Below are 54918 nucleotides of genomic sequence, written 5' to 3' on the forward strand. Positions count from 1 at the left end.
GGCAGGTTCCATCTGGAGCTGATGTTCAAAGGATCAGAACCGCCGGTAGCCGCCGATATTCTGGCGCATTTCCGCAATTTCGGCACAACGGATTTGAAAGTGCGGGATATTGATATTGCGGAAGTGCCGGAGAAAAACTGGTTGGTGCATGTCTATGAAGATTTGCCGCCCTTTCATACCGGACGTTTTTTTATTTACGGCCATCATTATACGGGCGAGATTCCCCAAGGCGTGTTTCCGGTGCAGATTCATGCGGCAGAGGCGTTCGGTTCCGGAGAACATGATACAACGCAAGGGTGTATTTTATCTGTAGAGGCGCTGGCCGAACAGGGTATTGCCTTTCGCAATATTCTTGATATGGGCTGCGGATCGGGCATTCTGGCGCTGGGTGCGGCTTGTCTTTGGCCGCAGGCGATTGTGACGGCAGTGGATATCGAAGAAGATGCGGTGCGTGTCACGGAAAACCACGCCCATATTAACGGTTTTCAATACCGTCTGCATTGCGCTGCGGGGGCGAGCTATGCCACGCCGCTGGCGCAAAAAAATGCGCCCTATGATCTCGTGCTGGCGAATATCCTGTCCAATGTGCTGATTGATCTTGCCGGTGAACTGGCGGCGGTGCTTGCGCCGGGCGGTTATGCCGTATTGGCGGGGCTGTTGACGCGGCAGATGCAGGATGTCTTGGCGGCGCATGAAAAACACGGGCTGGAGCTGGTTGCGGAGCGGGAGCAGGGCGGCTGGAGCATTCTGACCTTAAAGAAGCCCGCTTAGCGTTTTGCCTGCGGGCTGCCTGCATCGAACAACGCGCCTTCTGTCTGGGCATGTTCAAAAATTGTCTGCGTTAAATCCGCGCCGCGGAAATCGGTTCCGCGCAGATCACAATCGGTTAAATCGGCATGGGACAGATCGGCATTGCGCAGAATGGCACCGCGCAGCTGTGCTCCGCTCAAATCAGTATAACGCAGCCATGCCCCTTCCAGATTGCAGGGGGTGTGGCGTTCATTACCGTCTTTTTGCGTAAAAGACAGAAAGCTTAAATTGGCGTTACGCATATCGGCGCGGTTCAAAAGCGCGCCTTTCAGGCTGCTGGCACGCAGATCGATACTGCGCATGTCGCATTTGCGGAAATCCGACCCGTCCAGAATCGCACTCTGCATTTCCGTGCCGGTAAAATTTACACCGGCAAACATGGTTTTCATGGCTTTGATGGCGGTCAGCCTTGCCCCGGCAAGGGTTCTGATATTGCGCATATCGTAATCGGACAGGTTCAGCTGTTTGCCCTGCCGTCCGGCGGAGCTGACCCATTCCGTATGTTTTTTGACCATTTCATCCAGCGTCAGCGCAACCTCTTCATAGGCGCGGCCTGACTGGTCGTCGGTCAAAGCGCCGGCAAGATCGGCATCTTTGATATCCGCCTGCTCCAGATCAACGCCCAGCATAATCGAATCTTTCAGATTGGCGGAACGCAGATCGGTTTTGCTCATATTCGAGCCCGTCATGTCCGATCCTTCCAGATTGGCGCTTTGCAGCTGCGCACCGGATAAATCCGCGCCCGACAGATTGGCGTTACCGAAATCGGCTTTTGTGGCATGGGTGTTTTGAAGACTTGCGCCGGACAGATCGCTGCCCACCAGCACAACATTGCCTTTCTGTTGTTCCTTATAGATGTCGCGGCCTTCTTCATCGGCGCTGACCCGCAATACAGACGCGCCTTCGCGCAGATCGGCACCGTCCAGCACGGCTTCGCGCAGATCGGCACCGGTAATATCCGCACCGCGCAGATCGGCGCGGGTGAAATTGGTATGATACAGCTTGGCTTTTGTCATGTCGCAGCCGAACAGGGTCGCACTTTCAAACTGTGCGCCGGACAGGTCACAGCCGCGCATGATACAGCCGGTAAAATCGGATTGTGACAGTTTCGCCTTTTCAAAAGACAGACCGGACAGGTCGCGGTCGCGGATGACGGCACGGGCGCCGCCGGGACGGCCATTCATGAACATATCATGCTTTTTGATAAGTTCATTCAGCTCCTTCTGCTCCATTTTCTTGAATGCGGTCACGCGCGAATGCTTTCCTGAAAGGCGGTTATTATGAGGCTATTTGCTAGGCTGACGGGCCGTGTTTTTTCGGGCCGCTTTTGTCATTATCATTCAGAAGCGGGGTCAGGCCGCCTTTGGCATCCAGCGCATACAGCTCGTCACAGCCGCCGATGGATTGATCATTGATGAAAATTTGCGGAACGGTGCGGGCGCCGGGATTACGTTTCTGCATTTCTTCCAGCAGTTCCGGTTTTTCCGACAAATTATATTCCGTGACGTCAACGCCTTTTTGTTTCAGCAGATTCTTCGCCTTGACGCAATAAGGACAGACGGTCTTTGTGTACATTTCGACTTTTGCCATGGAAAACACTCCTCTGATAAAATATCCGCTACAGGCGGCAGCACAATATACGGAAAGCAATACAACCGAGAGTCATTATAGCTGTGCAAAAAACAGAACGAAAGTCTAAAATTTCACGCGGCGTAGCAGCGACTAAAACTATGGACGCGCAGGGAAAACGGCGTTACAATACCCCGACATTCGGCGGAAAACCGACAATATGTAAGGAAAGCGGTAAAGAGTACCTATGGCGATTGATGCAGTAAGTCTTGAAAAAATGATTCTCGATGGTGTCCCCGATGCCGATGTGCGGATTGAAGATCTGCGCGGCGACGGCGATCATTATGCGGCCTATGTTGTGTCCCCCTCTTTCGCGGGGCTGTCGCGCGTGCAGCAGCACCAGATGGTTTATCAGGCGCTGCAGGGGAAAATGGGGAACGAGCTGCATGCCCTGTCGCTGCATACCTCTGTTCCGGATGAAGGGTAAAAGAGTTTTTGATTATAAGGAGTTATAAGTTATGAGTAATGTTGTTTTCGAACGTATCCAAAATGATATCAATAATAATGATATTGTGCTGTACATGAAAGGCACGGCGGCATTTCCGCAATGCGGTTTCTCTTCTGCGGTTGTGCAGGTGCTGGAACATCTCGGCCTGCCGTTCAAGGATATCAATGTGCTGGAAGAACCGGAACTGCGCGAGGGTATCAAAGCCTTCACCGATTGGCCGACGATCCCCCAGCTTTACGTAAAGGGTGAGTTTATCGGCGGCTGCGATATCGTGCGTGAAATGTTCTCCAGCGGGGAATTGCAGGAATTGCTGCAGCAAAAAGGCCTGATGGCCGCTTAAACAATCAATAAACAGATACGGGAATAGTGAACCGATGAGTGGAAATACGCGTTTTTGTGACGGGCTTTATGATCTGGTGGACAGCTATGACGGCTTTATCCTTGACCAATGGGGCGTCCTTCATGACGGTATCAAGCCTTATGACGGTGTCCTGAACGCGCTGCGTCAGCTGAAAGCGCATAACAAACAGGTTATTATCCTGTCCAATTCGGGTAAACGTTCCGAATATAATGTTGAACGCTTGTCGGAATACGGAATCAAGAAAACCATGTACCGCGCCGTCGTTTCGGCGGGCGAGGTCACATGGCAGAATCTGAAAGACCGCCACGAGGGCGGCAGCTTCCGTGATCTGGAAGGCAAACACCGCTGCTATCTGATTACGCGCGGCAATGATAATGTGCTGCTTGACGGGCTGGATGATATCGAGCTGGTCGAGGATGTCGAAGATGCGGAATTCATTCTGATTACCGGCACGGATGCGCCGCAAAAAACAATGGATGATTACGAACCGCTGCTGCGCCGCGCTGCCGTCAAACGTATCCCCGTTGTTTGCGCCAATCCTGACGAAGTGACGGTCTTTGGCCGTGAGAGAGCGATGGGGCCGGGCGCACTGGCGAAGAAATATCAGGAATTCGGCGGCGTTTCGCATATGATCGGTAAACCTTATGCGCCGATCTTCCGCCACTGCATCAACCAGTTTGACGGGGTTATCCCGTCACGTACCGTGGTGATCGGTGATTCTCTGCATCATGATGTTGCCGGCGCGAATGCGCTGGATATTGATGCCGTCTTTATCATGGGCGGGTTGCACGGGCCGGAATTCCGTGAAGATCTGACGGAAGATGCCCGCCAGCGTCATGTCGAACATCTGATTCACCAATATGGCGCACGTCCGCTCTGGGTGATGGATCACATGATCTGGCAAAGCCCTGAAGCCGCACGTCTGGAAAAAATCCGCGAAATGGCGAATGATTAAATTCGCACGGCATATCGTGGAAATGATGACGAGGTAAATCCTCCCCCTTGCCGTACTGACTTGAAGGTCTTTGACATTTTATCTGGATAATGAGCTGTAGGATGGACAATATAGAGCGTTTGGATGATTGTAAAAAACGCTCTTTGTGGCGTGATTTACCTCATATTATTATCAGCATGTCCGTGGTGCTGGCATTATTTTTTGCTCTTTATGCGCCTTCCGCACATACCATTCCCCGGATCGAATCCATATCGATTACGGCACCTGTACCGCTGAAGCCCCCCGCGATTGAAGCGGGAGACGTTGTGAAACTGGTCACGCGGGTACAAGGCGTACTGCAAATTCCAAGGCCGGGGGGCGACTCTCCTCATAAAAAATCACCTGCTCTTCTCCCCGATAAAGAGAAAATCGCTGCTTATTCCCGCTCTCAAAGCGCACATATTATTGAGAATTCGGGATATATCGCCTGTTGCCTGGCACATCATATATACCCGCGTGCGCCACCTGTTTTCCTTATATAAAAAATAATTGAACGTATATGCAACCAACTGTTTTGTTTAGATAAATAACAAAACAGCTGTTGCATGACATGCATTTATATAAGGAAAGAAAAATGGATAATATACTTATAGCCACGGATTTATCACCCGATAATGAGAATGTATTATGCAGGGCCATACAGCTTGCGCAGGCTTCAAAGGCAAAGCTGCATATTCTACATGTGTTTTACGCGTTGCGTATTCCGACCGTTAATCCACGGGAAATGACGGCAGAGCTTAATCGTCGTAAAGCATATTTATATGAACTGATCGAAAAATATGAACGCAAAGCGCCGCTTTCATTCGCCTTCCATGTTGTAGATGAAGGCCGCGTCTATGACAGGATTGGTGAATATACTCTGGATATGGGCGCGGATTTAGTCATCATCGGAAAATCAGATAATGGTAAAGAAACCTCTTTTGCTGTTTCGACGACGACGGAACGTATCTGCGCCGAGAGCCGTGTGCCGGTTCTTGTCGTCTCCTCCGACCGGGACAGGCCGTATCACCGCATTCTTATTTGTGCGGATCGGCCGGATATACAAAAAACAGGGCTTGGTCTCGTTCTGCGCTTTGCGTCTGATGCACAAATCACACTCTTGCATATGGAGAAAATGGCGAGCGGTATATTGGCGCGGTTAAAAAGTGCATACCGTGAATGGCAATATAACCGTATTTTCGAGACGATGAACGCAATCATCGCGAGCAAAAAATCTGCGAAAGGCAGAATAATCCGTAAAGATGTTGCTGATATGACACCGGAAATGCTGGCGCAGGAAAGTCGGGATAGTTACGCAGATTTGCTGGTGTTTAAGAAACGTCCGTCACAAACGCTGGCACATAAACCGGATAGTCTGACACGCATGTTGCTTAGAAATACATCGGCAGATTTGCTGATGGTCGGAAGGAGAAAGAAATGATGTCTACACATGAAAATAAGAAAATACTAATCGACGCTGTGATGGGGGCGCTTATTGTCTCCAGTTTTATAACGATCGAAAGCGATGCTTTTCTGTTTGCGATCACCTATGTTCTTTTTGAGGGCTTTGTCAGGAATATTGCATTTATTCTACTTGGCTTGGTGAGTGTCGCTTTTTTTCTGTGGTTTGCACATCACGCTTATTGGGTGCAACAGGAACAGCAATATTATGATGATAATACATTAGCCTGATGGCGACATTTTCACACCGATGGCAACCCGCTCGCTCAAAATTTCCTTGCGGAACTGGAACAGCGCGGCGGGACGGCCGCCGGTTTTTTTCGACATTTCGCCGGTTTCTTCGACCAGGCGGTTGTTTTCCAACAGGCGGCGGAAATTCTGTTTGTGCAGTTGATAGCCGCCAATGGCTTCCATGGTTTTTTGCAATTGCAGCAGTGTAAAGCTTTCCGGCATCAATTCAAAAATGACGGGGCGGTATTTGATTTTGCCGCGCAAACGTCCGATGGCGGTCGCCAGAATGCGGCGGTGATCGTAACGCATGCTACGCCCCGGCACCAGCTCGTGTTCTTCCACAGCGGGGAGTTTTTCGCCTTTGTCGCGGAACACTTCCGGCAAAAGCCGTGCGGAATAGAGCAGCTCGTAACGCTCCAGCACCGGCTCGTAATCCCAGCCGCCGCCGTCATCGCGCATGGCAAAACAGGCGGCACAGCGGCGCTTGCGGTCGGTGCGTTCCGTTTGCGTTTCGGCGGTCTCGATCCAGCGTTTCAAGGACGGCAGGATATGCTGATCGATCATTTCGGGGCGTCCTTGCCGCCAGTCTTCCCAGGGCAGGAATTCATACCAGCTTTGCCACGGCACCAGTCGTTCCGCCTGGTCTTCTTCGCACCATGTCAGCGCCAGATAACCGACGGAGACAACACGCTTGGCCTCTTTTCCCTTCATTGCAACACGTCCGCGGTTGCCGAAAGTATATAATTGTTCGACATAGCCGGGGGTAAAGGGTGTTTGCTCCATAATCCATGCACGCAAACCCAGCTCCAGCGTTGTATGATTAACGGGGTCAAACGGCCCCGCCGGCAGCTGCGCAACGCCTTTTTCATCTTTGATAACAAGAACTTCCGGCGTGTCAAATCCGTTGACGGAAACGATGACCGCGCTCAGTTCCAGTTCAATATTTTCTGTTTGGATATTCGTCGCCATGCTTATTTATATCGTAATTTCTGCTGTTTTTCTTTAGTTATTTGTTCATTTTTCTTAATTTTTTCCTGTTTTCAAAAAAAACATTAACCTTTCTTAAAGAATTTCTTAATATATTGTTAGGGAGGGTTAAATTTACGCTAAAAGCCCTAAAGATTAAGAATCATAAAAAGAAACGCAGTTTAAAACTGTTAGAGTGAAGGAGATAATAATGCGCGTTTTGTTGGTAGAAGATGATCCGTCCGTTGCGAAAAGCATCGAGCTGATGCTCAAATCCGACGGTTACACGGTCGATACGACGGATCTCGGGGAAGACGGCCTCGAAATCGGTAAACTCTATGATTACGATATCATTATTCTTGACCTGATGCTGCCGGATATGGACGGTTACGAGGTTCTGAAGCGTTTGCGTGCCGCCAAGGTCGAAACGCCGATTCTGATTCTCTCCGGCCTGTCGGAACTTGACAGCAAAATCAAGGGCTTGGGTTACGGTGCTGATGATTACCTGACCAAACCTTTTGACAAGCGTGAGCTGTTGGCGCGGATTCAAGCCATCGTCCGCCGCAGCAAAGGCCATGCACAGAATATCATTCAGACAGGCGATCTGGCGGTCAATCTTGACAGCCGCACGGTCGAAGTCGGCGGGAAATCGGTACATCTGACCAGTAAAGAATATTCCATTCTGGAACTGCTGTCGCTGCGTAAAGGCGCGACACTGACCAAGGAAATGTTCTTAAACCACCTTTATGGCGGTATGGATGAGCCGGAACTGAAAATTATCGATGTTTTTGTCTGCAAACTGCGCCGTAAAATCGCAGAGGTTGCCGAAGGTAAAAACTACATCGAAACCGTCTGGGGACGCGGCTATGTGTTGCGTGATCCGGATCAGGAAGGCGCAACTGCCGCCGGTTAAATATTAAGGTTTCAAATTTTGAATCTCGGAAAGGCGGCGAACGGCATGTTCGTCGCCTTTTTTCGCGGCTTTCTCATACCAGAATTTTGCCAGCGCGGGATTGGCAGCCAAATTGCCTTCACCGGAAAAATAGGCATCGCCGATCCGCCGGAACCAGAGGCGGGATTTTGTTTTCTCCGCCGCTTTCACAGCCCATTGCACGGATTTCCGCGCATCTTTTTCCAGCCCGTTCAAACCGTGCTGATAGGCACGGCTTAGCGCAATCGCGGCATGAAGATTATCATGCATGGCGGCTTTTTCCATCCAGTTATGCCATTGCGCCTCGTCGCGGGATTGGCCATTGCCGCTTTCCAGACACATCATCGCCAGATCATATTGCGCGGCGCTGTGTCCGGCCTCTGCCGCAAGGCGCAGCCAGTGCCGTGCTTTCTCCGGTTCCGGCGGGGTTTTGGTCAAACGGTAAAACACACCCAGACGGAAACGCGCATCGCCCGCATCCTGCTCCGCGGCTTTTAAAAACCAGTATTCGGCACGGCTCAGATCGGTCGCAACGCCGGTAAAATGGTCTTCGGCATACATAAAGCCCAACCGCAGCTGCGCCATACCGTGCCCGGCCTCGGCCGCTTCAAGATAGAATTTTTCCGCCGCAGGATAATCGGGCGGCTGCGCGGTAAAAAACTTCTCGCCGTCTTGAAACAGTGTTTCCGGGTCAAAGATAATCCGTGCCTCGGCACGGAAGGACAGAATCAGAATGAACAGGACGGGCAGGACATAGAGTTTTTTCATGAGGGCATTTTCCGTTTCTTATGCGCCATTTTTGTAATCAGCGGATCGGTCAGCCAGACGGGCAGACAGGCCAGCAGCCATGCGGAAATGGCCATCGGCAGAGGAAATAGCAGCCGTTTTTTGTTTTTTGCGATTCCGTCTGCAATAATTTTTGCGGCTTTTTCCGCGCTCATCAAAAACGGCATCGGAAAGGGGTTCACATCGGTCAGCGGCGTTTTGATAAAGCCGGGGCAGATAACATTGACGCCGATGCCATAGGTTTTCAATGTCGGACGCAGCGCATCCCCCAATGCCCGTACGGCATTTTTCGCGGCGCTATAGGAAACGGCGGTCGGCATTCCCCGAAATCCGGCAAGCGAACTGATAACGGCAATCTGCCCGCGCCCGCGTTTTTTCATTGCCGGAATAAGCGGGTAGATGGTGTTGATGACGCCGCCAAGATTGACGGCGATGATTTTTTCGACGCTTTCGCGGCTTTCCTCGCCTTTTTGGCTTAATCCGGCATTGGCAATGACCAGTTCAATCGGAATGCCTGCATCCCACGCGCTGATCAGCCTGTCCATCGCGTCTTTATCGGTAATGTCGGCTGTGGCGGCAAAGACGGCGGCACCTTTCTCCTCGCAGGCGGCTTTGACGGCATCAAGGCGGGGCTGGTCCCGACCGGTCAGAAACAGCGTCACGTCTTTTTCCGCATAATGCCGCGCCAGCGCCGCACCGATGCCGCTGGATGCGCCCGTAATCAGAATGGAATGGAATTTTGTTGCCATGAAGCCCTTGCCCTTATCCTGCTCAGATTGTATAAAAAACAATCACCTGTCTCGTCAATATAAGAGCAAGAAAGTATCTGGGCAAGAATGTTACCGCAAAATATAAACCGTCGCGGCGTAATGCTGGTTCTCTCATCCCCCTCCGGTGCCGGAAAAACAACGATTTCGCGCCGCCTGATGGAGGAAGACAGCGGAATCAGCGTCTCCATTTCCGCCACAACCCGTCCCAAGCGGGAAGGCGAGATTGACGGTGTCCATTATCACTTTGTCAGCCGTGAAAAATTTGAAGAGATGATCAAAAACGAGGAGTTCCTCGAACATGCGACGGTTTTCGGCAATCTGTACGGCACGCCGCGCAAACCGGTGGAAGAGGCACTGGATCGCGGTCAGGATATTCTGTTTGATATTGACTGGCAGGGCACACAGCAATTAAAGGCTGTGGTACAAGGCGAACTGGTTTCCATTTTCATCCTGCCGCCCTCGCTTGAAGAGCTGAAAGAGCGTTTGGAGGTGCGCGGGCAGGACAGTGATGAGGAAATTGCCTTCCGCATGAGCCGCGCCATGGACGAAATATCCCATTACGGTGAATATCATTACGCGCTGATCAATTACGATATTGATGACAGCCTGCACCGTGTACAAAGCATTCTGGAAGCAGAGCGCATGAAACGCCGCCGCCTGTTGGGGCTGTCGGATTTTGTGCGCAAATTCACTGAAATACCTGCACAGGCGGAGCGCCATGTCGGCGATTGATAGGCTGCCGCCGCTGCGTACGGTGATTGCATCGCACGGACTCAGGGCAAAGAAATCTCTGGGACAAAACTTCCTTCTTGATCTGAATTTGACGGGTAAAATCGCGGCATCGGCCGGTGATTTGACAGAACTCAATGTCATCGAAATCGGTCCCGGCCCCGGCGGATTAACACGTGCGCTGCTTTCGGCAGGGGCGCGGCATGTTTATGCTTTTGAAAAAGACGTGCATTGCATCGGTGCCTTATCCAGTCTGATTGCGGCCTCCGATGGCGGGCTCAGCGTTGTCGAGGCCGATGCACTGGCCATCAATGTCGCGCTGGCGGTTCCCGCGCCGCGCGCGATTGTCGCCAATCTGCCTTATAATATCGCGACACCGCTGCTGCTGTCATGGCTGCGGCAGGTCACGGCCTTTCGCCATATGACGCTGATGTTCCAGAAGGAAGTCGCCGAACGGATCGTGGCGGTGCCCAATACCAAAGCCTATGGACGGCTGTCGGTGATGGCGCAATGGCTGTGTCAGGTTAAAATCAATTTCCATCTGCCGCCGCAGGCTTTCACGCCGCCGCCAAAAGTGCAGTCCAGCGTTGTGCATTTCACCCCGAAAGGGATCGAGGAAAATGCGCCGTCTTTCGATGTGATGGAACAGCTGGTCGCCGCCGCCTTCGGACAACGCCGCAAAATGCTGCGCCAAAGCCTGAAAACCGCACTCGGCGGCAAAACGGAATCACTGCTGGAAACGGCCGGAATTAAACCGACCCTGCGCGCCGAAGATCTGACCGTCGCAGACTATGTCCGCCTCGCGCAGATGATGTCATCGGAAATTTAAAAACGAAAAATCTTTAGTGAACCGTCACAACATGCAACGCTGATTCATCAACGAAGTCTTCGATGATGATGCGGCTTTCATCTTCCAGCAGCACTTCGCCATTGGCGGCGGTCAGCTGATAGATGAAGTTGTTTTTCTGGAACACTTTGCGCAAGTAAGCAACATCGCCGAGGCCGATATTCTCAAAGCCGGGATGTGCCAGGCTGGGGCGGCTGAAATCTTCGTGCCAGATGCTTTTATCCATCATTTTTTTCTACACTCTCTACATCTATGGTGTTGTCGGCTTTTTTGCTCTTTTTATCTTTTTTGCTTTTGTCTTCAATTTCAATCATGCGCACGGCGGTTTCGGTGATAATGCGCTCCAGATCAATATGCAGCAAACCGTTATCCAGATGCGCGCCTTTGACTTCGATATCATCCGACAGCATGAAGGCCCGCTGAAACTGGCGCGTTGCAATGCCGCGATGCAGATAAACGCGCTGCTCTTCTTCCTCCGGTTTGCGCTTTCCGCGGATCACCAGCTGGTTCTGTTCCATCTGCACGGTCAGATCATCCATCGTAAAACCCGCCACGGCAATCGAGATGCGCAAGCGGTTATCGCCGACCTGCTCGATATTATACGGGGGGTAACTGTCGGACGCATTACGGGCAACGCGGTCGACCATCCGTTCAAAATCGTCGAATCCCAGCAGAAACGGGCTGTCAAAAATGGAAACACGGCGTGTCATGGTCTTATCAACATCTCCCTCATACCTTAAGCGGAAACGATAACAAACGCCCTCTGCCCAAAGGGGCCATCAGGCGACTCGCAAAATTACTTATATCTGTCATCGTAGCGCGTCTAGGTTAACCAAAAGTAAGCGGATTGCAAATAATTTTTCCTTGACCATTTCCATGGAAGCGGCTAGTTTTTATGGCAACTTTAAATGACAAGGTTTTTTATTGTGACGGCAAAGAAATATCATATCGCTGACATTCTCGGTGTAACGACAGGTGTTTTCCTTCACGAGGGACATTTCAGTGTGTTGCGCGATCTGGATGAGGATGTTGGGAAGGCTGAGCTGTACCGCCAGATGCCGTGGCTGAAAAATATTCATTTTCCCAGTGATGCATTGCAGGATAAATCGCGTGAAGAAAAACGCGCCTCTATCGATAGCTGGCTTCAGGCCGTCATCGACAAATACGGCGAAACCCATATGGTGTATCCGCGCGGTCAGGCACCGGCACAGCCGACCATGCCCAACCCGAGCAAGGCGACCGCGAATCCGCAAAAAACGCTACGCGACTTTGTCCGCCGCCGGAAGAATTCGCCTTAGGCTTTATAGACCTTTTTCTTGTCAATGATATGCACGTAATCCGGTGCCTGATAATCAGGCCCGCTGCGGCGCATCAGAATATCGCCGCGCTCCGCATACATATCCAGCGAGCTGTGGATGTTGACGCGGACAACTTTGTCCTTGCCCAGCAGATCGCCGAGCCCCTGTACGCGGTCGCCGTGACCGGCACCGAACAGAATCGCGGATTTCTCGCCATTTGCCATTTTCGTGATGGTTTTTGACAGTTTTTTGTCATCCGCCATACGTTTTGCCATTACGGCTTGGGAATCACTGCTTTGCAGTTTCTTCAATTCCGCAACGGAAATCGCGTTTTTCGGCTTTTTGCCTGAACCGTCTTTGCGTGCGGTGGAATTAAAGATATAGGAGGTCATCAGACGCTGGGTCACAACAGGCTTATCCGTGCCGCAATCCTTGGCATAGCGCAGAGCCTTATACATCAGCGTATAGGAGGAACGCAGCGCCTCCAGATCCTTCTCCGTAAAGCCGGAACGGTCATCAGGGCAATGGGTTTTGACACCGTTATCCGCCCAGTAACGGATGGCCTTTGCCATCATTTTCTGCGATTTCAGCATATCGGCGGCAATCGGATTATCGATTTTCGGCGCGTTCTCATCAATTTTGTAGATTTCCTTGGAACGCTGCTGCATCTTTTTGACGAATTCCTCGTCATCAATCGTGCCGGCGGCGCATTCATCGAAAAATATCCTGATATTCCGGCTGATATTCGACAAAAACATGTTTTACGCCGGCCTTGACCAGACGTTCGGCATTCTCTTCACTGAAAAAGAAATGATGAATGGCGGTATCGGTATGGTTGGTATCGCCGAAAAACAGATATTGCTTGTCATCTGCCAGCGCAGTTTTGTAGAAATCCGCGGCATCGGCCTGCGGCTGCGCCTTCAGGCGGAAAATTTCCGACAGCGAGGCATCAATCTTACCCGGATCATCCGTGGCGGCGGCTTTGCTCAGGTAAGAAACTTTCTCCATATGAGCTTTCAGCTTTTCCAAATCCATCTTTTTCTCTCCTTTTTTGAAACTTTCCCATAGTCTATTGTCAGGGATAAAGAGTCAAGCATAATCGGCATCATCACTCTTGCGCGGATTTCATACATTTCTATGCAAGCGATGCATAAAATATGTTAGAATAGAAATATGGGTGAAAAACAAGCATATGACAGATAAGAGGCTGTTATTTCTTTCAAAAGTAAAATATTTCGTCTTCCTCTGACGCTTGCGGCTTTTGCGCTGTTTTTCCTGATCGGCGGAACGCCTGCTTTCGCACAATCTGTGACCGTTCTCAGCGACATGGATATGGGAAGCGTTGACAAGAGTGCGGGAGCCATCGGGAACCTGACGCTCAGCACGACCGGCAGCATTACCTGTGCCGCGGGTTTTGTTTGTCCGGTGACGGGCACAATGGGGCGTTTGCAGGTGACGGGGGCAACGGGCGACCGCCTGCGCATCCGCTGTGAAAGAGACAAAATTCTGCGCAATAATACGGGGTCGGACGGATCACAGGATCAGGATGCGGATGAAATCTATATCCGTCTTGGCTCGGGCACGGAGCAGACTTGCGGCGGCGGCTTTACGATTGATGATAATGTTTCCGCAAATCCGGCCAATAACGTGATTTATGTCGGGATGCGTTTTGTTGCGGATGATGCCATGCTGAACGGTCAATATTCCATGGGGGCGCATCCAAACGGGGAATTGTCGCTGGATATACGCATCGGTAACGGCGGCAGTACCTTTAACGCCACACGAACCATAGATGGCCTGATCGGTTTTGAAGGCATTATCGGCATTACGGCCAGCACGAATATGGATTACGGCGAAATCAGTCTGGGCGCAACACCCGTTGCGGGCGACCGCGCCGAACTGGGGACGGATGGCAGCATCAATTACGCCGGTAATTTTTCAGGCCCTGTGACGGGAACATCGGGAAGTGCCACCATCAGCGGGATTGCCTCCGGCGATATTGTCGAGGTCTATTGCAGTTCCTCCGCAACATTGGCAGGACCGGCAGGCAGCACGATTGATATGACAGGAATTGAAATGGCGGTATTGGCCAATCAGGGCGGTTACGGCAGCGGTTGGAGCTGTAACGGTGCCGGAACACCGGCGGTCGTCGGCGCATATGTGCCGACAACGCAGGATACGATTTTCCTGGGCGGCGTTCTGGACGGTGGCACGGCCTCCGGCACGATCAGCGGCGACTACAGCACCGGCAATCCCGGCGGCAGCTTTGTCGATGTGACTTTTGTAAAGCAGTAAGCCGCAGCCTTTACGCTTTCAGCAGCATGCCTTGTTCCATCAGACGCGACATACGGCGGGCGAATTCCGCAGGATTCGGCAGCGGATCGCCTTCGATAATGCGCGCCTGATCCAACAGCAGCCACGCGGTATCGCTTAGAATATCATTGGCCTTATCATTGGCGACCAGCTTTTTCAGCTCTTTAATCACCGGATGGCCGGGATTGATTTCAAGAACGCGTTTGGCCAGCTCTTCATAGCCCTGATTTTTCTTCAGCATCCGCTCCATATGCATATCGACATCGCTGTCCTGTGCAACAAGGCAGACAGGGCTTTCCGTCAAGCGGTCCGACAGGCGGACATCTTTGACATCGCCGTCCAGAATTTCTTTCAGCTTGGCAATGACAGGTTCCATCTCGGTTTTCAGCTTTTCTTTATCAGCCGCGGCGGATTTCTTTTTGCCCTTCTTGCCTTTTTCGGCGGGGGTTTCGATTTCGGCCAGTTCATCGGCGCTGCCGCGCGTGATGGATTTAAAGGTTTTTTGCTCGTAATCATAGGCAACGGGCAACCAGAATTCATCAATCGTGTCTGCCATGAACAGCACTTCGATGCCTTTGGCGTTATAACCTTCCAGCTGCGGAGAGTTGCGCAGCGTTTCCACATCCGGGCCGGAGATGTAGTAAATATGTTTCTGGCCTTCCGGCATGCGGGAGATATAATCGTCCAAACTGGTCAACCCGTCCGCTTTACTGGAATAAAAGCGGACAACCTTGTTCAGATCAGCGCGGTATTGATGCGCATCATACAGGCCTTCCTTGATCACGGGGCCGAACATCGCCCAGAAATCTTCAAAACCTTTCGGATCATCCTCGGCTTTTTTGCGCAGCTCGTCCAAGACGCGGCGGGTCAGCCCGCTGCTGATCTTGGCGACAACCGGATTGTTTTGCAGCATTTCACGGCTGATATTCAGCGGCAGATCTTCACTGTCGACAACGCCGCGCAGGAAACGCAGGAAGGGCGGAACCAGCCCTTCGATGCTGTCGGTAATATAAACCCGTTTCACGTAAAGGCGCACACTGTGCTGTCTTTTCGGGTCATATAAATCAAACGGCTTCATGTCGGGAATGTATAACAGGCAGGTATATTCCAACGCGCCTTCCGCACGCCAATGCATGGTGCTCCACGGTTTGTCAAAACCGCCCGCACCGCTGACGCCGCGGTAGAACTCCGCATATTGTTCTTCGGTAATGTCGTTTTTCGGACGTATCCAAAGGGCGGAGGCGGTGTTGATCGGTTCCGCATCATCTTCCTCGCCGAAATAGATCGGGAAATCGATATGGTCGGAATATTTTTTGACGATCTGGCGCAGACGTTCTTCCAGCAGATAGAAACCTTCATCTTCTTTCAGATGCAGGGTAATCTCCGTACCGGCATTGTCTTTCAGCGTTTCGTCAATCGTATAGGCGCCGCGCCCGTCCGAGACCCACAGCCAGGCTTTGTCATCACCTGCTTTGCGGCTGGACACTTCGACCTTGTCGGCAACCATAAAGGCGGAATAAAAACCGACGCCGAATTTACCGATCAGGTTCAGCGCATCTTCCTTTTTGTCTTTTTTTGCTTTGCCGATTTCTTCAACCAGTTTGGCGGTGCCGGAATGGGCGATGGTGCCGAGATTGTCAATCATCTCTTCCTTGTTCATGCCGATACCGTTATCAATCAGCTTTAATGTCCGTGCATCACTGTCGCTGATAAGGCGCAGCTCAAATTTCTCGGGGACGTCCTTGGCGATTTTTTTATCCGTCAATGCGGCATAGCGCAGACGGTCGCAGGCATCCGATGCGTTGGAGATAAGCTCGCGCAGAAAAATATCCTTGTCGCTGTAAAGCGCATTGGCGACAATATCCAAAAGACGGCTGACTTCTGCCTGAAACTGGTGCTGTTCTGCCATAATTTTTATCCTTCTTCGCTATTTTGTCAGTTTGAACATGTGATTCCGCACAGAATATAGCACAAACACGTCAGAAATCCAGAGTTTCGGCGCTTATTCTTCGGTTTTTGCGGAAGGGTGCAGGGCTTTGTCGATATATGCGGCACGTGTCAGCCCTGTGCCGTCGGATTTCCGCAGCAGCTCTTCAGGCGGCAGATAAATGACGGAGGGCACGCATTTCTTCCATGTGATATCCGTCATCACATATTGATCGCCGTCTTTTTTCAGCAACAGCAAGACCTCCATGCCTTTCTCGTAATTATAAAGCGGCATCTCGTAACTGGCCCAGCCATGGATGCGCAGCTTTTCAGGAGCATCGCCCTTATAGCTTTTCACAACCGTAATATCCGTCCAGCCGCCGGGAATATCATCCGTGCTGTAATCTGTGATGATGCCGTGGACAATCAGATCCGATGCGGCTTTGGTTTCCGCGAATTGTTCCGGCGTTTGCGACATGCAGGCAGGGGTCGCCCGTGCGGCGGTGGGGAGTAATAAAAATAAGGCAATAAGCAGTCCGGCGATCATGTTCATTCGCCTGCCTCTAATGCAGGGAAATAGGGTAGTAGCCCTTTCAGCAAATTTTGCAAACGCTGTTTCTCTGTATCGGACAGCGCGGGCCGGCTCCAGAATCCGGTCACGGATTGCAGCTCGGCAAGCGTGATATCGCCGGAGCCGTCTGCATCAAACAGCTGCATCAGACCCGCCGTGATGGTGTCGATATCTCTGCGGGAAGTGTTATGTGCACCGTTTAAACTGCCGAATACTGCGGTATCCTGTAATATTTTGCGTATCTCTGCCTCCCGCAGGCTGGTGCTGTTGCCGGGCATATATAATGTGAACAGCTTTTCACTGCAGACATCATCAATATTGTTGCGGCACAAAGGATAAACACTATCCAGCTTGGCCGACAGCTCCATCAAATCCGCCAGACCGACAGGAAGGGCGGTATCAAAGCAATGCATATATTCCTGATAGGCGGCGGCATCAAGCTCGTCCCAGTTGGCGGCAAGCCGTGCGCCTTTTTCCAGCTGCACCATTTGCAGCACGCCGTCTTCCAGCACGCGGGCGGGCATGTAACTGCCGCGCGGGCTGTTAAAACCGATCACATCATAGCCGTCTTTGTTTTGCAGCGTTGCGGCGGATGACATGGTAATCACGCCGTCACTGCCGGTATCAAAACGGAAATATTCGGAATAAAAATGCCATTCTTCGGGCGCAAAACAGTCAGGCGCGGCCCAGACGCCGCGCATCATTTCCGGCACGGGTTTCAGCGCCACAGGGTCACGCGTGGCAAAGGCGGGCAGGGCGGCAAGGCAAGAAATCAGTGTGCCAAGCACGAAAACCCAAAAATTCAATTGTATCTTGCGCATAATTTCACTATCTTCCAGTAGAATTCTAAATAGTGTAAACCGTTATAAGAATAATGAAAAGACCATGACAACGGACCAGTCACATATTCGCAATTTTGCGATTATCGCGCATATCGATCACGGCAAATCCACACTTGCCGACCGCCTGATTCAAACCTGCGGCGGGCTGACCGACCGCGAAATGAAAGAGCAGGTGCTGGATTCGATGGATCTTGAGCGCGAACGCGGTATCACCATCAAGGCGCAAACCGTGCGCCTGACGCATACAGCCGCAGACGGTCAGGAATATCAGTTAAATCTGATGGACACGCCCGGCCATGTCGATTTTGCCTATGAGGTCAGCCGTTCGCTTGCCGCCTGTGAAGGTTCGCTGCTGATTGTCGATGCCACGCAGGGGGTTGAGGCGCAGACGCTGGCAAATGTCTATCAGGCCATCGACAATAACCATGAGATTATTCCGGTCATTAACAAGATTGATCTGCCCGCCTCGGATGTCGAGCGCGTCAAACGCCAGATCGAAGATGTGATCGGCATTGATGCCTCCGATGCGATTGAAGTCTCGGCCAAAACAGGTGTCGGCGTTCCCGAACTTTTGGATGCCATTGTTACCCGTCTGCCTGCGCCGCAAGGCAACCGCGAGGAAAAACTGCAAGCGCTGCTGGTTGACAGCTGGTATGACCCTTATCTCGGCGTGGTCATCCTTGTCCGTATTATGGAGGGGATCATGCGGGAGAAAGAAAAACTCTATTTCATGAACACCCGCGCGGTTTATGATGCGGAAAATGTCGGTATCTTTACCCCCAAACATGTCAAAACAGGCGTACTCGCGGCAGGGGAAATGGGCTATCTGACCTGCGGCATCAAGGATATTTCCGAAACCAGCATCGGTGACACGATCACCCATGAAAAGAAACGCTGTGCGACCAAGCTTGCGGGTTTCAAACCTTCCGTGCCGATGGTCTTCTGCAGCCTGTTCCCGTCCGATAGCGGCGAATATGATAAGCTGCGCGACAGTCTCGGCAAACTGGCCTTAAATGATTCCAGCCTGCATTTCGAACCGGAAAATTCCACCGCGCTCGGCCTCGGCTTCCGCTGCGGTTTTCTCGGACTTTTGCATATGGAGATTATTCAGGAGCGGCTCGACCGCGAATTTGATCTTGATCTGATCCCGACCGCCCCCTCGGTGGTCTATCACATCTATACCAATAAGGGCGAAAAGATCGAACTGTATAACCCCGCCGATATGCCCGATCTGGTCTATGTCGAACATATCGAGGAACCGTGGATCAAGGCGACGATCTTCGTGCCCGATGAATATCTCGGCGGTATTCTGGCGCTGTGTCAGGAACGGCGCGGCGAACAGGTGGAGCTGACCTATGTCGGCGGCCGCGCGATGGTGATCTATCTGCTGCCGCTGAATGAAGTGGTGTTTGATTTCTATGACCGCCTGAAATCCGTCAGCCGCGGCTATGCCAGCTTTGATTACGAAATCGACAGCTACCGCGAAGGCGATCTGGTAAAGATGAGCATCCTCGTCAATGCCGAACCCGTTGATGCGCTGGCAATGATCGTCCACCGCTCTCAGGCCGAACGGCGCGGACGCCAGCTTTGCGAAAGACTGAAAGACCTGATCCCGCGCCAGATGTTCAAAATCGCCATTCAGGCCGCCATCGGCGGCAAGATCATCGCCCGCGAGACCCTGTCCGCCATGCGTAAGGATGTGACGGCAAAATGTTACGGCGGCGATATCAGCCGTAAACGCAAATTGCTGGACAAGCAGAAAAAGGGTAAGAAAAAGATGCGCCAATACGGCAATGTCGAAATCCCCCAAAGCGCCTTCATCGCCGCCCTCAAAATGGGCGATGAATAATTATTCATTGAATATCTGTTATTATTAAGGCTTCCGCCGATTGACATTGCGGCGGTAGCGCGGCACATGGGAGAAGGGTGTGACGGTATGAAGGGAGCGGCTGAACAGCGCCTCGTTCAATTTTCCGCCGTGCTCTTTGAATTTCTTGGCGGCGGTGACAATGACGTCTTTTTCGGCGGCGGGGTCTGAAAAGGCCATATCGGTCGTTGTCAGTTTGCCGCTTTCGAAATCCTTGGTCAGTTTGCTCAGCGTCATCGCGCTGAAATTGAAAATATAGGTCACGCCCGTATCGGCTGCGGGCAGGGTACGGTGGACGATACTGTTCTTATTGCCGGGGGCGGGGTGCCAGCTATTCGCGGCATGATCCAGATAATTGGCCAGCGCCTTATGCCCGTCTTTTTCCGCCCAGCCGCCGGCTGTCTGGTTTTTGTCATTTTTGATGGAAGCATCCGCCCCGAAGCGCAGCAGCAATTTGCAAAGATTCGTCTCGCCGTGCCGCGCCGCCCAGTGCAGTGCCGTACCGCCCCAGTTTTTTGTCAAATTCGGGTCGGCACCTTTTGCCAGCAAGGCTTCGGCGGCATTGGCTTTCTTGCCTTCGGCGGCGTAAATCAGTGCCGTGGCTCCGTAACGGTTCATCCAGTCAACATCTGCCCCGCCCTGAATCAGCAGCTCAATCATCATGGTGTTGTTTTTGATCGCGGCAATCATCAGCGGCGAACATTGTTGGAATTCACCATCCGTCGTATTCAGAAAAACATCGGGTGATGCGCCTGCACGCAGACAATCACGCGCGGCCTCGACGTCATTTTTTATGACGGCATCGACAAGTCTTCCTGATGCTTCCTGAACGGACATGGTTCCGTACTTCCTTTGTTCGTATCAGCGTGAAAAACGCTGTTTTGAAGCTTTTGACGGTGCTGATTTCCGTTGATCCGCCACTTCCTTGCAGAACGGATCAAGATGCGGGGCGGGCGGGGTAATGTTGACCCCGAACGCCGCCAGATCCTGCGCATTGTCTACCGGAATATAGGCCAGAAATTCATCGCCGTATTGCGGCGCTTCGTCATGTTTGGGACCGCCGTAACCATAGGGCAGGGCAAGGTCTTTACCATCCGCGGTTTTGTAGTAAAAGCTGTTGCCGCCCTGAACGCCGCTTCCCAGCCCGATCTGTTCGTAATTGCCGGGCGTACCGATCAACAGCGTGTGGCGTTCCTTTTTGTCCAGCCCGTCAATCAGCAGCAGCAGACGACCGTCGCCGAATTTGGCGGCGCGGGTGATATGCGGCGGGTTGGCGCGTCCTTGCAGTTCCAGACGCCCGTTTTCAAGATCGTCATTCAGCTTGGCGACCGTGGCCGCATCCGCCAGTTTTCCGGCGCTGCGGTTGAAGGGGGTGATCAGCCGTGCCGCGATCAGTTCGCCGTCCTCGACTTCATAAGTCAGATCATATTTCTTGAAGTCCTCGGCGCGCGTTTCGATTTTGTGATGGAATTTTCCCAGCAGTTCCTTTTTCTCGCCCCAGCCCAGATAGGCCTTGTCGCTGCCTTCCGGCATGAAATAGGGCGCACCGCCGGCAATCAGAAAATCGCCCTCTGGAAATTTTAACACATAATCTATAACCTTGTTTGTAGGCATTCGATGTCTCCGCTGGTTTAAAGAATGGATATGTATAACATATTGGAAAAACATAATGCAAGATAATATCTCGGGTCATGGTCGCGTAACGGAAGGAAAATGGTGTAAAAATATGTCTCAGTCAAAAATTTACTTTCTTCTGCCGGGGGCTGTGGTTTTCAGCCTTTGTCTTATGGTCGCGCTGCCGCGTGCCCATGCGCAAAAACAGGCATTGTCAAAAAGCCTGATTGAATGTTCCATCGTTTTTGAACTGAACCGGATGATGGCGATACAGAAAAGACGCCCCGCCGATGATCTGGAAAAATATGATGCCGCGATTGACGGTTTTAAAAACGCCGCCCGCGACTATGCCGAAAAAGAAAAGCAGCCGCAGGGTGTGGATAATTATATCAATGATACCTATGCGTCAATGATGCCGAAATGGCAGAGCAAATTTAACGCCATCACCAACCCGAAATCCGTGCCGGATGTCGTTGCGGAAACAAAGGATTTGATGGACTGGATTTCCTATTGCGCCGCCTTCGGCAAAAAACTCGGCATCCTGCCTGTGAAATAACCGGCTTTTTACGAGGCCTGCTTGCGCCAAGACGGCTCGCCCTTATTCAGGAAGGCAGAAAGCCCTTCTTTGCCGTCATCTGAGGCACGGGCTTCGGCGATTTTTTGCGCCGTATGGCTGATAACCTCGTCATCAATTGGGCGTTTGGCAATATCGCGGATCAGCTCTTTGCCCATGCGTTGCGCGCCGGGGGCGCCATCCATCAATGAAGACAGGATACCGCTTAAGACTTCCTCCAGCTCTTCCGCTTCGGGGGATTCATGGACAAGACCGATTTTTCTGGCCTGTTTGCCGGAAAAACGCTCCGCCGTCATGAAAAAGCGCCGCGCCTGCCGCTCGCCGATGGCGGCAATCACATAAGGGGCGATAATGCTGGGGATCAAGCCGATGCGGACTTCTGACAGGCAGAAAGTGGTGTTTTTCTCGGCAATGGCGATATCGCAACAAGCCGTCAGTCCCACGCCGCCGCCAAAGGCGTTGCCATGCACAACGGCGATGGTCGGTTTGGGAAGCGTGTTGATGGTTTTCAAGAGTTTGCCCAGCGTCATCGCATCGGCGACATTTTCATCAAAACCGTATTCGGCGGTTTTGCGCATCCAGTTCAAATCACCGCCTGCGGAAAAGCTTTTACCGTTGCCGCGCAGCACAACGGCACGGATGGCATCATTCTTGCCCATCTCTTCAAAAGCCGCGGTCAGCGCCGCGATCATTTCCTCGTTAAAGGCATTGTGCAGGTCGGGGCGGTTCATGGTGATGGTGCCGACGGCACCGTCGATGTCGGTCAGAACAATCTTTTCGCTCATGCGGCAATCTCCAGAATAATGGGGGTGTGGTCCGAGGCTTTTTCCTTGCCGCGCGGGTCTGAATCAATGCGGCAATGTTTCATTTTATCGGCGGTCTGCGGCGATAGCAGGAAATGGTCAATGCGGATGCCGTGGTTTTTCTGCCAGGCACCGCCTTTGTAATCCCAGAAGGTGTAAGCGCCGGGCGTGTCTCTGTGTTCGGCGCGGAAAGCATCGGTCAGCCCCAGATGGACAAGGGCGCGGAATTTCTTGCGGCTGTCCAGACGGAACAGCGCATCATCCTGCCATGCGGTGGGGTCGTAACAATCTTCATTGGCGGGGATGATGTTGAAATCACCGCCGAGGATAAAGGGCGTTTCCGCATCCAGCATTGCTTTGGCACGTTTGCGCAGGCGATCCATCCATTTCAGTTTATACGGATATTTCTCGCTGTCGACGGGGTTGCCGTTCGGCAGATACAGGCAGCAATAACGGATGCCGTCGATTTCCACCTCAAGATAACGTGATTGCGCGTCGCTTTTGTCGCCGGGCAGCCCCTTCAGCACATCCGTCGGTTCTTTTTTGGAAAGAATGGCGACACCGTTCCAGCTTTTCTGACCGTGGACGGTACAATGATAGCCGCGTTTTTCAAATTCCTCCGCAGGGAATTGGTCGTCTTCGGCTTTTAATTCCTGCATCATCAGAATGTCGGGCTTGGCATGATCCAGCCATTCCAGCACATTCGGCAGTCTTGCACGGATCGAATTGACGTTCCAACTGGCGATTTTTTTTGTCATCTGTTTTTCCCGCATGTTCAAATTCATGTTACAATAGCAACGCTGCATTAAAAATCAAGGAGAGAGAGTGTGAAGCTTTTGCTGACAGGCGGTTCAGGTGATCTGGGCGTATTGCTGACACGGCAGCTGACGCAGCAGGGCGACGACGTCATCAATCTGGATGTCGCGCCGCCGCATGAGGCGGTACGCGGCGAGGCAACGCATATCGCCGCCTCCATCCTTGACCGTGACGCTTTGAAAGCGGCCATGAAAGATGTGGATTGCGTTGTGCATATCGCGGCATGGCACGGCATCCATGAAAATCAGGGCGTAAAAAACGCTTATGATTTTCATGATCTGAATGTTACCGGTACTTTCAATGTCTTTGAAGCCGCCGCCGCAGCCGGGGTAAAAAAAGCCGTGCTGATCTCCAGTACCAGCACCGATGACCGCTATGGGTTATACGGTCATACCAAAGTTCTGAACGAGGAAATGGCGCGCGCTTATGCGCACCGCCATGACATGGATATCCTGACGCTGCGCCCGCGTGCCTTTATCCCGCCGTGGAACCGCGCGGTCTATCAGGATTTCACCGAATGGGCGAACTGGTTCTGGAAGGGCGCGGTACATGCCGCAGATGTCTGTCAGGCAACGCTGAAAGCCGTCAATTTCCTGAAAGCGGGTCAAAAACCGGCAGAGCCCGCGCAGATTTTGACCATCGACGGCGCGTATGATTACACGGCGGACGAGCTGCAAAACTGGACGGAAAACAGCTTTGCCAAGCGTTACGGCGCAGAGGCGGAAAAACTGGCGCAAAGCTTTGGCCTTGATACGGCGCGGAAACCGAAAATTCTCGGCAGTGCGGATGCGGAAAAGCTGATCGGCTACCGCCCCGCCTATAGTCTGAAAAATCTTCTGGAAGAACTGGAAAAATACGGCAGAAAAGGCCCGCAATTTCCGTTGGCGGCATAACAAGCCGCGTTCACAGACGATAGGCGGGCAAGAATCTCCGCCACATTATCCCATATCAACGGAAAAGGAATTGCCGCAGCCGCATGAGGCGACGGCATTGGGATTGCTGATTTTAAATCCTGCGGCACCAAGGTCGGAGACGTAATCCACGGCCGACTGGTCCAGAAAATTCAAAGACAATGTGTCGGTGACGATTTTTGCACCGTTTTTTTCAAAAACAACATCATCGGCGGCGCTGGTTTTTGTATCAAAATCAAACTCATACTGGAAACCTGAGCAGCCGCCGCCTGTGACGGTGACGCGCAGCATGGCGCCGGTGGGCTGTCCGGTTTTTTTAATCAGATGCGCGATTTGCTTCGCTGCGCTGTCGGTAATGAAAATTTCCTGTTTTTGTGTTTCTGCGTCCATTGTTTAACCCTTCATCTTATCCTCTTCAAAAACGAGCATTAACCTTGCATTTCATGCGGTTTTTGCTCATTATAGGCCGTGTCATTATCATTATTTATTATAGCACGGAAGAAAAGAGACAGTCTATGGCCATAACAGTCAAACAGATGATGGATGCGGAAGAAGACGGGCTTAAGAAATTTTTGCTGGAAGACGGACGCGCCTCCTATGCCAGCCGCCCGTCGCAAAGCCGTGGACGCATTTTCAAAGAAGATCCCAGTAAAACCCGCACGGATTTCCAGCGTGACCGTGACCGCGTGATCCACTCCCGCGCGTTCCGCCGCCTGAAACACAAAACGCAGGTTTTCGTCTATCACGAGGGCGATCATTTCCGCACACGCCTGTCGCACAGTATTGAGGTTGCACAGGTGGCGAGGTCATTGGCGCGTATTCTTTATGCGGATGAAGATTTGGCGGAAGTCTGTGCATTGGCGCATGATCTCGGCCATACGCCTTTCGCCCATGTCGGTGAAGATGCGCTGAAGGAATGCATGATCCCCTATGGCGGTTTTGACCATAATGATCAGACTTTGCGCGTTGTGACCTATCTGGAACAGCGCTATCCGCTGTTCGACGGTTTGAATCTGACATGGGAAAGCCTTGAAGGGCTGGTCAAGCATAACGGCCCCGTGATTAAAAAAGACGGCAAACAGAAAGAGCTGCAATTCACACTGAACCGTCTGAAGGATGAGGCCGATCTTATGCTGGATACTTACGCCTCGCTTGAGGCGCAGATTGCCGGAATTTCAGATGATGTCGCCTATAACAGCCATGATATTGATGACGGTCTGGCGGCAGGTTTCTTTACGCTGGATGATTTGAAAGATGTCCCGTTCTTGTACGAGATTGTCGAAAAAACCCGTGCCCAGTTCCCCGATGCGGAGGAAAGCCGTTTGCGCGGGCAGGTCGTCCGTGAATTGATGGGCTATATGATTGCCGATGTCCGCGCCGAAACGGTGCGCCGTTTGCTGGAGCTTAATCCGCAAAACCCGGATGATATTCGCCATGCCGATCGGCAGATGGTCGCTTTCTCCGCAGAAATGGAAGAAAATGACCAGATGCTGCGGCGCTTCCTGTGGGACCGTTTCTATCTGCACAAACATGTCGCCCGTATCCGCTTTAAGGTTTACAAGGTGGTGCAGGGGCTGTTCGCGGCCTTTATGGAGTTTGACCGTGCTTTGCCGCGGGATTGGCGTCAAAGCATCGAGAATGTTCCCAAAGGCATGACGCCGGATAACTGGCGCGCACGGGTTGTGGCGGATTATATCGCCAATATGACCGACCGCTATGCCATCAAAACGCATCGGGAGCTTTTTGACCCTTATGCCGATATCGGTTAAGACGGCACAAATGATAACTTCAAGGAAGCAGCAGGCAAGAACATGACGACATCCGAAACGGCGGTGCAAATGGCAACGGAACATACAGACGGCACGGCGCAGCGCGATCTTTTTCTCGATTTTCAGAATTATCTGAAGGCGGAACTTGCAAAGCTGGAGCGTCCTGCAGATAAGGATGATCCGGATTTCTCCCGCGTGATTGTCGAACCGCCGCGCGATGCCGCGCATGGGGAAATGGCGAGTAATGCCGCGATGGTACTGTCAAAATCATTCGGCGAAAATCCGCGTGCGCTGGCGGAAAAAGTGACGGCTATTCTGGAGGCGCATCCCGATGTGGCTGAAACAAGCATTGCCGGACCGGGTTTTGTCAATTTCCGTCTGCATCCGCAGATGTGGCATAACTGCCTGAAAGCCATTCTGCATGACGGCACCGCTTATGGCGACAGTGATATGGGGCGCGGACAGCGCATTAATGTCGAATATGTCTCCGCCAATCCGACCGGTCCGCTGACGGCAGGCCATGCGCGCGGCGCGGTGGTTGGTGACGCACTGGCGGCGCTGCTGGAAAAAGCAGGCTATGACGTTACCCGCGAATATTACATCAATGATGCCGGTGCACAGGTTGAAAAACTGGCGCGCTCGGTTTACCTGCGTTACCGCGAGGCGCTGGGCGAAGATATCGGCGACATTCCCGAGGGGCATTACCCCGGCGAGTATCTGAAAGATGTCGGCGCGGCATTGAAAAACCGCGACGGCACCAAGTGGATGGAGGCGGAAGAAAAAGGCTGGCTGCCCGTCTGTAAAGAGATGGCGCTGGAAATGATGATGGCGGAAATCCGCCATGATTTAAACGACATCAATATCAAACATGATGTCTTTACCTCTGAACAGGAGGTCATTGACCGCGGCGCGGTGGATGAGGCTTTCGGTATTTTGCAGGAACGCGGATTGATTTACACAGGCGTATTGGATCCGCCGAAAGGCCAGATGCCCGATGATTGGGAAGAACGCCCGCAAACGCTGTTCCGTGCGACGGATTTCGGTGATGATGTTGACCGCGCTTTGAAAAAATCCGATGGCAGCTGGACTTATTTCGCCAATGATATTGCCTATCACTGGGATAAATATAAACGCACACAGGGCGAGCTGATTAATATTTTCGGTGCCGATCACGGCGGCTACGTCAAACGTCTGGGCGCGGCGGTGACGGCACTGACCGACGGTAAGGCAAAAGTTGAGTGCAAGCTGTGCCAGATGGTGCATATGTATGATAACGGCGAGCCTGTGCGGATGTCCAAACGCGCCGGAACATTTGTCACACTGCGCGATATTATCGACAAGGTCGGCGGTGATGTGCTGCGCTTTATCATGCTGACGCGTAAAAACGACCAGACACTGGAATTCGATTTCGCCAAAGTCGTGGAACAGTCAAAAGAAAATCCGGTTTTTTATGTGCAATATGCGCATGCGCGTTGCTGCTCGGTACTGCGCAACGCGGCGGAGATGTTTCCTGATGCCGATCTGTCGGATGAGGCGCTGTCAGAGGCGGATTTATCTCTGCTGAATACGGAAGAGGATTTGGCGTTGATCCGCGTATTGGCGGGCTGGCCGCGCTTTATACGTTCGGCGGCGGAGGCGGCGGAGCCGCACCGTATCGCCTTTTATTTACAGGAACTGGCCGCAGCCTATCATGCCTTTTGGACAAAAGGCAGGGGCGATGCGTCCTTACGCTTTTTGATCGAGGATGAGCTGGAACTGAGCCTTGCGCGTCTGGCGCTGGTACGCGCCGTTGCGCTGGTCACGGCGTCGGGCTTGCAGGTCATGGGCGTCAAACCGGTAGAGGAGATGCACGGATGACACAGAATGACGGACAAAACACGCATGGGATTTTTCAGGCAACGCCGAAACCTTTGCATCAGAAACACGGCATCAGCTCTTATATTTTCGGCGGAAACGGCTTGCCCGGCTTTGTCGTACCGTTGTTGCTGCTGGTCGTATTGGGCGGTGTCGTCTGGTACGCCTATCCGAAAACGGCGGAAGACGGCATCGTGCCTGTTATTCAGGCTGACCCGTCCGCTTACAAGGTGAAGCCGGAGAACCCGGGCGGTATGAATGTGCCGCATCAGGACAGCACGGTTTATGAACCTTTTGAAAACACACCGGCGGGGCGTGCCGAACGTCTGGTCGGCAGCGGTGAAAATCCCGCCATACCGTCGCGCAAACCGAATTTCGAACCGATGCTGAATCTGGATTGGGAATCCGGTGAAACCGGGCAGCAGGTTGAAACGCTGATTGCGCGCGAGGAAACCGTGCCGCTGTCACAATTGAAACACAAATTGCAAAATCCCGACCGCCTGCAGGATATGTCCGGCAAGACAACCGCAGTGGAAACGCCTGCCGCACAGCAGAGTGACGTCGCGGATGAAGAAAAAATGTCGGCCTTGGTCGAAAGGCTGACGGCCGCCCCCGTCGAGGATGTGGAAGAAGTGACATCCGCGCCGGTTAAACCGCCGGCACCGCCCGCCGAAGTCGTACAGCTGGAGGATGTGCCCGCTGTTGTACCGACGCGCGGAACGGAGATTGAAATCGAAACCCTGAAAAAAGATCTGGAACCTGTCAAACAGGCACTGGAGGCTGCGGCCAAAAAAGAGGTAAAAACAGCCCCTGTGGCAACGGGCGCATGGATGCTGCAACTCGGGGCGTTCAGTACCGGCAGCTCTGCTGAAAAAGCATGGGACAGTTTCGGTAAAAAATACGGCAGTGTTCTGGACGGGCTTTCCCCCGATTATCAGCAGGCCGAGGTGAAGGGTAAGACACTCTACCGGTTGCGGGCGGGCGGCTTTGAAAGCCGCGCCGATGCGCTGGCACGCTGTGAGGATTTGAAAAAACAGGGAGGCAGCTGCCTTGTCGTTAAGTAAAGAAGACGCAAATTTGAAAGCGCTGGCACCGATTGTCATCGGCTGTGCGGACACGGCGCTGACAGCGGATGAAAAATCCCTGTTTGCCGACCGGCCGCCGGCAGGGCTGATTTTGTTCCGCCGCAACTGCGTCAGTAAAAATCAGGTTTCTGATCTTGTCGCGTCTTTCCGTGAATTGGTCAAATGGGCGGATGCGCCTGTGCTGATTGATCAGGAAGGCGGCAGTGTTGCCAGATTAAAAGCGCCGGAATGGACGGAATTCCCACCTGCCGGCGATTTTGCCGCACAGGCGGAGGACGATCTGGAACAGGCCTGTGACGCGGTGTATCAGAATGCCTTTGCAATGGCGCGGGAACTGGCAGAGATCGGTGTCACCGTCAATTGCGCACCGGTGATGGATGTACCGTCGCCGGAATGCCATGACTTTCTGTCAGGCAGCCGCACCTATGGTACGGATGCGCATCAGGTGACCGAACTGGCGGAACATGTCTGCCGCGGATTGCTGGCAGCAGGCGTGACCCCTGTGATGAAACATATTCCCGGACACGGGCGCGGCACGTCGGACAGCCATAAGGAATTGCCGAAAGTCACAGCAGAACTGGCCGCCCTGAAAGAAATTGATTTCGCCCCTTTCCGTACCTTGTCAAAATCCGATCTGGGCAATGCCGTTTGGGCGATGGGGGCGCATATTGTTTACACCGCGCTGGATGCTGATCATGCCGCAACAATTTCCGGAAAAGTGATGCGTGAGGCTGTTCGCGGCTCAATCGGTTTTACCGGTGTGGTCATTGCCGATGATATCGGCATGGAGGCACTGTCGGGAACGCTGGCCGAACGCGCCGTACAAACACTGCAAGCCGGATGCGATTTGACGCTGCATTGCAGCGGCGATTTTGATGAAATGCGCGGGATTTTTGCGGCACTGCCGGAAATTTCCTCCCTGTCGCTGGAACGCATGTTACGCGCGGAAGAATTGCGCCATGAATTTATGGCGGATGCGGGAACGCAAACGGAACGCGGAATGGTTGGTTGATGACGGATCAGGATAAACATCAGCCCCCCGAAGACGCTGTGCCGGATTTTGAAGAAGATCCGGAGCGCACGCCGCCCGCAGAGGAAGGCGAACAGCTATTGCTGCAGCTGGACGGTTTTGACGGGCCGATTGATATGCTGCTTAGCATGGCGCAGGATCAAAAACTTGATCTGACGCAAATCTCCATCCTTGAACTGGCCAATCAATATCTGGATTTTATCGACAATGCGCGCAATCTGCGTCTCGAACTGGCGGCCGATTATCTGGTGATGGCGGCATGGCTGGCCTATCTGAAATCGCGGCTGCTGATCCCGGAAGAAGACACGACGGAGGAGCCGAGCGGTGAACAAATGGCCGAGGCGCTGGCCTTTCAGCTACGCCGTTTAGAGGCCATGCGTAACGCCTCGGAAAAACTGATGGCGCGTCCGCAGCTTGGCTATGATTTTTTCCCCCGCGGTCATGCCGACGGGGTCGAAATCATCACCAAACATATCTGGGATGCGGGGTTTTATGATCTGCTCTCGGCCTATGCCGATATTCGCCAGCGTTCGGATAGCAGCATCTATGAAATCCGCGCCTTTAAGCTTTTGTCGATTGATGATGCACTGGCACGCATGACGAAAATGCTGGGCAGTATTCCCGAGGAATGGCTCAGCCTGCGTGCGCTGCTGCCTGCCGGATTGCGGGAGGAAGATGCGCTTGTCAAACGCTCCGCCGTGGCATCGACTTTTGGCGCATCGCTGGAAATGGCAAAACGCGGCATGATCGAAATTCGGCAGGAAGAAACCTATGCGCCGATTTATCTTAGAAGAAAGGTGACGGAAGAATGACCGGACAGGAAAACCAGAAAACACCGGACAGCAATACGGACGGCTATGCGGAGGAGCTGCGGATTTTGGAAGCCGTGCTGTTTGCCGCGAAAGAACCCGTGCCGCTGAAAGAACTGGCCGAACATTTGCCGGAAGAACGCCGCGAGGATACGGATGATATCGTCAAGATGCTGCAATTCCGTTATGAGGGCCGCGGCGTCGGGCTGGTGTACCGCGATGGTGCATGGGCGTTCCGCACGGCTCCCGATCTTGCGGGCAAGCTGCGTATTGAGCGCGAAGTGCCGAAAAAACTCTCCCGCGCAGCAATGGAAACATTGTCGATTATCGCCTATCACCAGCCGGTGACACGGGCGGAAATTGAAAATATCCGCGGCGTGTCCACAGGCAAAGGCACGCTGGATATTCTGATGGAAATCGGCTGGATCAAACCGGGCCGCCGCCGCCAGATTCCGGGGCGACCGCTGACATGGATTACCGCACCGCAATTTCTGGATCATTTCGGCCTGACAGGGCTGGATGAATTGCCGGGGCTGGAGGAAATGAAGGAAGCCGGATTGCTCGACAGCCGCGCGGCGATTGATACGCTGGGGCAATCGGACATGTTCCAGGGCGCGGATGACGAGGCGGATATCAACCCCGATGAAGGGGAAGATATAGATATTGAACACGAGGTCGATATTATCGAGCTTGATGCAACAGAAGAGGAGAAAGTCTAATGAGTATCGGAATTTGGCAGATTATACTAGTCTTGGTGCTGGTGCTGGTCTTGTTCGGTGCGGGGAAACTTCCGCGCGTGATGGGCGATCTCGGCAAAGGCATGCATAATTTTAAAGACGGGTTAAAAGGCGGCGAAGACGATAAAGACAAAGAAAATAAAGATGCCGATATTGCAGAAGCCGCAGGCGAAGACGGCGATAAAAAAGACGATAAAGATAAGGCGTAAATATATCCCATGTTCGGTATCGGGGCAGTCGAATTTTTGCTGATTGCGGTTGTGGCCTTGCTGGTAATCGGGCCGCAGCAGATGCCGCGTGCGCTGTATCTGCTGGGGCGCGGCTTGGGGAAACTGCGCCGCTTCAGTAACGACATTCAGACGGGGCTGGATAAATTCACGGAAGAAGCGGCGCTGGAAGATATCGCGCGTGAGGCCAATCAGGCGGGTGACGCCTTGACGGAATTCCGTATCGAACAGCAAAAGGCGCTGGAAATACGCGATGCGCCGCAAAAGAAAAAAGCGCCCGCAAAGAAATCACAGGCAAAGAAAGCATCGGCAAAAAAGAAAGCGGTAAAAAAAACCGCTGCAAAGAAATCTTCCGCGAAAAAAACGTCACCTAAAAAGAAAAAGGCGGCGACATGAGCAGCAGCGGCGCAGAGATGAATCTGGTCGACCATCTGACCGAACTGCGGCGGCGGCTGCTCTGGTGTACGGCTGCCGTCTTGATTGCGGCGGGGTTTTGTTACGCCGTGGCGGATGATCTTTACGCATTTCTGGTACGACCGTTGGCTGAAACGCTGGATGGCGAGGGACGACGGCTGATTTATACGGGGCTGGCCGAGGCTTTTATTACCTATCTGAAACTCTCGCTGTTTGCGGGGCTGTTTGTGTCTTTTCCGGTCATTGCCGTACAGCTCTGGAAATTCGTTGCGCCGGGATTATACCGCGAAGAGAAAAAAGCCTTTTTGCCCTTTATTGTGGCAACGCCTGTACTGTTCCTGATGGGCGCGGCATTTGCCTATTATGTGGTTTTTCCGCTGGCATGGGCGTTTTTCACAGGGTTTGAACAACCGGGCGGCGGCGATGGCCTTGCCATTGTGCTGGAAGCGCGGGTCAGCGAATATCTGTCGCTGGTGATGAAGATGGTTTTCGCCTTCGGACTGTGTTTCCAACTGCCTGTTCTGCTGACATTAATGGGGCGCGCAGGCATGGTCACGGCGGAAGGGCTGAAACAGAAACGGCGTTACGCGGTTGTGCTGACTTTTGTCGTCGCGGCGGTTTTGACGCCGCCGGATGTCATCAGTCAGGTGGCACTGGCCTTCCCGGTATTGCTGCTGTATGAATTGTCGATTTATCTGGTCGGTTTCTACAACCGCAAAAAATCAATCATGTAATCCGGCATCCTGTGCCTGATATGTGCCGATAATCTGATATTCCGGTCCGTCTTCGTGCAGAAAACTTTCATAGACATGGAATTCCGTCAGCGGAATATCGCGGATTTTGAACAGCGCATTATGTTCCAGAAAGGATGTCACATCCTTCATCTCCCGTTTTTTCGGGCGCGCCAGCGTAATATGCGGCTTGTAATTGCGGGCGAATTTTTGGGCCGTAATACCGGGTTCAAAATAGGCGTTGACGCTGCGGGCAAATTCCATGAAATCTTCATCCGGCGCAATCCCGGCCCAAAGATGGGTGCAGTATTTTCCTTTTTTGAAATAGCCGATACCGTTGATGCTGTAATGCATCGCGGCAAAGCTGATACTGCCAAGATGGTAATCCAGCTCGGGCAGCGAAGCTTCATCGACATTGCCCAGAAAACGCAACGTGATGTGAAAGCTTTCCGGCGGTACCCAGCGGATATCGGGTAAGCCGTATTCCAGACGCAGCAGGGCGCTTTTGATATCTTCGGGCGGCTCTACGCCGATAAAAAGCCTGCGGGACATGGGCTGTGTTTCCTTCTACGGGCAGGGGTTGGGAACATCACTGTGAACGGCCTCGATTGCCGCAATCACATCATCCGTCAGCGTCAAATCTGCGGAGGCGATATTCGTCTTCAGCTGTTCCATCGTGGTGGCACCGATAATATTCGCTGTCAGGAAACGGCGGCTGTTTACAAAGGCCAGCGCCATCTGTGCGGGATCAAGTCCGGCCTCTTTGGCAATCTCGACATAGCGGGCGATGGTGCTTTCGGCATGCGGTTTCTGATAGCGCGATCCGCGCGGGTCAATATCGCGGCGCGAACCTTTCGGCACCTGTCCGTTCAGATATTTTCCGGTCAGTGCGCCGCCTGCCAGCGGTGAATAGGCCAAAAGCCCGCATTTTTCCTGTAAGGCAATCTCCGACAGCCCGACTTCAAAACTGCGGTTCAAAAGATTATAGGGGTTCTGTACGGAAACGACACGGCTTAAACTGTGTTTTTCCGCAAGCTGCAGAAAGCCCATGACACCCCAGGGCGTTTCATTGGAAAGGCCGATATGGCGAATAACGCCTTTATCAATATATTCCTCCAGAATCTGCAGCGTGCCCAGCATGCGGTATTCTTCATCTTCACGGATTTCCGCAGCGTCGGGAAAGTCCAGCTTGCCGAAACTATTGACCTCGCGTTCGGGCCAGTGCAGTTGGTACAGGTCAATATAATCGGTTTGCAGACGTTTCAGGCTGCCTTCGATTGCGGCGGTAATATGCTCGCGGTTGTAGCGGCGCTCACCGTTTCTGATCCATGAAAGATGCGCACCCGGACCGGCGATTTTAGTCGCCAGAATAATTTTGTCGCGGCATTTGCGGCTGGCAAACCAGTTGCCGATCACCTCTTCGGTTTTGCCGCAGGTTTCAGCCGTGGGCGGAATGGCATACAGCTCTGCCGTGTCGAAAAAATTGACGCCGTTTTCGACGGCGTAATCCATCTGCTCAAAGCCTTCATCCTGCGTGTTTTGTTGTCCCCAGGTCATTGTCCCCAGACAGATCAGGCTGACCTCAAGGCCGGTTTTTCCAAGTTGTCTTTTTTCCATCACGCCCTCCGTGTATCCTTGTTTTGCGGCATAGAAAGTGCCAATATGTTTTTGCGTGTCTAGCATAAACGACAAAACAAGGGTGTGACAATATGGTAGAAATGGTTATTTTCGACTGCGACGGTGTGATCGTTGACAGTGAAATCGTCGTGAACCGCAGCAATGCGGCGGTGAAAACGGAACTCGGCTATCCGATCACGATGGAGGAACATATCCGCGTCTTTTGCGGACAGGGGCCGGACAGTCCCGTCACGAAAGAGGCATGGGCAAAACTGCCGCCGGAATATCCGCAAATTTCCTATGAGCGCAGTCTGGTTTATCTGGAGCAGGAGCTTGAGGCCATCCGCAATATCAAGCAGGTTCTGGAAGGTTTGGAGGTTCCGTTCTGTATGGCCTCCAACAGCGCGATGAAAAAAATCGACTTCATGCTGAATAAGACGGAGATCATGCCGCTGTTTGAAGGACGCATTTTCAGCAGTGAAATGGTCGCACGCGGCAAGCCGGAGCCGGATGTTTATCTGCATGCCGCGGAAACGATGGGGGTTGATCCCGCACGTTGCCTCGTGGTGGAAGACAGCATCCCCGGCGTGACGGCAGGGGTTGCGGCCGGAATGACTGTTTTGGGTTTTACCGGCGGCAGCCACCATGACCATATGGATGTAAAAGATCTGCTGCTGGAGCTTGGCGCGCGCGAATTATTCGATGATATGACCAAACTGCCGCAGTTAATCGCGCATTACCGCCAGAAACAGGCGTAATCTGGCCTAAAATGGCTTTTCTTTTCGGGCTGAAGTGCTAGAATACCGCATTACATTTTCAGGACAGGATTCATTTGCAAGGAGAGACCAAAAGCCATGAAGTTTTCTATTGACCGTTCCGACCTGCTGCGCGCTTTGAGCCATGTTCACACCATTGTTGAACGCCGGAATACCATTCCCATTCTGGCGAATGTGCTGCTCCGCGCCGAAGACGGTATTCTGTTTCTGAACACCACCGATATGGATCTGGAAATTGCCGAAAGCGTTCCCGCAAGCGTGGAACGCGCGGGCGCAACGACGGTTCCGGCCAATACGCTCTATGATATCGTGCGCAAACTGCCCGATGGCAGCAGCGTCAGCATGGATATCCCCGAAGGCGATAACAAAATGCTGGTCAAGGCCGGACGTTCCGACTTCCGCCTTGGTTGTCTGCCGGTTGATGATTTCCCGCAAATGTCCCGCGATGGCGATTTGCCGCATCAGTTTGAAATTCCGGCCTCGCAGCTGCGGACATTGATTGATCGCACACGCTTTGCGATTTCAACGGAAGAAACGCGTTATTACCTGAACGGTATTTTCATGCATGCAACGGAAAGCAAAGGCCAAAAGGTTCTGCGCGCTGTTGCGACCGATGCGCACCGTCTGGCACGTTTTGAAATTCCGCTGCCCGATGGCGCGGAAAACATGACATCCGGCGTAATTATTCCGCGCAAAGCCGTCGGTGAAATCCGCAAATTGATCGAGGAAGCGGGCGACACCATCAAAATCAGCCTGTCGGATACGAAAATGCAATGCAGCTTCGACCATATCACGCTGACGACGAAGCTGATCGACGGCACGTTCCCCGATTACGAACGCGTCATTCCGAAAAACAATGACAAGGTGCTGGAAATCAATCCGGCGATTTTCGCAGGTGCGGTTGACCGTGTGTCAACGATCGCGACGGAAAAATCCCGCGCTGTGAAAATGGCGCTGAACGGCAAAATGATGACCTTGTCGGCAACCAGCCCCGAAAGCGGTAGCGCAACCGAGGAACTGGAAATCGTCTTTGACGCAGACCCCGTTGAAATCGGCTTTAACGCTGCCTATCTGATGGATGTTGCCAAACAGATCGAAGGTGACGGCTGCCGTATGACGCTGGCCGATTCCGCATCCCCGACCATCATTCAGGATGTCGGCGATGATAATGCGCTTTACGTGCTGATGCCGATGCGCGTCTGATGGCGGACAAGATAAAGTACAAAAAGCCGGATCAAATGATCCGGTTTTTTTGTGGGCGCAATATTTCAGGATTGGCTTTTCTGTTCCTGCGGGGCGGCATGTTGCGCTGCTTTTTTTGCGCGGGCTTCTTCTTCCAGTTCGCGTTTGCGGCTCAGCAATGTCAGAATTTCCGCCGCGGTTTCCTCGACGCTGCGGCGGGTGACATCAATCACGGGCCAGCCCATACGGGTGTAAAGCTGCCGCGCCTGTGCGACTTCCTCTTTCACTTTTTCCAGTTCCAGATAATCGGTGCGGTTGTTCTCGCCCATATGCTGCAAACGGTTGCTGCGGAGCTCGACCAGCCGCGCGGGGCTTTCGGTCAGTCCGACGAAAAGCGGTTTTTTTAATTCAAAGACTTCCTGCGGCGGCGTGATGCCGGGAACCAGCGGTATATTTGCCGTTTTTATCCCGCGATTGGCCAGATAAAGGCTGGTCGGTGTTTTCGAGGTGCGCGAGACACCCAGCAAGACGACATCCGCCTCGGCAAGGCTGCGCCCGGTGCGCTGGCCGTCATCATGATGCAGGGCGTAATCCATCGCATCAATACGGCTGAAATAATCTTCATTTAAGATATGCTGCAAACCGGGCATGGAACGGCTTTTCAGGCCAAGATATTCGCTCAGGCTGTTCATAATCGGTTGTAAGACAGGGATGGCGGGAATGCCTGCTTCACGGCATTTTTCCTGCAAATAATGCGCCAGCATATCATCGACCAGCGTGAACAGCACGGGGCCCGGCATTTCCGCAACGCTTTTCATCAGATTGTCGATCTGCCGTTTTTCGCGCACCAGATTCCACAAATGCTCGACAGGCAGGACTTCCGAAAATTGCGCAATACAGGCTTTAACCACGCCATGCAATGTGCCGCCCGTTGAATCGGAGACCAGATGAAGGTTTATTTCGCGTGCCATAGCAGCCGTTTCTTTATTATTGTTCAGCCCGTTTCGCGGTTTTTGGTTTCATTGCCGCGGATATTCACGGCGCTGGCCGTTCCGCCAAGCGCTTCGATGACGGCGATCACCTCATCGGTCGCATTGTCTAAAAGCGCTGCATCCGTTGCGCGCAGCACAAGGCTCAACCCCAATATGCCGCCGCGGTATTGCGGATAGCTGCCGATGGAGACATCGGGATATTTATCCTGCAGGCTTCCGAGGTCTTTGGCAACCTGACTTTCGTAAAGGTCGCAGGTAATAGTATTGGACAGCATCGGGTCACCGCCGATCAGCCCGTCGATAAAGCCTTCCAGCATGCCCTGCATAATGCGCGGCACACCGGCCAGCACATAGACATTCTCCATTTTAAAACCGGGGGCACCGCTGACAGGATTATCGATCAATACCGCCCCTTCGGGGACGGCGGCCATTTTCAGCCTTGCATCATTCAGCTCACGCGTGCCGTAATAATCCTCCAGAATTTTGCGGGCATCCGGGTCTTCTTTCACAGGAACGGCAAAAGCCTGCGCAATGGCGGCGGCAGTGATGTCATCATGGGTCGGCCCGATGCCGCCTGTGGTAATCAGATAAGTGTAGTGGGAGCGGAGCGCATTCACGGCATTGATGATATCCGTATAATCATCCGGCACCACGCGCACCTCGCGCAGTTTGATGCCGTGTTCGGCAAGTTTTTCCGCAATCCAGGGCGTGTTCTGGTCAACCGTACGGCCGGACAGAATCTCGTCTCCGATAATCAGAATAGCGGCTGTGTAGGTCTCGGCGCTCATCTGCTCTTTATTACGCTCCTGTTCTGTGGTATTTCCTAGTCTTTCAACAGACGATGATTATACTGGAAAAGATAACCCGAGTCCTTAATGAAAGGCAAGCAGGCAATGAACACGAAATCGGAATACAAAACAGTACATGATACGGAAGAAGGACAGATTTTGATCCATGATGCCGCAGCATTTGAAGGCATGCGCGTTGCGGGGCGTCTGGCGGCGGAAACACTGGATTACATCACCGATTTTGTAAAGCCCGGTGTTACGACGGAATATCTGGATGATCTGTGCCATAAATTCATTGAAGACCATGATGCGATTCCCGCGCCGCTGGGCTATAAAGGCTATCCCAAGGCGACCTGTATTTCGGTTAATCACGTTGTTTGTCACGGCATTCCCAGCGAAAAACCCATTCAAGAAGGCGATGTGCTGAATATTGATGTGACGGTGATTGTCGATGGCTGGCACGGCGATACCAGCCGCATGTATTACTGCGGCGAGAAAATTCCCGTCAAGGCGCAGCGTCTGGTCGAAACGACTTATGAGGCGATGATGCTGGGGATTGAGCAGGTCAAACCCGGTGCGACGCTGGGCGATGTGGCCGCCGCCATCCAGAAACATGCGGAAGGACGGCGTTTTTCGGTCGTGCGCGATTTCTGCGGCCACGGCATCGGACAAACTTTCCATATGCCGCCCTCCGTTCTGCATTACGGCAAGGCAGGTGAGGGGCTGGTACTGCAGCCGGGTATGTTCTTCACGATTGAGCCGATGATCAATACCGGCAAATATGATGTGAAAATTCTGGATGACGGCTGGACGGCTGTAACACGTGACAAATCGCTGTCAGCGCAATTTGAACATTCTTTGGCGGTGACGGAAGACGGGTTTGAAATTTTCACCCTGTCGCCGAAGGGCTATACTTTTCCGCCCTATACTTCCTGATCGGGCAACGGACATGACGCAGCAAAAGGCAAAAAAGACCGTTCTAAATCCGGACAAGCTGCCCCATGCAGGGCATCGTGACAGGTTGCGTCAGCGTTTTCTGGAATCGGGCGGTGACGGTATGCCCGATTACGAAATTCTTGAATTACTGCTTTTTACCGCCATCCCGCGCCGCGATGTCAAACCGCTGGCGAAAAAACTGATCGATCATTTCGGCAGCTTTGCCGATGTGCTGGCGGCGGATCCGAAAAGCCTGGCGACCGTGACGGGGGTCAGTGAAAACACGGCGGCCTTTCTGAAAACCGTTTATGCGGCAGGCGGGCGTTTGCTGAAACAGAAAATTTCCGATGCGCCGGTTCTCAGCTCGTGGAAAGCCCTGCTGGATTACTGCATGGCGACGATGGCACATGAGAAAAAAGAACATTTCCGCGTCCTGTTTCTAAACCGCAAGAACCGCCTGATCCGCGATGAGGTGCAGCAGAGCGGAACGGTTGACCATACGCCGGTCTATCCGCGCGAGATTGTGAAGCGTGCGCTGGAGGTCGGTGCAACGGCTGTGATTTTAGTGCATAACCACCCCAGCGGCGACCCGACGCCGAGTAATGCGGATATTGAAATGACGAAAGAAATCGTCCGTGCCGTGACACCGATTGATGTCATTGTGCATGACCATCTGATTATTTCCGCGACCGGTCATTACAGTTTTAAAGCGCATGGCCATTTGTGAGCCGCGGCATGGGACAAATTACCGATTTACAAACGGAACGTCTGAAACAGCTGGAAAAAAAGCTGAACGCTTTGCTGCGGCAATCCGCAATTTCCGATACTGATTTTGCGCAGGCTCTCTATGATATTGTCAGCAGCGGCGCGGTCAGCGAACAGCAACTGCGCGATGAATTCGGCTTGACGGGCGGTGCGGTGACGCGCTGGACAACGGGCAAAAACCTGCCGCAGCCCGATATCCGTCCGATTATCCTGCGCTGGACATTATCTGTTCTGGCGGGTGCTTAAACCGGTTTATTCCTGATTCTTGCGGTGTTCACGCAATTTGCGCAGCTTTTCAAAGCGGCGCATATCCTTGTTGCGCTCACCTGTTTCCGCATCACCATGCATGCCGCCGTTGCGGGCTTCGCGGTAGCGGGACAGGCGATCCTCCATTTTTGCCAGCGCACGGCGCCCTTCGGGGGACAGGGAGGCCGCCATATTACGGCGCGTCGTGTTCAGAGCGCCATGCAGGTTCTGGCGTGCGTTGCGCTCATCGGCCAGCGCCTGGTCCAGCGCGGATTGATCGAAAGGCTCGGCATACATCGCATTGCGGACGGCACGCTGGGCATTATCCAGCGCGTCTTTTTGGGCGCGCAGCGTGCTGCGGCTTTCCTGCATGCGGCTGCGGATGATTTCCTTATCCTGTTCGGGCAGCAAATCGCTGAATTCACGGTCAATCTGTTTGATCTCGCTTGCGGCATGGATATTGCCGCTGACATGGGTGGTTTCCGTGACGCCTTGCTGTACCGAGCTGCCCAGCCAGATGCCGAGAAAGAACATATTTCCTGCCAGCGAAATAAACAGCAGAACGGAAACGGTTACCAGTATTTTATGGATGGCGGTCATTCTTCCATTCCTCCTTCCGTGCCGTAGAGCAGTAATGCGTCTCCCAATGCGGGGTCGGAGACATTTTGATAAAAGACCGGATCAAGCAACAACCCGTTTGCCGCTGTTCCGTCCGGCGGCGCAACGGTACCGCTGAAACTGAGCCAGAAACCGAAAACCGCCGCCATCGCCAGCCCGCCGCTGGGCGCAAAGATATGCATCGGGCGGAACTGCAATCCGGGGAATAAGATTTGCCAAAAGCTTTGCTTCACCTTTTCCGCAGAAACGGGACTGCTGCGCAGCTGCGGCGTGGCGCGCGCCTCGGCCAGAATACGGCTTTGCAGATTGTCCAGCGCCGGAATGTCCAGATGATAGTCGCGCAGCAGCGCATCTTCTTTCTCCGCCTGTTGCAGCAGTGCGGCAATTTCGGGAAGGGCGGCGGCGGTTTCATCGGCAAAATCACGGACTGTTTCGGGCCACAGCTGACGGTCGGCACCGTAAGCCGCCACCATTTCCCTGATCTGTTTCGCCTGTTTTGCCAGTTTTTTGCTCATTTTAGCTGTTTCCTCTAATTTCCTGCCTGCATACCGTCGCGGATGTCATCCGCATCCATCGTGTCACGTAAACTGCGTCTTGCCCGTACCAGCAGCGATTCCAGCGCTTTGACGCTAATATCCATGATCTCTGCGGCTTCCTTATTGCTCATTTCCTCGTAAAAACAGAGGGTCAGGGCAGTGCGTTGCCGCTCGGGCAGGGCATCCATATGGGTTTTTAGCGTCTGGAACGTGTCGGCGCGTTCCAGCTTTTCCAGACCGCTTTCATCCTCCGCTTCCTGCTCGGCGATGTTTTCCAGCGCGATACCGCGTTTTTTGCGCGTGTAATCAATACACAGATTGGTCACAACACGGTAAAACCATGTGGTGAATTTAGCGCCGTGATTGGCTTCCGGCTCCCAGTTTTCCGCATGTTTCCAGACGCGGATAAAGGCATCCTGCGCTGCATCTTCGGCATCGGCCTGATTGCCGAGAATACGCATGGCGGTCCGCACGGTTCTGCCCAGATGTTTCTGTACCAGCATGGCATAGGCCCTTTCATCGCCCCCGGCGATGCGCCGCATCAGCGCATCATCCTCATCCAGCCCGGCAGTATCCTCTTCTTTCGGCGTCACAGCAGTCTTTCATCCTTTTTTCCTGTATCATGCTGTTCACATGCTTTTAGAAGCATACTGCTTTTCACTGTCTATGACACGTTCCGTTTTAGGAAAACCCTGCGCTTTTTTATAAATTTTTTTCATTTTTTTTCGATTTTTTGCGCAGGGTTTTGATAATCTGTCCCGTATAATAATTAGACAGGCCGGTTGGCTGCACATGAACGTCATGGATAGGAAGGTACGGACATGTTGAAAAATAAAGGATTTTTATCGGTTTTGGCCGTTTGCGGCGTAATGGCCGGGCTTGCGGGCATGCCTGCGACGGCTTATGCGCAGGGCGAAAATATGGCCCCGATGGCGCAGGATCGTGTGTTGACAGCAGATGAACGGCGTCTGCTGGACAGCCGCGAAGCGATAGAGGCACGCAAACGTATCGAAGCCTTTAAAAACAGCGGCGGCGGGGAAGAAAATGCCCGTCGTGGAGAAATCTGGGACAAGTTGCAGAATATGCCGCCGGAGGAACGCCGCGCATTTATCGAAAAACACCGCGGCCAGATGAAGGAACGCTGGGAGCAAATGCCGCCGGATGAGCAGGACAGTTTTATTGATAACAAATTCGGTGAAACGCGGAACTTGCGTGAAAAATGGCAGAATATGTCGCCGGAGGAACGCGCACAGATGAAGGCGAAAATCCAGAAACAATGGGAGAATGTCGCACCGGAAGATCGCAAGCAAATGCAACGGGAATTGCGCAACCGCTGGAAGGACATCGACCCGAAAGAGCGGGAGGCCATTCGCTCCAAGCTGAAAGAACGCTGGGATCAGATGCCGCCGGAGCAAAAAGAAAGATTGAAAAGCAATATGCAGCAGCGCCTGAACAATCTGACGCCGGAGCAAAAGGCGCAGATGAAACGCCGCGCACAGGAAGAATGGCGGGGTCTGGGTTCGGAGAAAAAGAGACGTCTGAGCGGCGAGATGCAGCGCGGTGCGCGTGAGCTGTCAACGGATCAGAAACGCGAAATCTATAAACGCTGGAAAGGGTTCGGCAAGGAGGGCGGCGGTGAGAGACGTGCGCCGCAACGCCGCCGCGAAAGATAATAAGCTGCTGCAAAGATAATCGGAAAAAGCCGTGCCGCTGAAAATGCGGGCGGCTTTTTTTCTTGTTTCAAGTTTTCGGCTTTGTCAGCAAGCCGCGTATCTTTCGCCCCTGTTCCACGAAAGGCAGAAAGAATTTGCCGATCATGCCGCCGGGTATTTGCGGCTGGAATATGCCGTATTTTTCCGGCTCGGGCTTGGGGCAGTAAAAGGTGCCGAACAGCAAATCCAGAAACGGGAAGACGATGCAGAAGTTTTTATCAATGGCGTCTTTTGCTTTGGCGTGATGCCAGTGATGGAAATGCGGACTGGTCAGCAGATATTTCAGCGGCCCCGGCCATGACAGGCGTGTATTGAAATGCGTGAAGTTTGACATGATATGCACGGCAAAGGAGGCAAAGAAAATCGACTCCGCCGGATAGCCGACAAAATATAAAATCAGCAATGTGAAAAAACTGATGATGATGTCCAGCGGATGGAACCGCCATGATGTCGACCAGTTTACATTCTCGGTTTCGTGATGGACGGCATGGAAGGGCCACAGCCAGGCATGCATCATACGGTGATACCAGTATAATCCGAAATCCAGCAGAACCGCGGCGCTTATCATTTGCAGCCAGAGCGGCCAGCTGCGTACGGTGCGCGAGGTAAAGTCATAGGTAAAGGCATTTTGCAGGGCATCAAGAAAGAAGGTGTTGATACAGTAAAGCGCCAGCGGCCAGACCGTCAGGGTGATGATAAAAACATTCAGCAATTCAAAGGGTGTTTCCCGATGATACATCGGAATGTTTTTGGACGCCGGGCGCAGTTTTTCAAACAGCAGGGCAATCAAAAAAGTCGCAAGCATGGCCTGCGTAATAAAGGAAATCTGAAACAGAACCGGTTCGGCAAGTTTTAAAAATTCATGCATAATTTTATATTCGCCGTTGCTGTTTACTTTTTCGGTTTCGATGAATTTGGCGCATTGTAGTCCTTGTAAGTGGCGCTCCATTTACGGATGGGGTAAGCGATTTTCCCCCAGAAATCATCCGGAACCTGACATTTGAAAATACCGTAGGCCTTCGGCAGACGCTGCGGATAATAAAAGGTGCCAAAAGCCATATCAATAAAGGGGAATAAGACGCTGAAATTTTTATCCACGGCCTCTTTTTCCAGACCGTGATGCCAGCGGTGGTAATTCGGTGACGCAATCAGATAGCGCAGCGGTTTTCCCCAGTCCAGATCAATGTTGAAATGGGACAATATGCCGACGCCGTAAACGATTGTGGCAGCGTAAATAATGACCGGATGCGGAAAGCCGAACAGATGCAACAACAAAGGATCCAGCAGAAAAGATGCGGCAAGGTCGCCCGGATGCACGCGGAAGGCTGTTGTCCATGTAATCGCCTTGGCATCATGGTGGATGGAATGGAATAGCCAGCCCTTTTTATTCACATGCATAAAACGGTGCCGCCAATAAGTCGAGAAATCGGCGACCAGCAACGCTGCCGCCAATTGCAGCCAGACAGGCCATGAGGCAATTAGTTTTTCACCACCCGCATGTACGAAATTATCCTGCACAAAATAAAAGATGATCAGCAACAGCAAAAATTCCAGAAACGGCCGCAGGGCAATCATGGACAGATAATACAGTGTCAATTCCAGCTTTGTCGCATCCGTGACAAAAGCGCGGTCTTTATGTGCCGGGCGGATTTTTTCAATAAAAAAAGCCAGAATGCCCCAGCCTATTAACGGCAGGGTGATCAAATAGGCATCTTTCAGGATATTCAGCAGTTCGGTCTGCATGTCGGCGTATCACAGCCCCTTTGATGTTTGCGGGATATTCTTGCTTTTGCTTATCTTCGTATATTATATCATAACTGTACAATAAATTCTTAGAGAATGGCTGAAACAAGAGGGTGCCCTAATGAGAAAACACAAGACTGTTCCGGTAAAATTTCCCAACCGTCACGGCGATTTGCTGTCCGGGCGGCTGGAACTTCCCGTAGATCGCGATATCACGCATTTCGGATTGTTCATGCACTGTTTTACCTGCAGTAAGGAATTTTTTGCCCCGGCAAAAACCTGTAAAGCGCTGGCGGATCGCGGTATTGCCATGCTGCGTTTTGACTTTACGGGGCTGGGGGAAAGCGGTGGCAGTTTTGCTGACAGCACTTTTTCGACCAGTCTGGGGGATGTGCTGTCCGCAGCGGCTTTCTTGCGGGAGAATTATCAGGCACCGTCATTGCTGGTCGGGCATAGTATGGGCGGCGCGGCGGCGCTGGCGGCAACGCGTGAGCTGGGCGCGGATATCAAGGCCGTGGCGACGATCGGCTCCCCGCGTGACCCCGGTCATGTACTGCGCCATTTTGAAGATCACCAGCAATTGCTGGAAACGGACGGCAAGGTCGAGCTGATTGTCGCAGGGCGGCAGTATTTCCTGAAAAAAGAATTCTTCTCCGATATGGCCAGCCATGATGTGGCGCAGGATACGCGTGATTTCGGCGGTGCCGTCTTTGTGTTCCACGCCCCCGAAGACGATATGGTGGATTTTTCCAATGCGCAGGTCATTTATGATCGCGCAACGGGGCCGCGTTTTCTGATTTCCATGGATGGCGCAACGCATATGCTCGACAAAGCCGAGGACGCGGCGCTGGTGGCGGATATTCTGTCCGGATGGTTGCAGGAAGGGCAGGAGCCTTTACAAAAAACAGCCTAGCGGCGGCGCGGTCTGTGCAGGTAACTGCGCAGATTCCCTTGATTGCTGTGCGCGGCTTTTTCTTTTTTCCGCGTTTGTGCTTTTTCAAAAGCAAGACGATTGTCCGTTTCTTCTTTTTGCAGTTTTTGCTGCAGAGCCTCTTCAATGAGCGTGATTACGTTTTCATGTTTCTTACTGCGGGCGATGTCCAGCGGTTTGTTATCACGGCGCGGTGCGCGTTCCGGGTCGGCACCGTGTTTCAGTAATAATTTTGCCATCTCCGGATAATCGTATTTTGCAGTGTAAATCAGCGGTGTTTCACCGTAATTATTGACATGGTCGGCATCGCTGCCATGCGCCAGTAACAGGCATGCGGCTTCTTGCCGGTTATAGAAGACGGCGATACTGATGGGGGCGTTGAAAAAATTGTCCACGACATGCACATCCGCATTGTTTTTCAACAAATGGTGCAGAATTTTAGGATGTTTATGAACGGCACGTATCAGCAGTGTTTCACCAAAACCGTCATGGGCATTGATATTGGCGCCATCTTTCAGCGCGGCATCAATGCCCGCGATGTCTTCATCTTCCACGGCCTGAAACAGCCGTTTTTTTAAGGTTTCATACATGATCTGTAACTGCTTTAAAATTGACAGTTAAAAATTACCATAATGGAAAGGCGGGTGTCAATATTTATGAAAATGCCTTGCGAGAGATGTCTAGCGGCGGGGGCAGCGTTTGCGGGTATAGCTGCGCAGATTGCGCTGGCATTCCAGCTGGCGGTCTTTCCGTTTTTGTGCGGCGGCTTTTTGAAAAGCAAGCTTTGCCTCCACATCTTCACGCGCCCGTTTTTTGACGATGGCGGCGTCAATGATATCGACAACGGTGTAAAAACTGTTGAGCCGGGCGATGGCCAGCGGTTCTTTTTCAATCAGGGGGGAGAATTCCGGATCGGCACCTTTGTCCAGCAGTTCCCGCGCCATTTCACTATAACCGTATTTGGCGGCGTAAATTAACGGGGTTTCGCCGTAAGCATTGGCATGGTTCGGATCGGCGCCGTGGGCAATCAGCAGACGCATTCCCTCGATATTATTGCGGAAGGCTGCAACACCGATGGCGCGGCTTTTGAATTCGTTTTCCGCTTTTGCATCCGCACCTTTTTCCAGTAAATGACGCAAGACGGCGTTTTTGCCTTCATAGGCGGCGTTCATCACGGCGGTATTGCCGTTTTCGTCGCGCGCATCAAGCTGTGCGCCACCGGCAAGCGCGGTGTCGATCGCGGCAATATTGCCCGATGCTACGGCATTGAAAAGTTTTGCGGTCGGCTCGTCGATGATACACCCCGTCACGGCGGCAAATTGATAAGCTGTTAAATTGCCATAAGATAAATATAGATGTCAATCTTTATCAAAAGAGATTGGATTCCGCGCCTGCGTTGTACTATGATGAAATCCGCCGAATGTTATAGTATTTAAAGGTTTTTTTCCGCATGAGCGACCCGCTGTCCAAAATGATGCGCATGCCCGCAAAACGTCTTCCCGCTTCGGAGGTTCCGCCGCCGCAGCCGGAGGTCGAAGATATGGCGCAATCCATGGCGGAGCTGCAGGACAAGCAGGATACCTCCATTATTCAAATCAAAGGCGATATCGACCTGCATGAAAGTGCGCAGGGCATTTGGGTGCAGATACAGGATTTCTTTGAAGCGGGCAGCCTGTTCCAGCTGGCAATCATTCTGGGTCTGTCCTCACTGGCTTATACGATTTCCGTGATGTGGCAGAAAAAGTTCCGCAAACTGGTTGATGAGGCGGAAAAGCCGATTTTCTCCGAAACCGGAAAATTATGGATCCGGCGGGTGAACCGTGTGTTCTTTCCGGCGATTCTGGCCGTCTTTTTGCTGACCTGCACACAGGTGGCCGCATGGCTGTCCTGGCCGGCGGATTTGCTGCGTATTGCCATGAATCTGGCCGTTGCGGGGACGGTCATCCGCTTTATTTCCACATTGATTCAGTCGCGGGTGATTGCGAAATGGGTCGCAGGGGTTATCTGGGCCATTGCCGCCTTGCAAATTCTCGGCTGGTGGGGGCCGACAACATCGGTTCTGGACAGTATCCAGTTTGGCATCGGCACCAATAAAATATCGCTGCTGACCGTTATCAAAGGATTGTTCTATTTTGTGCTGTTCCTGTGGACCGCGACGATTTTGTCACGGGTCAGCGAAAAACATGTGAAACGGATCGAGGAAATGACACCGTCATTGCGCGTGTTGCTGACCAAGCTGATCCGTATTTCGCTGATGGTGGCGGCCTTCCTTCTCGGCCTGAACGCCATCGGGGTTGATCTGACCTCCTTCGCGATCCTTGGTGGTGCCATCGGTGTCGGTATCGGTTTCGGTTTGCAGAAAGTCGTTTCCAACTTTGTCAGTGGTATTATCCTGCTGCTGGACCGTTCCATTAAACCGGGCGATGTCATTGCCGTGGAGGGCAGTTTCGGCTGGGTGAATACGCTGGGCGCGCGCTATGTCTCGATTATCCAGCGTGACGGGCGCGAACATCTTATTCCAAACGAGCTGCTGATTACCGAAAAAGTGGAAAACTGGTCGTTCAGCAATAATGACGTCCGTATTCCGATCAAGGTCGGCGTCTCCTATAACAGCGATGTCCGCAAGGCGATGGAGCTGTGTCTGGAAGCGGCGGTGGAAGAACCGCGCGTCAAACAATTCCCCAAACCCGTCGTGCGTCTGACGGGCTTTGGTGACAGCGCCGTCGATCTGGAAATCCGCGGCTGGATCAATGATCCCGTCAACGGCATCGGTAATATCGTGAGTGATGTGTTGTTGCGCGTCTGGGATAAATTCCACGAAAACGGTATTGAAATTCCCTATCCGCAGCGTGATTTGCATCTGCGGACACTGCCTGCCGATATGATGGCGCATCTAAAAGCGGATGTGAAAAATGATCTGCGTCAGGAAATGGCGGCGGAAGCGCAAGCGAAGAACTAAAGCGCCGACAGTTTCTGCATCACGCCATAGATGACAAGCCCCAGCATTGCAAACATCAGAATGCCAAGGAAAATAACCACGGTCATCAGGCGTTTTATCTTTTTCTCTTCTTCCTTTGTCATGTCTTGTTGATTATCCCAAAACTTTGCCGAAAACAACTGCAAAAGGGAAAATTTTTCCCCGCCTTACGTCTTTGTCTATGGCGCAGGCAGAAAATGACCACGCTTCCAACTGGTTTAAATCTCATTAACCTATTGATTAAAAACAATATATAAAAACTGGCACGGAATCTGCATTATAAAGGGGTAAGGCGGCACAAAAAAATACCGCCATTAAAGAATAAAGAGACGATTTGAGTTAGATAAGGTGAGAAGCCCATGGAAAACATTGCATATGTTGCATTGTCGCTTCAGACGGTATTAAACCGCCAGATGCAGGTTACGGCGAATAACGTCGCTAATATGTCGACCGCCGGATACAAGGCGCAGGGCGTCTTATTCAACGAAGAACTGGCAAAAGCGCAAGGACAGGCGGAAAACAACGGCAAACTGTCGATGGTTCTGGATCACGGCACGTTCCGCCGTGTAGAGCAGGGGCCGTTGCAGCAGACGGGTAATCCGCTGGATCTGGCGCTGGAAGGCAGCGGTTTCTTTGAAATTGAAACGGCAAACGGTCCGCGCTATTCCCGCGCCGGGAATTTTTCTCTGGATCGTGAAGGGCAGATCGTCACGCAAAACGGCAATCCGGTTTTATCCGATGGCGGGCAGGCGATCACCATTCCGCAGGGCGACACACAGATTATGATCGCCAATGACGGCACGATTTCCACAGCGGAAAGCGGCATTCTGGGGCGTATCGGCGTTATGCGTTTTGATGACGAGCAGAAAATGCTGGAAAACGGTAACGGGCTGTATGACGCGAATGGCGAAGTCGCAATCCCTGCGGAAAATACCAATGTGCTGCAATTCATGCTGGAAGGTTCGAATGTGCAGCCGATTTTGGAAATGAACAAGATGATCGAGATTGTACGGAACTATCAGCAAACGCAGCGTTTGCTGCAGACCGATCACGAAAGGCAGCGCAATGTTATCAGCCGCCTGACGCAGAATGTGAATTAAAAGCCGCTAAGAAAATAAGTTAAGAGCTTTCAATAAAGGAGAATAAACCATGTCCATTACATTAAGCACCGGCGCAACGGGAATGTTGGCACAGCAGCTGAATGTCGACGTGATTTCCAACAACATCGCCAATATGACGACAACAGGCTATAAACGCCAGCGCGCGGAATTTCAGGATCTGCTGTATCAGAATAAAATCCGCCCCGGCTCAACATCTTCGGATGCCGGCACAACGGTTCCGGCGGGTATCCAGCTGGGGCTGGGCGTGAAGACCGGATCGGTCTACCGCATCAATGAACAAGGCCCGCTGCAAAACACGGATAATGAATTTGATCTGGCGATTGTCGGTTCCGGCTATTTCCAAATCACGCTGCCTTCGGGCGAAACGGCTTATACCCGTGACGGCTCGTTTCAGATTAATGAAAACGGCGAGGTTGTGACCTCGGAAGGCTATCTGCTGGAGCCGAGCATCAGCGTGCCGGATGACGCGATTGATGTGACGATTAACGGCAGCGGCGAGGTGCTGGTCAAAATTCAGGGACAGGTCGCTTTAAGTAATCTCGGCCAGCTGGAACTGGCGGTCTTCCAAAACCCTGCGGGTCTGGAAGCGGTCGGTGACAACTTGTTCATGGAAACCGAAGGCTCCGGCGCGGCTGTCATCGGCACACCGAATACGGAAGGTTTCGGCAAGCTGCAGCAAGGCGCATTGGAAACCTCGAATGTGAATGTGGTGCAGGAAATCACCAATCTTATTCAGGCGCAGCGCGCCTATGAAATGAATGCCAAAGTCATTCAGGCGGGTGATGAAATGCTGAGCACGATTAACCAGCTTCGTTAAGAAAGCTAAGTAAATAAAAAGCAAAGTTAAAGTAAAAAATAAAAAGAGAGATGTCAGGAAAAACGCGATGAAAACGAAAAACAACAAGGTGAAAAAGAAATTGTGGCTGACCGCAGCGACCCTTTCCTGCGCCGTGATGCTTTTCGGTGCGACGGCAAAGGCGGATGTTGCGCTGCCGCCGCAGAACGAGGTCAGACTCGCAGGTGATGTCTTGACGTTGGGCGATGTTTTTCAGGATGTCAAAAACAATGCCGGACATGTCTTGGCACCTGCACCCGCACCGGGAAAAACGATCATTCTGACAGCCGCTGATTTACAGCGCATCGCCGATGCCTTTCATATCTCATGGCAGCCGGACAGCAGCTATACGCGCTTGATTGTGCGCCGTGATGCCGCGCCGGTTTCGCCGGCAAAAATCAGCGAAGCCTTGAAGAAAAAACTGGCAAGCATCGTCGGCGGCAGCAGTTACGAAATTGACCTTGATAAGCGCTTCGGTGAAATCTATATCAACGGCACGACCGCGCCGGAAATCAGTGTCACCAATATGGATGTCTCACCGGCGGGCGGACGTTTCGCCGCCAATCTGTCGCTGACAACGCCGCAATTGACCAAAAACGTCAATATCACCGGCATGGCGCACCGTGTTCTGGACGTGCCGGTCTTGAACCGTCGCTTGCGTAACGGAGATGTGATTGAGGCAAGCGATATCGAATTCATCCGCATGCGCGCGGATAATGTGGCGGAAAGCGCCATTCTGGATCCGGAAAAACTGATAGGTCAAACACCGCGCCGCGTACTGGACGCAATGGAAACGGTTCTGCCGGACAATATCGCAGCACCGCTTGCCGTGAAAAAAGGTGAATATGTGACCCTGTTCCTGACGCAAGGCGGTCTGCATCTGACGGCACGCGGCAAGGCGCTTGAAAACGGTGCGGCAGGTGATGTCGTACGGGTGGTAAATACGGCTTCCAGCCGGATTATCGAAGGCGAGGTTGTCGGCGCGCAAAGTGTCCGCATCGCTGCTGCAATGTAATAAAAAAGAAGACGACTATAAAAATAAAAACAATAAAAATAAGACGATAAAGAGAGAGATTGAGAAGGAGATAAAATATGAACAGGATTTTCGACGGAAAAATTGCCAAAATCGCCGCAGTCAGTTTTCTGGCACTTAGCCTGACGGCTTGCGGCAGTACGCGTGACAGACTCGCCGCCGTCGGGCAGGAGCCGCCGCTCAGCCCGATTGAAAACCCGAAAGAAATGTCCGGCTATCGCCCGGTCAGCTTGCCGATGCCCGAACTGGAAGACGTCGAGAAAAAAGCGAATTCACTCTGGACATCAGGACGTCAGGCATTCTTTAAAGACCAGCGCGCCAATGCGGTCGGCGATATTCTGACGGTGACGATTGATATCAAGGATAAAGCCAATCTGGAAAACACGACCAGCCGTACCCGCAATAATGCGGAAAATGTCGGCTTGCCGAATGTGCTGGGGCTTGAAACCCAGCTGACGGATAAATTCCTGCCCGAAGCCTTTGATCCTGCCGCCGCAATCGGTGCGACCAGTGACAGCAATTCGACAGGGCAGGGCACGATCGAACGCGATGAGGAAATCCAGACAAAAATGGCGGCAATGATTACCGAGGTCCTGCCAAACGGCAATTTCGTGATCTACGGGCGTCAGGAAACACGCGTTAATTTCGAAGTGCGCGAGCTGAAAATCGCGGGCGTTATCCGCCCCGAAGACATCTCGACGCAAAATTCCATCAGCTATGATCAAATCGCCGAGGCGCGTATTTCCTACGGCGGCCGGGGACAAATCACGGATGTTCAGCAGCCTCGCTATGGCCAGCAGGTGTTCGACATTCTGTTCCCGTTCTAAAAACCAGGTAACCCTGCCGGAGAATCCGGTTCTCTCGGAGCAGAAGCTCCTCCCTCCTTTGAAGACCACACGGAATTATTCAAGTTTACTACTCACCTCTCATCTCTCTTGGGGAGACTATTATCCCCAAAACTTATACGGTCGGTTTTCGCTTTTGCGGCAACCGGCCGCTTTTTTTCTTACTCTTGGCATAGGCGGCGCACGGCTTTATACTGTTTTGTACATAGAAAACATAAAGGGAAGGACGGGCAGGGATGAGTGCTGTCAAACAGGTTGAAACACCGGAACCGCTGAAACAAAAACTGGATGCGCTGGGCATTGCGGCAAAAACCGTAGAACATGCACCGCTGTTTACGGTGGAGGATGGCGCGGATATCCGTCATCACTTCCGCGGCGGCCACACAAAGAACCTGTTTTTGAAAGATAAAAAAGGCCAGCTTTGGCTGGTGGTGGCGGAACACGGCACAAAAGTGGATATGAACTGGCTGCAGAAACGCCTTCCCTCGGGGCGGCTGTCATTCGGCAAACCGGATCTGATGCTGGAGGTGCTGGGCGTGACGCCGGGGTCGGTGACGCCGTTTTCACTTATGAATGATACGGATTGCCGTGTGATTGCGGTTCTGGATAAAAAACTGCTGGATGATTTCGAGGTGCTGAATTTTCACCCGCTCAGCAATGACAAAACCACGGAAATCACGCCGCAGGATTTGCTGAAATTCATTGACTCCTGCGGCCATAAAACTGTTATTGTAGATTTTCTCAAAGGATAAGACGGAAGGCGATAAAGATGGATGATAATGTGCATTTATTCCCGATGACGACAGGCGATGATGCCGCTGCCGCAGGCGCGATTATTGATGTCGACACGATGGATTTTGAAAAAAACGTGCTGGAAGCCTCCTTAAAAAAACCGGTCATTGTTGATTTCTGGGCGCCGTGGTGCGGCCCGTGCAAACAGCTGATGCCGGTGCTGGAAAAGGCGGTTGCCGCAGCGGGCGGCACGGTCATTCTGGCAAAGGTCAATATCGATAATAATCAGGCATTGGCACAGGCGATGCAGGTGCAATCCGTACCGACGGTTCTGGCCTTTTTTCAGGGGCAGCCGGTGGACGGATTCATGGGGGCGAAACCGGAAAGCGAAGTGAAGGCGCTGGTTGACCGTCTGGTGAAACTGGGGGGCGAGGAAGTGCCGCAAAAACAGGCCGCCGTTTCCGCCGAACATATCCAAAGCTTTCTTGATAAGGCGGCGGAACTGTTATCGGTAGGCGACACGCAGGGGGCGCAGACGCTTTATGTCCGTATCCTGCAGGCCGATCCGGAAAACGATCATGCCGTGGCAGGACTGCTGCGCACGCATATTGCCGCAGGAGAAATGGATGAAGCCAAACGGATATTGAGCGGCTTTCAGGAAGAACTGACCAAAATGCCGCCGCCGGTGAAAGCGGTTGAGGATTTTATCGCGCTGATTGATGAAGCTCCTGCAAAGGGGAGTGACGCGCTGGGCAAAGCCAGCGGCCATGAGGAGCTTTTTGATTTGGCGATGGCCTTTTTCAAAGAAGGGCGTTATGAGGATTGCGTCACGACTTTGCTGGAGAGCATCCGTCAAAATAAAGAATGGGAAGACGGCAAAGCGCGCAAACAGCTGCTCCGTATTTTCGAAGCGCTGGGCAATGACCATGAGGTCACAATGGATGGGCGGCGCAAATTATCATCACTGCTGTTTTCGTGAGGCGGCGTCATGGCGAAGAAAACAATCAAGCCTGACGGAAAATTGCTGGAACTTCTGGTGTGCCCCGTGACCAAGATGCCGCTGGAATATGATGCGGAAAAACAGGAGCTGATCAGCAAATCCGCAGGGCTGGCTTTTCCCGTTGTGGAGGGGGTTCCGGTGATGCTGCCGGATGAAGCGCGGCGATTGTGACAGCCTATGCTATTGTGCTAAAATCAACTCGCATCAACTTGTGAACGGTTTATATCTCCCGTGTTATTTTTAAAAAAACGTGCCCCGAAACCTCCTCCTGACAGCAAACCGGTTCTGGACTGGCTGCCGCAAAACCTTGCTGCCTCGCTTGCTGAGGCGGGGTTTGATGCCGAACAGGCTTTGGCCGTGAAACACAGCACGCGCGCACGGCGTTTATCTCTGCGCACCA

General features: G+C 52.6%; 68 protein-coding genes (2 of these 68 running past the window's edge). 40 read left to right on the forward strand and 28 right to left on the reverse strand.

What is annotated here, in order from left to right; all coding sequences use genetic code 11:
- Nucleotides 1–771: the 3' portion of a methyltransferase domain-containing protein gene (locus tag HND56_03795; protein QKK04864.1), read on the forward strand. Its footprint begins 132 nt before the window's first position; only the last 771 of its 903 coding nucleotides appear in the window; its start codon lies beyond the left edge, outside the window; the stop codon is at nt 769–771.
- Here HND56_03795 and HND56_03800 read toward each other — a convergent pair.
- Nucleotides 768–2060, reverse strand: coding sequence for a pentapeptide repeat-containing protein (locus tag HND56_03800; GenBank protein QKK04865.1), 1293 nt, complete (start codon nt 2058–2060; stop codon nt 768–770). The two genes, HND56_03795 and HND56_03800, sit on opposite strands and share 4 nt — an antisense overlap.
- A 43-nt stretch (nt 2061–2103) precedes the next feature.
- Complete coding sequence (gene grxC / locus HND56_03805) at nt 2104–2400, reverse strand: glutaredoxin 3 (protein QKK04866.1); 297 nt, start codon at nt 2398–2400, stop codon at nt 2104–2106.
- 226 nt (nt 2401–2626) lie between these two features.
- On the opposite strand from grxC, the gene HND56_03810 reads away from it, so the two are divergent.
- The 6 genes from HND56_03810 (at nt 2627) to HND56_03835 (ending at nt 5913) form a co-directional block, all read left to right on the forward strand.
- The gene (locus HND56_03810) at nt 2627–2866 is read left to right on the forward strand and encodes a BolA family transcriptional regulator (GenBank protein ID QKK04867.1); all 240 of its coding nucleotides are present in this window, start codon (nt 2627–2629) and stop codon (nt 2864–2866) included.
- Nucleotides 2867–2897: 31 nt separating this feature from the next.
- Entirely contained in the window at nt 2898–3227 is a 330-nt protein-coding gene (grxD, locus tag HND56_03815; GenBank protein QKK04868.1) for a Grx4 family monothiol glutaredoxin, read from the forward strand.
- Between the two features lie 34 nt (nt 3228–3261).
- Nucleotides 3262–4203 carry a TIGR01459 family HAD-type hydrolase gene (locus tag HND56_03820; protein QKK04869.1) on the forward strand — a complete coding sequence of 314 codons (942 nt, stop codon included), beginning with the start codon at nt 3262–3264 and terminating at the stop codon, nt 4201–4203.
- A gap of 101 nt (nt 4204–4304) precedes the next feature.
- Nucleotides 4305–4724 (forward strand): hypothetical protein, encoded by a 420-nt coding sequence (locus HND56_03825; protein QKK04870.1) that lies wholly within the window; start codon nt 4305–4307, stop codon nt 4722–4724.
- A 68-nt stretch (nt 4725–4792) separates the two neighbouring features.
- Nucleotides 4793–5662 (forward strand): universal stress protein, encoded by an 870-nt coding sequence (locus tag HND56_03830; GenBank protein ID QKK04871.1) that lies wholly within the window; start codon nt 4793–4795, stop codon nt 5660–5662.
- A complete protein-coding gene (locus HND56_03835; GenBank protein ID QKK04872.1) occupies nt 5659–5913 on the forward strand; it encodes a hypothetical protein in 255 nt (84 codons plus the stop codon). Before HND56_03830 ends, HND56_03835 begins: the two co-directional genes overlap by 4 nt.
- On the opposite strand, the gene HND56_03840 is transcribed toward HND56_03835, so the two are convergent.
- The gene (locus HND56_03840) at nt 5905–6882 is read right to left on the reverse strand and encodes an NAD regulator (GenBank protein ID QKK04873.1); all 978 of its coding nucleotides are present in this window, start codon (nt 6880–6882) and stop codon (nt 5905–5907) included. The genes HND56_03835 and HND56_03840 overlap by 9 nt on opposite strands.
- Before the next feature lie 208 nt (nt 6883–7090).
- On the opposite strand from HND56_03840, the gene HND56_03845 reads away from it, so the two are divergent.
- Nucleotides 7091–7792, forward strand: a complete 702-nt coding sequence (locus HND56_03845) for a response regulator transcription factor (protein ID QKK04874.1) — start codon at nt 7091–7093, stop codon at nt 7790–7792.
- 3 nt (nt 7793–7795) lie between these two features.
- On the opposite strand, the gene HND56_03850 is transcribed toward HND56_03845, so the two are convergent.
- Nucleotides 7796–8578 carry a sel1 repeat family protein gene (locus HND56_03850; GenBank protein QKK04875.1) on the reverse strand — a complete coding sequence of 261 codons (783 nt, stop codon included), beginning with the start codon at nt 8576–8578 and terminating at the stop codon, nt 7796–7798.
- Nucleotides 8575–9345, reverse strand: coding sequence for an SDR family NAD(P)-dependent oxidoreductase (locus HND56_03855; protein QKK04876.1), 771 nt, complete (start codon nt 9343–9345; stop codon nt 8575–8577). The genes HND56_03850 and HND56_03855 overlap by 4 nt, the downstream gene beginning before the upstream one ends.
- Nucleotides 9346–9432: 87 nt before the next feature.
- Here HND56_03855 and gmk point away from each other — a divergent pair, with 87 nt between their 5' ends.
- Together gmk and rsmA are read left to right on the forward strand one after the other, a co-directional pair.
- On the forward strand, nt 9433–10098 hold the full coding sequence (gene gmk, locus HND56_03860; GenBank protein QKK04877.1) for a guanylate kinase: 666 nt from the start codon (nt 9433–9435) through the stop codon (nt 10096–10098).
- On the forward strand, nt 10085–10924 hold the full coding sequence (rsmA, locus tag HND56_03865) for a 16S rRNA (adenine(1518)-N(6)/adenine(1519)-N(6))-dimethyltransferase RsmA (GenBank protein ID QKK04878.1): 840 nt from the start codon (nt 10085–10087) through the stop codon (nt 10922–10924). The genes gmk and rsmA overlap by 14 nt, the downstream gene beginning before the upstream one ends.
- Before the next feature lie 13 nt (nt 10925–10937).
- Here rsmA and HND56_03870 read toward each other — a convergent pair whose 3' ends face one another.
- Entirely contained in the window at nt 10938–11171 is a 234-nt protein-coding gene (locus HND56_03870) for a hypothetical protein (GenBank protein QKK04879.1), read from the reverse strand.
- A complete protein-coding gene (locus tag HND56_03875) occupies nt 11161–11652 on the reverse strand; it encodes an Hsp20 family protein (GenBank protein QKK04880.1) in 492 nt (163 codons plus the stop codon). The genes HND56_03870 and HND56_03875 overlap by 11 nt, the downstream gene beginning before the upstream one ends.
- Nucleotides 11653–11850: 198 nt before the next feature.
- On the opposite strand from HND56_03875, the gene HND56_03880 reads away from it, so the two are divergent.
- Entirely contained in the window at nt 11851–12240 is a 390-nt protein-coding gene (locus HND56_03880; GenBank protein QKK04881.1) for a hypothetical protein, read from the forward strand.
- Here the strand turns inward: HND56_03880 and HND56_03885 are convergent.
- A complete protein-coding gene (locus HND56_03885; GenBank protein ID QKK04882.1) occupies nt 12237–12998 on the reverse strand; it encodes a hypothetical protein in 762 nt (253 codons plus the stop codon). The genes HND56_03880 and HND56_03885 overlap by 4 nt on opposite strands.
- Nucleotides 12952–13275 (reverse strand): hypothetical protein, encoded by a 324-nt coding sequence (locus HND56_03890; protein ID QKK04883.1) that lies wholly within the window; start codon nt 13273–13275, stop codon nt 12952–12954. Before HND56_03890 ends, HND56_03885 begins: the two co-directional genes overlap by 47 nt.
- Nucleotides 13276–13572: 297 nt before the next feature.
- On the opposite strand from HND56_03890, the gene HND56_03895 reads away from it, so the two are divergent.
- Nucleotides 13573–14535, forward strand: a complete 963-nt coding sequence (locus HND56_03895) for a hypothetical protein (GenBank protein ID QKK04884.1) — start codon at nt 13573–13575, stop codon at nt 14533–14535.
- A 10-nt stretch (nt 14536–14545) separates the two neighbouring features.
- On the opposite strand, the gene htpG is transcribed toward HND56_03895, so the two are convergent.
- The 3 genes from htpG to HND56_03910 form a co-directional block, all read right to left on the reverse strand.
- Entirely contained in the window at nt 14546–16462 is a 1917-nt protein-coding gene (gene htpG, locus HND56_03900) for a molecular chaperone HtpG (GenBank protein QKK04885.1), read from the reverse strand.
- A gap of 93 nt (nt 16463–16555) precedes the next feature.
- Nucleotides 16556–17026 (reverse strand): hypothetical protein, encoded by a 471-nt coding sequence (locus HND56_03905; protein QKK04886.1) that lies wholly within the window; start codon nt 17024–17026, stop codon nt 16556–16558.
- A 2-nt stretch (nt 17027–17028) separates the two neighbouring features.
- Nucleotides 17029–17871, reverse strand: a complete 843-nt coding sequence (locus HND56_03910; protein ID QKK04887.1) for a hypothetical protein — start codon at nt 17869–17871, stop codon at nt 17029–17031.
- Between the two features lie 64 nt (nt 17872–17935).
- Between HND56_03910 and lepA the strand changes: the two genes are divergently transcribed.
- Nucleotides 17936–19741 carry an elongation factor 4 gene (gene lepA / locus HND56_03915; GenBank protein QKK04888.1) on the forward strand — a complete coding sequence of 602 codons (1806 nt, stop codon included), beginning with the start codon at nt 17936–17938 and terminating at the stop codon, nt 19739–19741.
- Between the two features lie 24 nt (nt 19742–19765).
- On the opposite strand, the gene HND56_03920 is transcribed toward lepA, so the two are convergent.
- Together HND56_03920 and HND56_03925 are read right to left on the reverse strand one after the other, a co-directional pair.
- On the reverse strand, nt 19766–20596 hold the full coding sequence (locus HND56_03920) for an ankyrin repeat domain-containing protein (protein ID QKK04889.1): 831 nt from the start codon (nt 20594–20596) through the stop codon (nt 19766–19768).
- A gap of 24 nt (nt 20597–20620) precedes the next feature.
- Entirely contained in the window at nt 20621–21346 is a 726-nt protein-coding gene (locus tag HND56_03925) for a hypothetical protein (protein ID QKK04890.1), read from the reverse strand.
- A 139-nt stretch (nt 21347–21485) separates the two neighbouring features.
- Here HND56_03925 and HND56_03930 point away from each other — a divergent pair, with 139 nt between their 5' ends.
- Nucleotides 21486–21929: a hypothetical protein gene (locus HND56_03930; protein ID QKK04891.1), complete on the forward strand. Its 444-nt coding sequence runs from the start codon at nt 21486–21488 to the stop codon at nt 21927–21929.
- A gap of 8 nt (nt 21930–21937) precedes the next feature.
- Here the strand turns inward: HND56_03930 and HND56_03935 are convergent, their stop codons facing one another.
- A complete protein-coding gene (locus HND56_03935; protein QKK04892.1) occupies nt 21938–22732 on the reverse strand; it encodes an enoyl-CoA hydratase/isomerase family protein in 795 nt (264 codons plus the stop codon).
- On the reverse strand, nt 22729–23508 hold the full coding sequence (xth, locus tag HND56_03940) for an exodeoxyribonuclease III (protein ID QKK04893.1): 780 nt from the start codon (nt 23506–23508) through the stop codon (nt 22729–22731). The genes HND56_03935 and xth overlap by 4 nt, the downstream gene beginning before the upstream one ends.
- A 69-nt stretch (nt 23509–23577) precedes the next feature.
- Here xth and HND56_03945 point away from each other — a divergent pair, with 69 nt between their 5' ends.
- Entirely contained in the window at nt 23578–24459 is an 882-nt protein-coding gene (locus tag HND56_03945; GenBank protein ID QKK04894.1) for an NAD(P)-dependent oxidoreductase, read from the forward strand.
- A 45-nt stretch (nt 24460–24504) separates the two neighbouring features.
- Here HND56_03945 and erpA read toward each other — a convergent pair whose 3' ends face one another.
- On the reverse strand, nt 24505–24867 hold the full coding sequence (erpA, locus tag HND56_03950; protein ID QKK04895.1) for an iron-sulfur cluster insertion protein ErpA: 363 nt from the start codon (nt 24865–24867) through the stop codon (nt 24505–24507).
- 146 nt (nt 24868–25013) lie between these two features.
- Here erpA and HND56_03955 point away from each other — a divergent pair, with 146 nt between their 5' ends.
- The 9 genes from HND56_03955 (at nt 25014) to tatC (ending at nt 33136) form a co-directional block, all read left to right on the forward strand.
- A complete protein-coding gene (locus HND56_03955; protein QKK06545.1) occupies nt 25014–26246 on the forward strand; it encodes a deoxyguanosinetriphosphate triphosphohydrolase in 1233 nt (410 codons plus the stop codon).
- Nucleotides 26247–26315: 69 nt separating this feature from the next.
- Nucleotides 26316–28103: an arginine--tRNA ligase gene (locus HND56_03960; GenBank protein QKK06546.1), complete on the forward strand. Its 1788-nt coding sequence runs from the start codon at nt 26316–26318 to the stop codon at nt 28101–28103.
- Nucleotides 28100–29164 carry an SPOR domain-containing protein gene (locus tag HND56_03965; protein ID QKK04896.1) on the forward strand — a complete coding sequence of 355 codons (1065 nt, stop codon included), beginning with the start codon at nt 28100–28102 and terminating at the stop codon, nt 29162–29164. The genes HND56_03960 and HND56_03965 overlap by 4 nt, the downstream gene beginning before the upstream one ends.
- Complete coding sequence (gene nagZ, locus HND56_03970; GenBank protein ID QKK04897.1) at nt 29151–30197, forward strand: beta-N-acetylhexosaminidase; 1047 nt, start codon at nt 29151–29153, stop codon at nt 30195–30197. Before HND56_03965 ends, nagZ begins: the two co-directional genes overlap by 14 nt.
- On the forward strand, nt 30197–31027 hold the full coding sequence (locus HND56_03975; protein ID QKK04898.1) for a segregation/condensation protein A: 831 nt from the start codon (nt 30197–30199) through the stop codon (nt 31025–31027). Before nagZ ends, HND56_03975 begins: the two co-directional genes overlap by 1 nt.
- Nucleotides 31024–31743, forward strand: coding sequence for an SMC-Scp complex subunit ScpB (gene scpB / locus HND56_03980; protein ID QKK04899.1), 720 nt, complete (start codon nt 31024–31026; stop codon nt 31741–31743). The genes HND56_03975 and scpB overlap by 4 nt, the downstream gene beginning before the upstream one ends.
- A complete protein-coding gene (tatA, locus tag HND56_03985; GenBank protein ID QKK04900.1) occupies nt 31743–31970 on the forward strand; it encodes a twin-arginine translocase TatA/TatE family subunit in 228 nt (75 codons plus the stop codon). Before scpB ends, tatA begins: the two co-directional genes overlap by 1 nt.
- A 9-nt stretch (nt 31971–31979) precedes the next feature.
- Complete coding sequence (locus HND56_03990; GenBank protein ID QKK04901.1) at nt 31980–32384, forward strand: hypothetical protein; 405 nt, start codon at nt 31980–31982, stop codon at nt 32382–32384.
- Complete coding sequence (tatC, locus tag HND56_03995; protein ID QKK04902.1) at nt 32381–33136, forward strand: twin-arginine translocase subunit TatC; 756 nt, start codon at nt 32381–32383, stop codon at nt 33134–33136. Before HND56_03990 ends, tatC begins: the two co-directional genes overlap by 4 nt.
- Here tatC and thpR read toward each other — a convergent pair.
- Together thpR and HND56_04005 are read right to left on the reverse strand one after the other, a co-directional pair.
- Entirely contained in the window at nt 33125–33685 is a 561-nt protein-coding gene (gene thpR / locus HND56_04000; protein QKK04903.1) for an RNA 2',3'-cyclic phosphodiesterase, read from the reverse strand. The genes tatC and thpR overlap by 12 nt on opposite strands.
- Before the next feature lie 15 nt (nt 33686–33700).
- On the reverse strand, nt 33701–34750 hold the full coding sequence (locus HND56_04005) for an NADP(H)-dependent aldo-keto reductase (protein QKK04904.1): 1050 nt from the start codon (nt 34748–34750) through the stop codon (nt 33701–33703).
- A gap of 92 nt (nt 34751–34842) precedes the next feature.
- Here HND56_04005 and HND56_04010 point away from each other — a divergent pair, with 92 nt between their 5' ends.
- Both HND56_04010 and HND56_04015 read left to right on the forward strand, forming a co-directional pair.
- The gene (locus tag HND56_04010) at nt 34843–35508 is read left to right on the forward strand and encodes an HAD family hydrolase (protein ID QKK04905.1); all 666 of its coding nucleotides are present in this window, start codon (nt 34843–34845) and stop codon (nt 35506–35508) included.
- Nucleotides 35509–35604: 96 nt separating this feature from the next.
- The gene (locus HND56_04015) at nt 35605–36729 is read left to right on the forward strand and encodes a DNA polymerase III subunit beta (protein ID QKK04906.1); all 1125 of its coding nucleotides are present in this window, start codon (nt 35605–35607) and stop codon (nt 36727–36729) included.
- Between the two features lie 65 nt (nt 36730–36794).
- Here the strand turns inward: HND56_04015 and HND56_04020 are convergent, their stop codons facing one another.
- Nucleotides 36795–37679, reverse strand: coding sequence for a kinase/pyrophosphorylase (locus HND56_04020; protein QKK04907.1), 885 nt, complete (start codon nt 37677–37679; stop codon nt 36795–36797).
- A 23-nt stretch (nt 37680–37702) separates the two neighbouring features.
- On the reverse strand, nt 37703–38488 hold the full coding sequence (locus HND56_04025) for a competence/damage-inducible protein A (protein ID QKK04908.1): 786 nt from the start codon (nt 38486–38488) through the stop codon (nt 37703–37705).
- Nucleotides 38489–38593: 105 nt separating this feature from the next.
- Between HND56_04025 and map the strand changes: the two genes are divergently transcribed.
- Genes map through HND56_04040 form a run of 3 tightly spaced genes read left to right on the forward strand, consistent with a single transcriptional unit; the run spans nt 38594 to nt 40435 of the window.
- Nucleotides 38594–39424 carry a type I methionyl aminopeptidase gene (gene map / locus HND56_04030; protein ID QKK04909.1) on the forward strand — a complete coding sequence of 277 codons (831 nt, stop codon included), beginning with the start codon at nt 38594–38596 and terminating at the stop codon, nt 39422–39424.
- Nucleotides 39425–39437: 13 nt separating this feature from the next.
- Entirely contained in the window at nt 39438–40151 is a 714-nt protein-coding gene (radC, locus tag HND56_04035; GenBank protein ID QKK04910.1) for a DNA repair protein RadC, read from the forward strand.
- Nucleotides 40152–40159: 8 nt separating this feature from the next.
- Nucleotides 40160–40435 (forward strand): hypothetical protein, encoded by a 276-nt coding sequence (locus tag HND56_04040; protein QKK04911.1) that lies wholly within the window; start codon nt 40160–40162, stop codon nt 40433–40435.
- Nucleotides 40436–40441: 6 nt separating this feature from the next.
- Here the strand turns inward: HND56_04040 and HND56_04045 are convergent, their stop codons facing one another.
- Genes HND56_04045 through HND56_04055 form a run of 3 tightly spaced genes read right to left on the reverse strand, consistent with a single transcriptional unit; the run spans nt 40442 to nt 42182 of the window.
- Entirely contained in the window at nt 40442–41035 is a 594-nt protein-coding gene (locus HND56_04045; protein QKK04912.1) for a periplasmic heavy metal sensor, read from the reverse strand.
- Entirely contained in the window at nt 41032–41568 is a 537-nt protein-coding gene (locus HND56_04050; protein ID QKK04913.1) for a hypothetical protein, read from the reverse strand. Before HND56_04050 ends, HND56_04045 begins: the two co-directional genes overlap by 4 nt.
- A gap of 14 nt (nt 41569–41582) precedes the next feature.
- On the reverse strand, nt 41583–42182 hold the full coding sequence (locus HND56_04055) for an RNA polymerase sigma factor (GenBank protein ID QKK04914.1): 600 nt from the start codon (nt 42180–42182) through the stop codon (nt 41583–41585).
- 228 nt (nt 42183–42410) lie between these two features.
- On the opposite strand from HND56_04055, the gene HND56_04060 reads away from it, so the two are divergent.
- Nucleotides 42411–43262 carry a DUF3106 domain-containing protein gene (locus tag HND56_04060; protein ID QKK04915.1) on the forward strand — a complete coding sequence of 284 codons (852 nt, stop codon included), beginning with the start codon at nt 42411–42413 and terminating at the stop codon, nt 43260–43262.
- Nucleotides 43263–43329: 67 nt separating this feature from the next.
- Here HND56_04060 and HND56_04065 read toward each other — a convergent pair whose 3' ends face one another.
- Entirely contained in the window at nt 43330–44169 is an 840-nt protein-coding gene (locus HND56_04065; GenBank protein ID QKK04916.1) for a sterol desaturase family protein, read from the reverse strand.
- A 23-nt stretch (nt 44170–44192) separates the two neighbouring features.
- On the reverse strand, nt 44193–45044 hold the full coding sequence (locus HND56_04070; protein QKK04917.1) for a sterol desaturase family protein: 852 nt from the start codon (nt 45042–45044) through the stop codon (nt 44193–44195).
- A 121-nt stretch (nt 45045–45165) separates the two neighbouring features.
- On the opposite strand from HND56_04070, the gene HND56_04075 reads away from it, so the two are divergent.
- The gene (locus HND56_04075; GenBank protein QKK04918.1) at nt 45166–45957 is read left to right on the forward strand and encodes an alpha/beta fold hydrolase; all 792 of its coding nucleotides are present in this window, start codon (nt 45166–45168) and stop codon (nt 45955–45957) included.
- On the opposite strand, the gene HND56_04080 is transcribed toward HND56_04075, so the two are convergent.
- Entirely contained in the window at nt 45954–46565 is a 612-nt protein-coding gene (locus HND56_04080) for a hypothetical protein (protein ID QKK04919.1), read from the reverse strand. The two genes, HND56_04075 and HND56_04080, sit on opposite strands and share 4 nt — an antisense overlap.
- Nucleotides 46566–46655: 90 nt before the next feature.
- The gene (locus HND56_04085) at nt 46656–47285 is read right to left on the reverse strand and encodes an ankyrin repeat domain-containing protein (protein QKK04920.1); all 630 of its coding nucleotides are present in this window, start codon (nt 47283–47285) and stop codon (nt 46656–46658) included.
- Between the two features lie 140 nt (nt 47286–47425).
- On the opposite strand from HND56_04085, the gene HND56_04090 reads away from it, so the two are divergent.
- The 9 genes from HND56_04090 to HND56_04130 form a co-directional block, all read left to right on the forward strand.
- Nucleotides 47426–48934, forward strand: a complete 1509-nt coding sequence (locus HND56_04090) for a mechanosensitive ion channel (protein ID QKK04921.1) — start codon at nt 47426–47428, stop codon at nt 48932–48934.
- Nucleotides 48935–49311: 377 nt separating this feature from the next.
- Complete coding sequence (flgF, locus tag HND56_04095; GenBank protein ID QKK04922.1) at nt 49312–50052, forward strand: flagellar basal-body rod protein FlgF; 741 nt, start codon at nt 49312–49314, stop codon at nt 50050–50052.
- Between the two features lie 49 nt (nt 50053–50101).
- Nucleotides 50102–50890: a flagellar basal-body rod protein FlgG gene (gene flgG / locus HND56_04100; protein QKK04923.1), complete on the forward strand. Its 789-nt coding sequence runs from the start codon at nt 50102–50104 to the stop codon at nt 50888–50890.
- Between the two features lie 67 nt (nt 50891–50957).
- Complete coding sequence (flgA, locus tag HND56_04105) at nt 50958–51923, forward strand: flagellar basal body P-ring formation protein FlgA (GenBank protein ID QKK04924.1); 966 nt, start codon at nt 50958–50960, stop codon at nt 51921–51923.
- A 77-nt stretch (nt 51924–52000) separates the two neighbouring features.
- On the forward strand, nt 52001–52768 hold the full coding sequence (locus tag HND56_04110) for a flagellar basal body L-ring protein FlgH (GenBank protein QKK04925.1): 768 nt from the start codon (nt 52001–52003) through the stop codon (nt 52766–52768).
- Between the two features lie 254 nt (nt 52769–53022).
- Entirely contained in the window at nt 53023–53538 is a 516-nt protein-coding gene (locus HND56_04115) for a prolyl-tRNA synthetase associated domain-containing protein (protein ID QKK04926.1), read from the forward strand.
- 17 nt (nt 53539–53555) lie between these two features.
- Nucleotides 53556–54497 carry a thioredoxin gene (gene trxA, locus HND56_04120; protein QKK04927.1) on the forward strand — a complete coding sequence of 314 codons (942 nt, stop codon included), beginning with the start codon at nt 53556–53558 and terminating at the stop codon, nt 54495–54497.
- Between the two features lie 9 nt (nt 54498–54506).
- The gene (locus tag HND56_04125) at nt 54507–54689 is read left to right on the forward strand and encodes a Trm112 family protein (protein ID QKK04928.1); all 183 of its coding nucleotides are present in this window, start codon (nt 54507–54509) and stop codon (nt 54687–54689) included.
- Between the two features lie 60 nt (nt 54690–54749).
- Nucleotides 54750–54918, forward strand: partial view of a M48 family metallopeptidase gene (locus HND56_04130; protein ID QKK04929.1) — the start only. Its footprint extends 620 nt past the window's final position; the window shows 169 of its 789 coding nt (coding positions 1–169); its start codon is at nt 54750–54752; the stop codon falls past the right edge of the window.

It is taken from the genome of Pseudomonadota bacterium (assembly GCA_013285465.1).
In the GTDB taxonomy this organism is placed as follows: Bacteria; Pseudomonadota; Alphaproteobacteria; order Micavibrionales; family CSBR16-224; genus CSBR16-224.

Excerpts from the sequence above, each read along its gene's own strand:
- HND56_04040 (QKK04911.1), top strand. The coding sequence starts at position 40,160 with ATGGGACAAATTACCGATTTACAAACGGAACGTCTGAAACAGCTGGAA.
- flgA (QKK04924.1), top strand. The coding sequence starts at position 50,958 with ATGAAAACGAAAAACAACAAGGTGAAAAAGAAATTGTGGCTGACCGCA.
- lepA (QKK04888.1), top strand. The coding sequence starts at position 17,936 with ATGACAACGGACCAGTCACATATTCGCAATTTTGCGATTATCGCGCAT.
- HND56_04110 (QKK04925.1), top strand. The coding sequence starts at position 52,001 with ATGAACAGGATTTTCGACGGAAAAATTGCCAAAATCGCCGCAGTCAGT.
- HND56_03910 (QKK04887.1), bottom strand. The coding sequence starts at position 17,871 with ATGCGCAAGATACAATTGAATTTTTGGGTTTTCGTGCTTGGCACACTG.
- HND56_04090 (QKK04921.1), top strand. The coding sequence starts at position 47,426 with ATGAGCGACCCGCTGTCCAAAATGATGCGCATGCCCGCAAAACGTCTT.
- HND56_03975 (QKK04898.1), top strand. The coding sequence starts at position 30,197 with ATGACGGATCAGGATAAACATCAGCCCCCCGAAGACGCTGTGCCGGAT.
- tatA (QKK04900.1), top strand. The coding sequence starts at position 31,743 with ATGAGTATCGGAATTTGGCAGATTATACTAGTCTTGGTGCTGGTGCTG.
- HND56_03990 (QKK04901.1), top strand. The coding sequence starts at position 31,980 with ATGTTCGGTATCGGGGCAGTCGAATTTTTGCTGATTGCGGTTGTGGCC.
- grxD (QKK04868.1), top strand. The coding sequence starts at position 2,898 with ATGAGTAATGTTGTTTTCGAACGTATCCAAAATGATATCAATAATAAT.
- HND56_04075 (QKK04918.1), top strand. The coding sequence starts at position 45,166 with ATGAGAAAACACAAGACTGTTCCGGTAAAATTTCCCAACCGTCACGGC.
- HND56_03905 (QKK04886.1), bottom strand. The coding sequence starts at position 17,026 with ATGATCGCCGGACTGCTTATTGCCTTATTTTTATTACTCCCCACCGCC.
- HND56_03885 (QKK04882.1), bottom strand. The coding sequence starts at position 12,998 with ATGTTTTTGTCGAATATCAGCCGGAATATCAGGATATTTTTCGATGAA.
- HND56_04010 (QKK04905.1), top strand. The coding sequence starts at position 34,843 with ATGGTAGAAATGGTTATTTTCGACTGCGACGGTGTGATCGTTGACAGT.
- HND56_03820 (QKK04869.1), top strand. The coding sequence starts at position 3,262 with ATGAGTGGAAATACGCGTTTTTGTGACGGGCTTTATGATCTGGTGGAC.
- HND56_04020 (QKK04907.1), bottom strand. The coding sequence starts at position 37,679 with ATGGCACGCGAAATAAACCTTCATCTGGTCTCCGATTCAACGGGCGGC.
- HND56_03830 (QKK04871.1), top strand. The coding sequence starts at position 4,793 with ATGCATTTATATAAGGAAAGAAAAATGGATAATATACTTATAGCCACG.
- grxC (QKK04866.1), bottom strand. The coding sequence starts at position 2,400 with ATGGCAAAAGTCGAAATGTACACAAAGACCGTCTGTCCTTATTGCGTC.
- HND56_03825 (QKK04870.1), top strand. The coding sequence starts at position 4,305 with ATGGACAATATAGAGCGTTTGGATGATTGTAAAAAACGCTCTTTGTGG.
- HND56_04015 (QKK04906.1), top strand. The coding sequence starts at position 35,605 with ATGAAGTTTTCTATTGACCGTTCCGACCTGCTGCGCGCTTTGAGCCAT.
- scpB (QKK04899.1), top strand. The coding sequence starts at position 31,024 with ATGACCGGACAGGAAAACCAGAAAACACCGGACAGCAATACGGACGGC.
- HND56_03850 (QKK04875.1), bottom strand. The coding sequence starts at position 8,578 with ATGAAAAAACTCTATGTCCTGCCCGTCCTGTTCATTCTGATTCTGTCC.
- HND56_03930 (QKK04891.1), top strand. The coding sequence starts at position 21,486 with ATGTCTCAGTCAAAAATTTACTTTCTTCTGCCGGGGGCTGTGGTTTTC.
- rsmA (QKK04878.1), top strand. The coding sequence starts at position 10,085 with ATGTCGGCGATTGATAGGCTGCCGCCGCTGCGTACGGTGATTGCATCG.
- HND56_03895 (QKK04884.1), top strand. The coding sequence starts at position 13,573 with ATGGGAAGCGTTGACAAGAGTGCGGGAGCCATCGGGAACCTGACGCTC.
- HND56_04125 (QKK04928.1), top strand. The coding sequence starts at position 54,507 with ATGGCGAAGAAAACAATCAAGCCTGACGGAAAATTGCTGGAACTTCTG.
- HND56_03880 (QKK04881.1), top strand. The coding sequence starts at position 11,851 with ATGACAAGGTTTTTTATTGTGACGGCAAAGAAATATCATATCGCTGAC.
- HND56_03835 (QKK04872.1), top strand. The coding sequence starts at position 5,659 with ATGATGTCTACACATGAAAATAAGAAAATACTAATCGACGCTGTGATG.
- HND56_04045 (QKK04912.1), bottom strand. The coding sequence starts at position 41,035 with ATGACCGCCATCCATAAAATACTGGTAACCGTTTCCGTTCTGCTGTTT.
- HND56_03920 (QKK04889.1), bottom strand. The coding sequence starts at position 20,596 with ATGTCCGTTCAGGAAGCATCAGGAAGACTTGTCGATGCCGTCATAAAA.
- HND56_04060 (QKK04915.1), top strand. The coding sequence starts at position 42,411 with ATGTTGAAAAATAAAGGATTTTTATCGGTTTTGGCCGTTTGCGGCGTA.
- HND56_03870 (QKK04879.1), bottom strand. The coding sequence starts at position 11,171 with ATGATGGATAAAAGCATCTGGCACGAAGATTTCAGCCGCCCCAGCCTG.
- flgF (QKK04922.1), top strand. The coding sequence starts at position 49,312 with ATGGAAAACATTGCATATGTTGCATTGTCGCTTCAGACGGTATTAAAC.
- HND56_03890 (QKK04883.1), bottom strand. The coding sequence starts at position 13,275 with ATGGATTTGGAAAAGCTGAAAGCTCATATGGAGAAAGTTTCTTACCTG.
- xth (QKK04893.1), bottom strand. The coding sequence starts at position 23,508 with ATGACAAAAAAAATCGCCAGTTGGAACGTCAATTCGATCCGTGCAAGA.
- HND56_03840 (QKK04873.1), bottom strand. The coding sequence starts at position 6,882 with ATGGCGACGAATATCCAAACAGAAAATATTGAACTGGAACTGAGCGCG.
- HND56_03935 (QKK04892.1), bottom strand. The coding sequence starts at position 22,732 with ATGAGCGAAAAGATTGTTCTGACCGACATCGACGGTGCCGTCGGCACC.
- trxA (QKK04927.1), top strand. The coding sequence starts at position 53,556 with ATGGATGATAATGTGCATTTATTCCCGATGACGACAGGCGATGATGCC.
- map (QKK04909.1), top strand. The coding sequence starts at position 38,594 with ATGAACACGAAATCGGAATACAAAACAGTACATGATACGGAAGAAGGA.
- HND56_04115 (QKK04926.1), top strand. The coding sequence starts at position 53,023 with ATGAGTGCTGTCAAACAGGTTGAAACACCGGAACCGCTGAAACAAAAA.
- gmk (QKK04877.1), top strand. The coding sequence starts at position 9,433 with ATGTTACCGCAAAATATAAACCGTCGCGGCGTAATGCTGGTTCTCTCA.
- HND56_04070 (QKK04917.1), bottom strand. The coding sequence starts at position 45,044 with ATGCAGACCGAACTGCTGAATATCCTGAAAGATGCCTATTTGATCACC.
- HND56_04080 (QKK04919.1), bottom strand. The coding sequence starts at position 46,565 with ATGTATGAAACCTTAAAAAAACGGCTGTTTCAGGCCGTGGAAGATGAA.
- HND56_04005 (QKK04904.1), bottom strand. The coding sequence starts at position 34,750 with ATGGAAAAAAGACAACTTGGAAAAACCGGCCTTGAGGTCAGCCTGATC.
- HND56_04050 (QKK04913.1), bottom strand. The coding sequence starts at position 41,568 with ATGAGCAAAAAACTGGCAAAACAGGCGAAACAGATCAGGGAAATGGTG.
- HND56_04025 (QKK04908.1), bottom strand. The coding sequence starts at position 38,488 with ATGAGCGCCGAGACCTACACAGCCGCTATTCTGATTATCGGAGACGAG.
- HND56_03855 (QKK04876.1), bottom strand. The coding sequence starts at position 9,345 with ATGGCAACAAAATTCCATTCCATTCTGATTACGGGCGCATCCAGCGGC.
- HND56_03960 (QKK06546.1), top strand. The coding sequence starts at position 26,316 with ATGGCAACGGAACATACAGACGGCACGGCGCAGCGCGATCTTTTTCTC.
- radC (QKK04910.1), top strand. The coding sequence starts at position 39,438 with ATGACGCAGCAAAAGGCAAAAAAGACCGTTCTAAATCCGGACAAGCTG.
- HND56_03955 (QKK06545.1), top strand. The coding sequence starts at position 25,014 with ATGATGGATGCGGAAGAAGACGGGCTTAAGAAATTTTTGCTGGAAGAC.
- HND56_04065 (QKK04916.1), bottom strand. The coding sequence starts at position 44,169 with ATGCATGAATTTTTAAAACTTGCCGAACCGGTTCTGTTTCAGATTTCC.
- tatC (QKK04902.1), top strand. The coding sequence starts at position 32,381 with ATGAGCAGCAGCGGCGCAGAGATGAATCTGGTCGACCATCTGACCGAA.
- erpA (QKK04895.1), bottom strand. The coding sequence starts at position 24,867 with ATGGACGCAGAAACACAAAAACAGGAAATTTTCATTACCGACAGCGCA.
- htpG (QKK04885.1), bottom strand. The coding sequence starts at position 16,462 with ATGGCAGAACAGCACCAGTTTCAGGCAGAAGTCAGCCGTCTTTTGGAT.
- HND56_03845 (QKK04874.1), top strand. The coding sequence starts at position 7,091 with ATGCGCGTTTTGTTGGTAGAAGATGATCCGTCCGTTGCGAAAAGCATC.
- HND56_03810 (QKK04867.1), top strand. The coding sequence starts at position 2,627 with ATGGCGATTGATGCAGTAAGTCTTGAAAAAATGATTCTCGATGGTGTC.
- HND56_03875 (QKK04880.1), bottom strand. The coding sequence starts at position 11,652 with ATGACACGCCGTGTTTCCATTTTTGACAGCCCGTTTCTGCTGGGATTC.
- flgG (QKK04923.1), top strand. The coding sequence starts at position 50,102 with ATGTCCATTACATTAAGCACCGGCGCAACGGGAATGTTGGCACAGCAG.
- thpR (QKK04903.1), bottom strand. The coding sequence starts at position 33,685 with ATGTCCCGCAGGCTTTTTATCGGCGTAGAGCCGCCCGAAGATATCAAA.
- HND56_03965 (QKK04896.1), top strand. The coding sequence starts at position 28,100 with ATGACACAGAATGACGGACAAAACACGCATGGGATTTTTCAGGCAACG.